Here is a 54574-nt window from a genome sequence, read left to right as displayed (position 1 = left end):
CTGGTAGCCGGCGAACCCCGGCTGGCCGATCAGCTCAAGGGCCCCAGGGTGTTCGTGGGCCACGGCAAACCCGGAATTGCGCGCCGAGGCGCCTTGGGCGGCGCGTTGCCGGTCGAGCACGACGATGCGCGCCTGGGGGTGCGCTTCGGCCAGCGCATGGGCGGCGCTGAGGCCGGTGATGCCGGCGCCGATGATCAGGAAGTCGGCCTGCTGGTTGCCGTGCAGGCGGGCCCGCGGGGCGGCAGTGCCTGCCAGCGCTATCCAGCCACAGTGATTGTTCATGGTTTGCCTCGATAAGGTGCGGGCGCCGGCCACGCATGCGAAATAGGCATGATGGCTATCGGTGGTGGGCCGTCGTGGCTACAATTTATGAGGTGGCGCGGGCTGCGGCCAACGTTAAATTCGCATTCGTCTATTCGGAAAACGCATGGATAACAATCGGCATGTGCCGTCGCTGCAAGGCCTGCAAGCGCTGGTGGAGGTGGCGGACAGCGGCAGCTTCACCCTGGCGGCCAACACCCTGTGCCTGACCCAGAGCGCGGTGAGCCGCAAGGTGCAGCAGCTGGAAAGCCATTTCGGCGTGCCGCTGCTGCTGCGCAACAGCCGTGGCCTGCAGGTGACGCCAGAGGGCGAGCAGGTGCTGGCCAGCGCGCGGCAGATCCTGGCGCAGTTGAAGGCGCTGCATGAACGCCTGGCGCCGCAGAAGCGGCCGTTTCGGATTCGCATGCACGTGTCGCTGGCGGTGCGCTGGCTGCTGCCCAAGCTCAGCGATTTCTACCTGCGCCACCCCGAGGTGGCGCTGGCCATCGAAACCGTGGCCACCGAGGTGGTGGAGCCGTCCAGCGACAGCGATGCGTTCATTCTGTACCTGCCACAGGCGCCCGCCGACCCGGCCTGCCTGATCCTGTTCGAGGAAGCGCTGATACCGGTGTGCGCGCCGGGGCTGGGGCCGCTGTCAGGGCTGGACGACCTGCTGCGCTTCCCCCTGCTGCACCGCTCGGCCGACCGCCAGGCCTGGCGCGAATGGTTGGCCGCCCACGGCAAGCGGCCGCTGGCCGACTACCGGCACATTCCTTTCAACCTCGATGAACTGGCGCTGGACGCCGCCGCCCGCGGTCTGGGCGTGGCCGTCACCGACCAGACCCTGGCCCAGGAATCCCTGGACCGCGGGGTGTTGGTGGTGCCGTTCGGCCCGGCGCTGCGCACCGGTGGCGTCTACGCCCTGTGCCCGCAGCCCGCGGCCGCCAGCCACCCGGCCTGCGCGCAGGTGATGCAGTGGTTCCAGGCCCAGGCCAGCCAGTAGCAGCTGCCGCAGGCGGCGTCCGGCCCCGACGCGGCCGGTGTGGTTATTCAGGGTGCAGGTGCTCTGGCAGGTCGATCTGGAAGCGCACGTTGTGCGCCTCGAACTCCGGCACCTTGCTCAACAACGCCCCCAGGAAGGCGCGGATCGCCTCCTTGCCGCGCACGCGGCTGACCAGGCCCACCGACTCCACATACTCGATTTCCAGCACGCCGCGGTCAGTGGTGAGCGCTGCGCAGCCCGGCACCGGCCTGATGTGCAGGCGGTAGCCCTTGCCGGGCAGGGTCTGCAGGGTGGTGCGGTCAAGCTTCAGGTGGCGGCGCAGGGCATTGACCTGCACGGCGAGGTTGTTTTCCTCGACACACAGGTCGGGCCAGGCGGCGTCCAGCAGCGCCTGTTTGCTGACCAGCTGGTTGGGGCTGGCGATCAGCGTTTCCAGCACATCGAAGGCGCGGCTGCCCAGGGCCACCGGCATGCCCGCCACAAAGGCCTCACGCCGCTCGATGCAGACAGTTGCTTCACCTACGCGAATCATGGTCGTTCCCCGGAATTCGTTGCCCGCCGCCAGTGTGCCCAAGGGCGGGCGCCGGCATGCGCCCGATCGGGCCATGGGCGCGCCCGTTTGGGCCTCAGGCGGGGCGGCGCAGCTCGCTGGGTGCCATGCCCAGGAAACGCTGGAACAGCCGGGCCAGGTAGGAGGGCGACTGCAGCCCCACCGCTAGGCTGACGTCGAGGATCGACAGCGAGGTGCCCGATAGCAGCCGGGCGGCGCTTTCCACCCGCGCACGATTGATGAACTCCACCAGGGTCTGCTCGCTGACGGCCTTGAAGACGCGCGTCAGCTGGCGCCGGGACAGGTGGAACTCATGGCCGATGGCGTCCACCGACAGATCCCGGTCGAGGTTTTCCCGCACGTAGCGCTGGATGTCCTGCACCAGCAGGGCCTGTTGCTGGTGGTCGCGGGGCCGGGGGTGCGCCGGCTGGCTGGCGATGAGCCGGGCGCACTCGGTGAACAGCAGCTGGTTGAGGTGCGGCAACTGCTGCCCGAACGCCTGGGGCGACGTGCCGTGCTGCAGCTGGTCGTGCAGGCGCAGGATGCTTTCCAGCGCCGGGCTGGCCGGCCACACCCCGGAACGGTCAAGCTGCCGGGTGAAGCCGCGGTAGCCGCAGGCCTGGCCCTGGTGCCGCACGTAGCCGGGGTCAACGTACAGCGTCATGTGTTTCTCCCGGCCCGGCGCCGCCTGGGTGGCGTGGGCGAAGCCGGCGGGCACGAAGGAGAACGACTGGCTCGACAGGTAGGCCTGCGGGTTGCTTTCGGTGGCCAGCAGCAGGCCGCCCAGGCGCGGCAACAGCAGCATGTCACCGTCGTGGGCGTGCCAGTCGACGGTGTAGCCGCTGGTGTCGCTGGTCTCCAGGCAGAACACCCCGGTGGACGCGCCGCCAAGCTTGGGTGACAGGTAGGCCATGAAGCTGACTCCTTGTATGCGCAGGCCGCCGCAGTGTAAACCACAACACCCCACCCGCGTAGCAGCTGCCGCAGGCGGCGTCCGAGGCCGCCGCGCTGTACCTGACAAAACCCGGCGTCCATGACGCGGCCTGCGGCCGCTGCTACGCAAAATCCGGCGTCCGTGACGCGGCCTGTGGCCGCTGCTACGCAAAACCCGGCGTCCGTGACGCGGCCTGTGGCCGCTGCTACGCAAAACCCGGTGTTCATGACGCGGCCTGTGGCCGCTGTTACGCAAAATTTGGCGTCCGTGACGCGGCCTGTGGCCGCTGCTACGCAAAATTTGGCGTCCGTGACGCGGCCTGTGGCCGCTGCTACGCAAAATTTGGCGTTCATGACGCGGCCTGTGGCCGCTGCTACGCAAAATCCGGCGTCCGTGACGCGGCCTGCGGCCGCTGCTACGCAAAATTTGGCGTCCGTGACGCGGCCTGTGGCCGCTGCTACGCAAAGCCCGGCGTCCGTGACGCAAAACCCCACCCGCGTAGCAGCTGCCGCAGGCTGCGTCCGAGGGCACGGCGGTCAAAAGTCCCAGCGGGTGGTCACCATCACGTTGCGCGGTTCACCGTACACCGCCGAGTTATAGAAGCCGATGTTGGTGTAGTAGTACTTGTCGAACAGATTGTTGAGGTTCACCGTGGCCGACAGCTGCGGGGTGATCTGGTATTTGGTCATCAGGTCCGCCACCCAATAGGCCTTCTGTTCGAAGGTTTCATACTCGTCATGGGGCGAGTTCCAGATTGCCTGCCAGGCCCGGCTCTGCCAGCGGCCGCCACCGCCCACGGTCCATTGGCTGAGCGCCCCTGGCAGGTTGTAGGTGGTGTACAGGGTGAGCTGGTTCTCGGGCTCGAAGGTGGAGATTTTCTCGTTGCCGTCGTCGCGCACCACCTTGTGGGTGAACCCGGCCTGCAGCTGCCAACCCTTGGCCAGTTGCCCGGACACCTCCGCCTCGAAGCCCTTGGTCTGCGCGTCGGTGCCCTTGAAGGCGTAGTTGGGCGGCGTGGGGGACTGGTTGTTGTAGGCGTCGTCGGAGACCGGGCGGTTGCTTTCCTGCACCTGGAAATACGCCAGGCTGGCGTTCAGGCGGCCGTCGAAGAATTCGCCCTTGATGCCGGTCTCGTAGTTCTCGCCTTCGTCGGGGGCGAGCAGCTTGCCGTTGCGGTCGAGGTTGTAATAGTCCTGCGGGATGAAGATGTCGGTGTAGCTGGCGTACACCGAGAACTGTTTCGTCAGGTCGTAGACGGCGCCCGCATACGGGATGATCCGGCCACTCTCGCGGTAGGTGTCGGTGGTGCCGGTGAGGGTGTAGTTCACCAGCCGCCCGCCGAGGATGAAATGCAGGTCGTCGGTGACCGCCAGGCGCGTGGCCAGGTACACCCCGGTCTGGCGAATCACGTCGTCATTCACCTGCTGCGCGGTGCCCCAGTAGGGTTTGTCGACGTTGCCGTGCCAATGGTAGAAGTCCAGCTGGTTGCCGCTGGGGAAGGTCACTTCCCAGTAGCCTTTGCCATCCCAGTCGGCCTTGCTGATGGAGCCGCCCAGCACCACCTCGTGCTCGCGGCCGAACAGGTTGAACGGGCCGCTGACATAGGCATCGGCGGCGTCGCTGGTGGTGTCGCCGCGGTAGCGTTGGGCGGTGATGCGGGCGGTACCGTCAGCGGCCGGGGTGTCGCCCTGGATAGTGCCCATCTGCGCGTCGTAGCCGTTGAGCTTGTGGTCCAGCTGCAGCTTGCTCACCCAGCCATCGCCCAGCTGATGCTCGACGGTGGCGAACAGCGTGCGCGTGTACTGGCGCCAGCTGCTCCAGTCGGCGGCGTTGCTGAACGAGCGCTTGACGCTGTTGCGCTCGCCCTGGGCGTTGATCAGCGGGAAGCTGCCCGACCAGGTGGAACCGCGCGGGGTGTTGTCCTGGTAGTCGCCGCCCACGGTCAGCAGGGTGTCGGGCGACAGGTCGAATTCGAGGATGCCGTAGTACACCTCGGCCTTGCTGCTGTAGCGGTCCATGAACGACTGCTTGTCCTGGAAGGCGGCGACCGCCCGGCCACGGACGTTGCCGGTGGGGGTGAGCGGGCCGCTGACGTCGACCTCGCTGCGGTAATTGTCCCACGAGCCGGCGCCCAGGCTCACGTGGCCCTGGAAGTCGGCGGTGGGTTTCTTGCGGATCAGGTTGATGGTCCCGCCCAGCGAGCCGGCGCCCACCAGCAGGCCGGGCGAGCCCTTGAGCACTTCGATGCGGTCGTAGATGGCCATGTCGCTGAGGGTGTTGCCTGCCGAATAGCCGACGTTGCGCACTGCCGAGGGAATGCCGTCGTACTGGAAATTGTTGATGGAGAAACCGCGGACGTAGTAGTTCGAGCGGTCGCTGTCGTACGCCGACACGGTGATGCCGGGCGTGTGGCGCATCACGTCGTCGACGTTGTCCAGGGCGAAGTCGTCCATGTGCTGGCGCGTCACCACCGTCACCGACTGCGGGGTCTGCCGGGGGCTGAGCACCAGGCGGGTGGCAGTGCCGAGCAGGCCCGGGGTGTAGGAGCCGGTGCCTTCGGTGATGTTGCCCAGCTGGTTGCTGGAGATTTCGGTGGGCGTCAGGTCCAGCGCGGTGCTGGCCGGTGCCGCCGGCACCAGCACGAAGCCGTCGGGCTGCTTCACCACGTCCAGGCTGCTGGCGGCCAGCAACTGCTGCAACGCCTGGTCGGCGGTGAAACGCCCGTGCAGGCCGGCGCTGCGCTTGCCGGCCAGCAGCTGTGGGTCAACGACGATGTTGACGCCGAGGCTGCGGCTCAGCTGGGTCAGGGCACTGTCCAGGCTGCCGGCCTGTATGTCGATCTGCAGCGGGTCGGCGGCCTGGGCCAGGGGCGCGCAGAGGCTGCCGCACAGTAGGGCGCGGCGCAGCGCCTGGTTGAGCAGGCGGGGGCGAAGCGAAAGGGTGGCGCGCTGGGTCACGTCGGGAATCTCGAAGGGAAGGAATGGGGCGTTCATGTAGCTATGCCGTCCCAGTCACCAAACCCCATCAACCTGCGCCAGGTTTTTTTCAAGCGGCGCTCACCCGCAGCCAGTACCGGGTGACCTGGCGCACCCGCCAGCCATACGCGCGGGCGATCAGCGCCACCGACTGCTCCGGGTTCACGGTGCTGAAGTTGCCGCTCACCGGCGCGCTGGCAAGCGTGGCGTCCCAGCCCAGGTAGCCGACGCGATAGCGGCCCAGCTCGGCCAGCACCTGGGACAGCGGCAGGCTGCGGGCGATCAGCATGCCGTCGCGCCAGGCGCCGTGTTCCGCGCCAGGGGCAGGCAACGGCCGGGCGCCGGCCTTGCTCACCAGCCATTGTTCGCCGGCGGCCAGGGTGAAGGGCGTCCCGGTGGCCCTGGCCGTCACCCTGACCTGGCCCTGGGTGACCGTGACGCAGGTGCCGTCGGCCATCAGCCGCGCTTCGAAGCGGGCGTCGGTGGCTGCCACCTCGCAATCCGGGGTGCCCAGGCGCCACGGCTGCAAGCTGCCACGGGCGGTGGCCAGGGCCAGTTCGCCGCGCAGCAGGGTCAGCCGGTGCGGGTCGTCCATGGCCAGGCTGGCGGCGCTGTCGGTGTTCAGGTCCAGCACGCTGCCGTCGGGCAGGGTCCAGCGCCGGTGCTCGCCGGTGCGCGTGCTGTAGTCGGCGACCAGCCGCTGCCAGGGCGCCTGGCGCTCGGCGGTCCAGCCCGTGGCGCCCACGCCTGCGGCCAGCACCACGAACTTGAGCAGCTGGCGCCGCTGCAGGCGGGTGTCGGGCAGTTTGTTCAGGGTGGCGCGCGCGGCCTGCGCCGGCAGCGCGGCGAATTGGCCATGCAGGCCTTGAATGCGCTGCCAGGCGCTGCGGTGCAATTCATCCGCCGCCAGCCAGTGCTCGAACGCCTGGCGCGCCGCGGCGTCCGGGGTGTTGAAGGTGACCTTCAACGACCAGTCGATGGCGGCGTCGAGCACTGCCGGCGGAATGTGCCCGGGCGTGCGGTTCATGGCAGGTCATCGCCGAAGGTGGCGGCGTAGCACTGGCGCAGCGCCTGCGCGATGTAGCGCTCCACGCTGGGCACCGAGATGCCCAGCTCGCGGGCGATGGCAGGGCATTTCAAGCCGTCCAGCTGGGCCAGCAGGAACGCCTGGCGGACGATGGGGCGCAGGCTGTCGAGCAGGCGGTCGATGGCCATCAGCGCCTCGATCACCAGCAGGCCGGTCTGCGGCGACGGCGCCTCCTGGGGCGGCAACTCGGCCAGGGTTTCCAGCCACGCCCGTTCGATGTCCCGGCGCCGCCACAGGTCGATCACCAGCCCCCGCGCCACCGTGTGCAGGTAGGCGCGGGGCTGCGCCAGCGGTTGCAGCTGGCGCCGTTGCAGCACGCGCACAAAGGTGTCCTGCGCCAGGTCCGCGGCATCGGCGGTGTTGCTCAGGCGCTGGTACAGCCAGCCGCGCAGCCAGGCACTGTGGTCGCGGTAGAGTTGTTCGACGAGGGCTGGGTGGTCGGAGCGCTGCATGGCGGATCCTGCGAGGGGTCTATTTGATAAATAGTCGCATTATCATCTGTCATGTGGCGATTGGGAAGTAGCGCGGTGTTGCCGGACGCGGCCTGTGGCCGCTGCTACGCGGGGCGTGCGTCCGGCGGCGCAACGGTCTACCAGCTGTACTTGACGCTGGTCAGCAAGGTGCGGCGCAGCCCCGGGTAGCACTCGTAGGTGTCGTCGCAGGTGGCCACGTACTCGGTGTTCAGCAGGTTCTGCGCGTTCACCGACAGGGTCAGGTGCGGGTTGATCGGGTAGCTGGCGCCGGCGTCGAACAGGGTGTAGTTATCGACGTGGAAGGTGTTGGCGTTGTCACCGTACAGCGCCCCGGTGTAACGCACGCCGCCGCCCAGGCTGAGGCCGTCCAGCAGGGTGTCGTGGAAGCTGTAGTTCAGCCACGCCGAGGCCATGTGCCTGGGGACGTTGGCCGGGCGGTTGCCCTGGTCGCCGTTGTTGCTTTTGGTGATTTCGGCGTGGGTGTAGGTGTAGGACGCCAGCAGGTCCCAGTTGCGGTCCAGGCGTGCCTTGACCTCGGCCTCGATGCCGCGCGACTGCTGTTCGCCTGAAGCCACCGAGTAGCCGGTGGTCACGCCGCCCACCAGCTGGTTGGTCAGCACGTTGGTCTTGGTCAGGTCGTAGGCGGCCACGGTCATCAGCAGGGCGTCGCTGGGCTGGTATTTCACGCCCACTTCCCACTGGTGCGCCATGCTCGGGTCGAAGGCGCTGCCGGTGCTGCTGGTGCCGGTGTTGGGGTTGAACGACTCGGCGTAGCTGACGTATGGCGCCAGGCCGAAGTCGGTGAGGTAGGTCAGGCCCACGCGGCCGGTGAAGGCGTTGTCCTTCTGGTTGGTGGAGGCGCCGACATGGTTGTCGAGGTCGTTGCGCACGTAGTCGTAACGGCCGCCGGCGGTGAGTATCCAGTGGTCGTCGAACCTGATCTGGTCCTGCAGGTAGCCGCCCACCTGTTGGATGGTCTGGTCGTAGTCGATGGAGCTGATGCTGTTGGCGGCGCTGGGGCGGGCGATGCTCTGGCCGTATTGCGGGTTGTAGATGTTCAGCGTCGGCGCCAGGGTGCGCCAGCGGCTGATGTCGGCGTCCTGCCAGGCGTAGTCGACGCCCATCAGCAGCTTGTGCACCAGGGGGCCGGTGTCGAAGTCGGCCTGCAGCTGGTTGTCGAGGTTGAAGGTGTCCATGTGCTGGTCGAAGCGGTCGGCGATGCGCGAGGTGGTGCCGCTGGCCAGGTCGACGGCGGTGGGCAGCAGGTTCTGGAAAATCAGGTCCACCTGGCCGTAGCGGGCGTTCTGGCGGAACTCCCAGGTGTCGTTGAAGCGGTGGCGGAACGCGTAGCCCAGGGTGTACTGGTCCTGGTCCAGGTGGTTGAAGCTGTGGTCGCCCATCAGCGTGCTGGTGGTGTGGCCGCTGGGGGTGCTGTAGGCGAACAGCGAGCCGCCGTTGTGGTCGCGTAGGAAGTCGGTGAGCACGGTCAGGCTGGTGTCGGCGTCCGGCGCCCAGGTGAAGGAGGGCGCGATGTACAGGCGGTCGTCTTCCACCTGGTGGCCGTCGGCGTATTTCACCTGGGTGTCGGCGTCACGGGCCAGGCCCACCACGCGGTACAGCAGGCTCTGGTCGGCGTTCAAGGCGCCGCCGACGTCGAACTGGCCTTGCAGGCGGTTGTTGTTGCCGCCGGTCAACTGCACCTCGTTGACGTGGTCGGCTTCGGGCAGCTTGCTGACGCGGTTGACGATGCCCCCGGCGTCACCCTGGCCGAACAGGCTGGACGCCGGGCCGCGCGCCACTTCCACACGGTCGTAGGCGTAGGGCTCGCTGCGGAAGAACGCATAGCTGTTGTTCTGCTGGCGCAGGCCGTTGAGGTAGTCACTGGTGGCCTGGCCGTTGAAGCCACGGATGTACAGCCAGTCGAAGCCCTTGGGGTCCAGGCCGTAGGCTTCCACCTTCACCCCCGGCACGTAGCGCAGGGCATCGGTGACGGTCTGCGCGCCCTGGGCTTGCATCTGCTGGCGGGTGATGACCGAGATCGACTGGGGAATCTCGATGATCGGCGAGTCGGTCTTGGTGCCGGCGCTGCTGCGCGTGGCCACGTAGCCCTGGCCCGGGTCGGCGCTGCCGTCCATGGCCTTGCCGGAGATGCTGGTGGGCGTCAGTTGCACGGTGGCGTCCACCGCCGGGATCAGCGAGTAGCTGCCGTTGGCCAGCAGTACTGGCTGCAGCGTGCTGCCCGCCAGCAGCTGGCGCAGGCCGGCGTCCACCGCGTAGGTGCCGTGCAGGCCGGGCGAGCGTTGCCCCTGGGCGGTGCGCGGGTCGTAGGAAATGTTGACGCCGGTGGCGCTGGAGAACTGCTCCAGGGCGGCGCTCACCGCCCCGGCGGGAATATCGAAGCGCAGCTGCGCGGTGGCCTGGGCCCAGGCGCTGGGTGCCACCAGCAGCGCCGTCATCGGCGTGGCCAGGGTGATGCTCATGAGGCCCTGGCGCACCGCGCGCTTGAGCAGGTGCGGTCGATTGAAAGTTGGCTTGCGTGCAGACATGTGTGTTCCCTTCGCCCCTGTGGCAGTGGTGATGGCGCTTATTGCGTCTCTGCTACCAAGTCGAACGAGAATTGAAATCGACAACACCCCCGGCGAATTTTTTTTCATCCGGCGTCGACGGCCGGCTCCACGCGGGCCCAGTACGGGGTGAAATGGCGGATGCGTACGGGCAGGGTAGCAGCGAGGTTGTCCAGCACGGCGTTGATGTCGGCCAGGTGGAAGGCCCCGGAAATACGCAGCTGGGCGACCTGCTGCGCGCACCCCAGGTAGCCGCTGCGGTAGCGCTGCAGTTCGCTGATAAGGTCCTGCAGGCGCCAGTCGTTGGCCACCAGCATGCCGCGGGTCCAGGCGTCGGCCTGGCGGTCGCCCGGCTGCACCGGGCCCAGCTGGTCGGCGCCGAACTGCAGTTGCTGGCCGGCCTCCACGCGCACCGCCGGCAGCAGCGTCGCGGTGCGCACCTGCACGGCGTGCTCCAGCACGCAGACGCGGGTGCGCGCGCCTTCGCTGCGTACCACGAAGCGCGTGCCCAGGGCGCGGACGCTGCCTTGCGGCGTGTGCACCACGAACGGCCGGGCCTGGGCGTCGCGGGCGGTCTGCACCAGGATTGCCCCGCGCAGCAGCTGCACCTCGCGCAGCTGGGGGCTGTAGCGGATATTCACCGCGGTGGCGGTGTCGAGTTGTACCTGGCTGCCGTCGTCCAGCTGCAGGGTACGCTGCTCGCCAGTGGCGGTGCGCTGGTCGGCCATCAGCGTCGGCAGCGGCGTCAGGCGCCAGGACAGCGCGGCGCTGCCGCTGCCCGCCAGCAGCAGTGCCAGCACCTTGAGGGTTTCGCGGCGCTTGAGCCGCGCGCTGGCCAGGGTAGGGCGCGCCACCCCCGGGCCTACGCGTTCAAGCCGTTCCTGCAGGCGCGCCAGCCGTTCCCACGCCTGGCGGTGGCCGGGGTGGGCCGCAAGCCAGCGGTGGTGCGCCTCGCGGGTGGCGTCGTTGGCGTCGTCGCAGCGCAGCTCCACGTACCAGCGTGCCGCCGCTTCAAGCACCGCATGATCCAAAGCCACGGCTCAGTCCTCGGCCGCCAGCAGGCAGTGGGTCAGGGCCCGCGCCGCATGCTTCTTGACGGTGTTCACCGAGACCTTCAGCTCGCGACCGATCTGCACGTAGCTCAGGCCGTCGAGCTGGGCCATGAGGAAAATCTCGCGGGTGCGCGGGCCCAGGCCGTCGAGCAACCGGTCGATTTCGACCAGGGTCTCGATGATCAGCAACCGGGTTTCCGGGGAGATGTCATCGGCTTGCGGCCGTGCGGCCAGGGTTTCCAGGTAGGCCTGCTCCAGCGCCCGGCGGCGGAACATATCGATCATCAGGCTGCGGGCGATGCTGCTCAGGTACGCCCGCGGCTCGCGCAGCTCAGGCGCCTTGCGTTGCAGCAGCACGCGAATGAAGGTGTCCTGCGCGAGGTCCGCCGCGTGGTCGAAACAGCCCAGGCGCTTGCGCAGCCAGCCACAGAGCCAGCCGTGATGCTCGCTGTAGAGGGTGTGAATGGCCGGATGCTGCGTACGGTCGAGGGAGGACATGGCTCATACCTGAGACGAGTTCATATGAAAATGAATCTCATTTTCTTCAGTGCGCGGGCATTTGGCAATATGTATCGGGCCGCCCTCCGTAGCAGCTGCCGCAGGCCGCGTCCTGCAACCAAGGTATGTCAGGCATGCCGCGGCGTCTGTGACGCGGCCGTGGGCCGCTGCTACGGGGTGGCGGTCAGCAGCAGGGACTGGGGCATCGGGCTTTGCGGGTGCTGCGGCTCTTGTATCGAGGCCACGCGCAAACCGGCCATGTCCAGGGCGTTCACCCAGCTGGCCAGGGTGCGGAAGTACCAGGGCATGGGCTGCCACTGGCCCTGGAATCCGGCGAAGGTTTCTTCGCGCCAGCCATCCTGGTAGTCACCCGCCGCCGCGGCCCAGGGGTGCAGGGTCTGGATCACCAGGGCGCCGCCAGGCACGAGCAGGGCGCCCATGGCCGCCAGCAGCGGGATGATGTCCTGGTGCAGCAGGGCGAAGTTGGCGCACACCAGGTCGTAGCCACTGCCCACGTCCACCGCCGCCTCGGCCAGCTGCGCATAGCTGGCCAGGTGCACAGGCGCCGAACCTGCCGCCTGCGCCGCTGCCACCAGGGTGGCGTCGCCGTCCACGCCCACCGCCTCGATGCCGCGCTGCGCCAGGGTGCGCAGCAGCCAGCCCTCGCCGCAGCCCAGGTCCAGCACCCGCGCCGGCTGGCGGCCCAGCACCGCCAGCAGGATGGCCTGGTCGGTGACCTGGCGGCGGCTTTCGATGCTGCCGTCGCGCACGGCCTGGGTCCAGGCCTGAGCGTTGTGGTGCCAGCTGTGCAGCAGGGCGGCTTCGGGGGTGGGCATGGCAAGGTCCAGTGGTGGTGACTGGGTGCAAGCATAGGCCAGCGACGAGCGCACCGCGCGTAGTGGCCGCACCCGGGCTAGACTTAATGGCCCCGGCACACTGCTGTCGGGGGCCCATCCACCCGACCGCCGCCCAGCCATTGCCAGTTTTTCCCCCGTGCCGACGGTGGCCTTCTTGCAGGAGGACGCGACATGGACGAGGCGAAGCTGAACGACTTCATGGGCAAGCTGGTGTCCGACATGGGCGCCGCGGCATTGCTCGCCAATGTCATCCTGGGTGACGAACTGGGGCTGTACAAGGCCATGGCCGACAGCCAGCCGGTGACCCCCCAGGCGCTGGCCGACAAGACCGGCTGCCACCCGCGCCTGGTGCGCGAGTGGCTCAGCGCCCACGTGGCGTCGGGCTACATGGAGCACCACGACGGCCAGTTCGTGCTGCCCGAAGAGCAGGCCATGGCCCTGGCCATCGAGGACTCGCCGGTGTACGCGGCCGGCGGCATGATGGTGGTGGCCTCGATGTTCCACGACAAGGACAAACTGGTGGCCGCCATGCGCGGCAGTGGCGGGCTGCCCTGGGGCGACCACCACCCCTGCATGTTCAGTGGTACCGAGCGCTTTTTCCGCCCCGGCTACAAAAGCTACCTGGTGTCCCAGTGGCTACCCGCCCTGGACGGCGTGGTGGGCAAGCTCCAGGCTGGCGCCAGGGTGGCCGACATCGGCTGCGGCCACGGTGCCTCCACCGTGGTCATGGCGCAAGCCTTCCCGGGCTCGCGCTTCAGCGGCTTCGACTACCACGCACCGTCCATCACCACCGCGCGGCAGCGCGCCAAGGAAGGCGGGGTAGAGGACCGCGTGCGGTTTGCCCAAGGCACCGCCAAGAACTTTCCCGGCCACGACTACGACCTGATCTGCTACTTCGATTGCCTGCATGACATGGGCGACCCGGTAGGGGCCGCCCGGCACGCTTACCAGGCGCTGAAGGCCGATGGCAGTGTGCTGTTGGTGGAGCCGTACGCCAAGGACAGCCTGGACGAGAACATCAACCCGGTGGGGCGGCTGTTCTACGCGGCATCCACCTTCATCTGCACGCCCAACTCGCTGTCCCAGGAAGTGGGCCTGGGCCTGGGTGCCCAGGCCGGCGAGGCGCGCTTGCGCGAGGTGTTCGACCAGGCCGGGTTCACCCATTTCCACCGCGCCACCCAGACGCCTTTCAACCTGATTCTGGAGGCCCGCAAGTAAGGGGCTGTGTCAGAGGCCCATCTCGATGGTCAGCGGGTCTGGCCCCAGGCGTCCGGTCTGCTTGAGCTGGGCGATGGCCTGCAGGTCCTGCGGGCTGAGCTCGAAGTCGAACACGTCGAGGTTGGCGGCAATGCGCTGGGCGTTGGACGAGCGCGGGATCACCACGTGGCCCTGCTGCAGGTGCCAGCGCAGGATCACGTGGGCGGGCGTCTTGCCGTGGCGCTGGGCAATTTCGGCGAACAGCGGCAGTTGCAGCAGCTCGCCGCCCTGGCCCAGCGGGCTCCAGGACTCGGTGACAATGCCCTTGGCGCGGCACCACTGGCTCAGCTCGGCCTGGTTGAAGTCGGGGTGGATCTCGATCTGGTTCACCGCCGGCACCACGCCGGTGTCATCGATGATGTGGGTGAGGTGCTCGGCATTGAAGTTGGACACGCCGATGGAGCGCACCCGGCCTCCCTCCTGCAGGCGCACGAAGGCTTTCCAGGTGTCGCGGTAGGCGCCTTTCTTCGGGATGGCCCAGTGGATCAGGTACATGTCCAGGGTCTCCAGGCCCAGGCGCTCCAGGCTGGCGTCGAACGCGCGCAGGGTGCGGTCGAAGCCCTGGTCGGCGTTCCACAGCTTGGTGGTGACGAAGATCTGCTCGCGGGGCACCTCGCTTTCGGCCACGGCCCGGCCCACGCCGGCTTCGTTGCCGTAGATCATCGCCGTGTCGATATGCCGATAGCCGGCGGCCAGCGCGGCCTTCGACGACGCGTAGGCCTGGTCGTCATCCAGCTGCCAGACGCCGAGGCCGAGTTGGGGGATTTGTGCGCCGTCGTTGAGGGTGATCAGTGGAGCGGTTGGCATGTCAGTCTCCTGCTCGGGCTTTAACGAAAGGTCTTTGGGTTCGAGGGACGGCCGCTGGAAAAGTTGCAGGCCTCCTTGGCCATGACGCGCCCTGGCGGGCGCTGCTACAGGGGTTATGCTGTTGAACGGGGCGGTGCATTCGCGCCGCCACTGCCTGGGAGCTGCGTCATGAACGTGCAACCCTACCTGTTTTTTCCTGGCACCTGCCAGCAAGCGATTGATTTCTACTGCGCCGTGCTGGGCGCCACCGTGCAATTCAAGATGACCTTCGCCGAAGCGCCGCAAGCGTCGAGCGGCGCCGACTGCCCCGCCGCACCGCCCGACGGCATCATGCACGCCAACCTGCTGATCGGCACCACCCAACTGATGATGAGCGACGACCCCACCCCCGGCGAGAAAACCCACGGCGGCTTTGCGCTGTCGGTAGCCACCGATGACCTGGCCAAGGGCAAGGCCTGGTTCGACGGGCTGGGGCAGGGCGGCACGGTGCGCATGCCCTGGGGCGAGACGTTCTGGGCGCAGGGCTTCGGCATGTTGACCGACCGCTTTGGCGTGCCGTGGATGGTGAACGTAGAGAAAAAGCCAGGGGCTGCGTAAACGTAGCAGCTGCCGAAGGCTGCGTCCTGGCCCACCAAACGTTCACAGTCATGGCGCATCATGTCCCGGACCACGTCGACATCGATGCGCCAGGAGCAGGGAGCACCACTGATGGACCTACCGACACTGCGCACGCCCCGGCTGCTGCTCAAACCCTTGAACGCACCACAGGCCGCCCGCCTGGCCGAGTTGGCCGATGACCCGTGGGTGCGTGCTTTTACCGCGAACATGCCATCGCCCTACACGGTGGAGGCGGCCCACGCCTTTATCGAGCGTTCGAGGCAGGCTGCCGAACGCGACGAGGATTACGTGGCAGGTATCCACACCCACGCAGGTGAGCTGATGGGCGTCATCAACCTGCGCCCCTCCAGGCGCCACCGTAGCGGCCACCTGGGCTACTGGATCGGCGCGGCGTTTCGCAACCAGGGCTTCACCACCGAAGCGGTCCGGCACCTGATGTTGTTTGCCTTTCAAACGCTGGAATTGCACCGCGTGCACACCGCCTGCCTGGCCGCCAACAGCGCCTCGGCGCGGGTGCTTGAAAAGGCCGGGCTGGCGCCGGAAGGGCGCAGCAGGCAGGCGTTTCTCAAGGACGGCGTGTTCCACGACTTGCTGCTGTTCGGCGCCGTCGCCGCCACCTGGCCGCGTCCGGCCCCGTAGCAGCTGCCGCCAGGCGGCGTCCTGGCCCTGAAGCAGTCCAGCTGAGAAACACCCGCGGCGGTGACGCGGCCTGGCGGCCGCTGCTACGGGGGCCGCTATGGCTTGGGCTTCTACAAGGACTGTGCGTAGCCGCATTTGCCGCCTAGTCATAAAGCCAAGGCTTCAACGCTTCCAGGTTCTGCACCACAATCTGCTGCGCCGCCGCCTTGGGGTTATGGCTCTTCGGATCGATCTGGTACCGCTGCAACACATACTTCACCAGTGCCCGACGGCTAGGTACTACCAGTTGCCCGTCGACCATGCCGAAGTCTGTTTCGATAATCGCCATTTGCTCAGGCTTCAACCGTTGGTCGGCGGTGAATATTACCGGAATGTCGGTGTTCCAGTCCTCATCCTGATCGGCGCCATTCGCCGATGCGTCCAGCAGCTCCGGCTCGCCACGCAAGCGGCTCAAGACGAAATCCCGGTACTGCCGATTCTTCTCGCAATACGCGCGCACATGCCAGCGCATGCCGGTGTACACCAAGGTGTGCGGGGCTATCAGCCGTGTCTCGGCCTGGGGTGTGTTCAGCGACACATACTCGGTCTCAAGCCGCAGCCCCTCGCGGCAGGCCTTCAGCAACGGCCGCAGCACCTCCGGCCGGATGGGGCGGTCCGGCACCTCCAGTACCCGCGTATGGGCATAGGCCAGGGCCAGCCCCTCAATGTGATCCTTGCGCTCATTGTTCTGGTACAGCAGGTGCAGGTAGGCGCTGGCACTGTTCTCGATAAACCGCGGGGCAAAGGCCCTGCTGGGCACGTAGCCCTTTATTTTTTTGTCATATGTAAGGTTTTCAGGCGCATGTTCGTTGATGTACGTATTGATGTCTTTCGAGGCCTGTTGCCGGCTTATGCCGAAGCTCTGCATCAGGTGCCCCGTGGTCAGCCGGCCTTCCCACCAGGCAACGGTTTCAATCAGACGATAGCGAAGTGCCAGGTCCCAGCGGACTTGTTCGATTTCCTGCAGGCGTTTCATCGCGGCTCCATGTGCGCGGAATGTTTACCTGTATAAGTCTACATTCTAGACCTGTCGCTTAACACTACATATCGTTTGTCTGGCAAAGGCAATTCAAGCCGTCATCCAAAGGATATGAACATGAGTACGTCGGACCTGGTTTCGACAGGCGCCATCACCCTGATGGGCGTCATCCTGCTGATCCTCCTGATGCAATACCTGCGTCTGCGCGACCTGTGGCAACTGGCCCGCAACTGCCAGAACGGCGTGCGCTGGGCGCGCATCCGCGAAATGGAAAACCGCGAGCTGCGCTCCGCCCTGCGCGCCGAAAAAGCCTGCATCGCCGACTTGAAGCAAAAGCTGGCCCGCCTGCAACACACCGAAGCCGCCCTGTAAGGACACCTCATGAACCGACTCGAACGCATCAAGGGTTGCCTGCTGGGCGGCGCCGTCGGCGACGCCCTTGGCGCCCCGGTAGAATTTCTTGAGTGGCCCGTGATCGAGGCCAGATACGGCCCGCGCGGTATCACCGACTTCACCCCGGCCTACGGCCAGATCGGCGCCATCACCGACGACACGCAAATGATGCTCTTCACCGCCGAAGGCCTGCTGCGCGCCTATGTCCGTGGCAGTTCCCGCGGGATCTGCCATGTGCCCAGCGTCATCCACCATGCGCTGCTGCGGTGGCTGCTGACCCAAGGTGAAGTGCCGGCCATTCACGTCAGTGCGGACGGCTGGCTGATCAGCGAAAAAGCCCTGTGGGCGCGCCGTTCCCCCGGCACCACCTGCATCAGCGCCCTCAAGGCCAGCCAGCACCTGGGCAGCCTGGCGCAGAACCACAGCAAAGGTTGCGGCGCGCTGATGCGCAGCGCCCCCTGCGCCTTCTTCGCCAAGGCCTTCGACTACGCCGCCGAAGCCGGCCGCCTCACCCACGGCCACCCCAGCGGTTACCTGGCGGCCGCGCTGTTCGCCGACATTCTGCAGCGCATGGTCGACCACGCGGCCAGCCTGGAAAAAGCCTTGGTCGTCAGCCTGGCCACCCATGGCCACAAGCCGGGCATGCAAGAGGTACGCGAACTGCTGGAGCGCGTGCTGTTCTTCGTGCGCGAAGGCTACCGGCCCACCCCGGAGCGCATTGGCGAACTGGGCGGTGGCTGGGTGGCAGAGGAAGCCCTGGCCATTGGCGTGTGGTGCGCGTTGACGGCCGACAACCTGGAGGAGGGCATCATCCGCGCGGTGAACCATAGCGGTGACAGCGACAGCACCGGGCTGGTGGCCGGGCACCTGCTGGGGGTTGAATACGGCGCGGCGTCGATACCGGCGCGATGGTTTCAGCGCCTGGAGTTGCGCGGGGTGATTGAGCGGGTGGCGGAAGATATCGTGCGGGTGCCACGCGATTACTGCGGGTATGGCGGGGAGGAGGATGGGTGGATTGAGTTGGCGTACCCGGGGGGCTGATGTGGTATGGACGGCACTAACGATGAAATGATGGCATTTTGCTAATTTTTCATTAAATGTTTTTTGGCCGCTGCCGACCCTCTGCAGGTAGTTTGCGTGCGGCACGGAATATTTCGGCCACCGGGCCGCTGCTCCCAAGCCAAGGCCATGAAGGAACATCAAGGATGTTTAGAAGGATTTACTCTCAGGTTGACCAGGGGTTCTACAGCGTCCTGCGCGAGCAGGATATTTCCCGGATGACGTGCGTCATCCGCAGTGAAACCCACATTTTTTCATCGATAGGCAACGCCTTGTCCAAGGCATACGATGCGGCCCGCGAAACCGTGGTCGAGGCAGGGGACATGATGGCGGAAAAAATCTCAGATGCCTACGACGCCACAGTGGACACCGTCTCCAGCGCGGCAGACATTGTTTCCGATGCCTACGCATCAACACGCGAAGTGATCTCCGATGTAGCCGATAGCGTGGCAGACGTGACGGCTGATGCCTATACCGCAACTTCCGAAGCCCTGTCCAACGTGACTGACACCGTGGTCGAAGCCGCTTCCGATGCCTACGACGCGTCACAGGATTACGTCAGCGATCTGGCAACCAAATTCGAGAACGAAGACGGCTCGCTCAATTACTGGGCGGTGGCAGGTGGTGCCGTTGTAGGTGTTGCCGCAGTCGCTGCGGTACCGTTTACGGGAGGCGGTTCGTTGCTGGGTGCTGCGACATTGGCCGGCTCCCTGGCCAGCGGTGGAGCAGTAGCCGCCGCAGTTGGCGCGGGTGTGGCCGGCGCCGTGATTGGCGCCCACCTTGGCGATGATAGTGGTGCACGTGAGCAGGGCTATCAACAGGGTCTGGAAAAAGGCAAAGCTGAAAACGTGGCGGCAGTGCAGGAGCTGCGGGCCAAGTTCGAGCAGGTGTTTACTCACTTGAGGGAGGCCGGGCGCTTCTTCGATGGCATCGTCGCCATGCAAGCCGTAGCCATATCGGCCGCGAATTGTGATGGGGTGATCTGCGACGAGGAACGTCAGAATATCGAGTTGTTCATCTCGGGTTTGTCCGCCAGCGCATTGCCGGAGTCAGTCATTGCAGACATCAGTTCTCTTTACGCGAACCCTCCTACTTTGCCGGAAGCCTTTGCAAAGGCCAGGGAATCCGGGGTGGACATGGCCATCTTTGACGAAATCATCAACCTGGTCGTGCATGCCGATGGCGTCGTTCACGCAGACGAAGATGCGTTCATGCAAGCATGGAATGTGCTGAAAGCCGCCTAAGGACAGGATCGATGAGCAAGCTTGAATTATTCAAAAAGCAACAGGCCTTGAGAGCGGCCGTGGGCGGCAGGCCACTCCTTCATAGCGCAGCATCGACCGAAGCCGTGGCCCAACTACTTAACGCCGAGGCCAGTAATACCCGGCTGACGTCCATGAGTTTTCTCTCAGCCATTTCCCTTGATAGCAGCGATCACTCAGCCGAGGCCGACCAGTTGGTCAGGGAGCTCCAGGCAGGGTTCGATTCAGCACGCCTGGACGACATGCTTCGCCGCTGCCAGCGGGATGTCATTGGCGCCATCGCCGGACCATTAGGGCTAGGCAAGGTCATTGCGGTCCATGACAAGATGGGCGGCAACGTGACCACGATCCACAACGCTGGGCAGAAAATCTATGCGCGGGCAGAGGATGAGTACAACCGTAGCGATTACACCGCGTCTGCAAACAGCGAGGGGAAAAAGTTTGAAGGCCAGAGCACGACATCGGTAGGCAGTACGTTTACAAAGAGCCAGCTGGATCAGGACGGCTATTTGACCGATGGCTACACGGGCGAGCGTATCAAGGCGTCCAACTCCAGCCCCGACCATGTAATCGCCAATTCCGACTTTCATAAAAGCGGGGGCTTCATGCTCTCGAAAACCGAAAAAGCGGACTTCGCCACCGACACCGACAACCTGGTTTCCACTGAGCGTTCCATCAACCAGTCCATGCGTGATCACGACAAGCCCGAGTGGGCGGATCGCAAGTCGGCAGGGCGGGAAGTCACCAACGAGATCGCGTTCAATATCAACCGTGAGCGATTTGATGCAGTGGTCGAAAAAGGCAGGGAGACCGCAAGGAAACATGCCCCCACGGCAGGCGAGAAAGCCCAGTTCTACACGAAAAATGCCGCCGTCACGGGTGTCAACGAAGGTGTGAAGATGGGCACTCAGCAGGCATTCGGCTTGCTGATGGTAGAGATCTTTGCCAGCGCCTTCGATGAGATCAAAGACGTTTACCATAATGGTAAGCAGCATCACTCAGTGCTGGACGAACTGGCCGTTCGTTTGAAAAAAGTGGGCGCCAGGGTGGCCGCAAAATGGGAAAACCTGGTCGAAGGCTTTACCGGTGGTTTCATTTCCGGTTTTGTCTCCAACGCGGTGACCATGCTGATCAACATGTTCGTTACCACAGGGAAGCGAGCAGTGCGGATGATCCGGGAGGGTGTCTTCTCATTGCTCAAGGCACTGAGGGTCATGATGTTCCCGCCTGCTGGCCTGACGTTCGCTCAAGCGGCGCATGAGGCATTGAAGCTGGTGGCCGTAGGCGGAGTGGTGATTGGTGGCGTTGCCCTTGAAGAAGTGGCCGAGAAGCTGATTCTGAGCGTGCCGCTGTTCGCCCCCATCGCCTCTGTTCTCACTGCTGTGGTGGTGGGCGCGCTGACCGCTTTCTGCATGACCTTCGTCTGCTACCTGATCGACAAAATGGATTTGTTGGGGGTTATCAGGGCTGAGCGCTCCAGCGCTGTAATTGCTGGCCTGGATGCGGCAATGAACGAAAACGTCGAGAAGTCACTTGCCATTGTCCAGGATATTGAAAGTTACCTGATCAAGGCGTAGCCAACGCCAGGCACATGGAAAGCGATTGATAGTCCATGTGCCTGGATGCCATCAACAGAGTAGCCGTGCTCCGCTACTGACCTTTCACCCAATACAACACGCGTTTCACTGAGCTCAACAGGTTGTATGCGAGTATCGCGCCCGCCACTGCGCCTGCAAGGCCAGTGCGGAATGCCAACTGCTGCCAACTCGACACTCGATCCAGCGTCAGGTGCGCGACCCAGCTGATGCCCGCCAGGTGGGTGCCGTAGTTGATTAACCAGGCTCCGAAACACAGGGCCAGGGAACAGCAGATCAGCACAAAGCCGAATCTGTTCAGCGGCGTTTTCAAATTGCTCAGCATGATGCAGAGAAACTCCTTATCTCAAAAAACGTATTGGACAACTGCTGGTGTGTGAAGGCAAGTGGCAATTTGATATTGGCACGCTGTTGCTGGCGAACACGCAGGGCGAGCCATACTTCATGTTGGCGCAGGTCCCTACTAGGCGAGACTGCCGTGGCAAAGTCCGCTCCAATGGGGTCTCCAACTTTACACTGAAGCATTTCAGCTTGGACAAGGGCCAGCGCGGCCACTGGCAGCGGCTACAGAAGCTGCCGCCGCGAACTCCGCGAAGACAGTTGCTGCTACAGTTGCTCGCAGACTTCAGCGCACCCTCAGGTAACCGTAATGGATTACACCACCCACTTCGATAGATTCGCAGCCACCATCCTGGCCACCGACTTCCAGGCCATCAAGGATGCCTCGCAGATACCGCCCGTATTTCGTCTTGCCCAGGACGGCGGCCTCACTAGCCACTACACGCCCTTCGAGCACATCAATGCCACGGCCAAAGTGGTGTTGGTGGGTATAACCCCAGGGTTTACGCAGTGGAGGAACGCTATGTGCGCGGCCCAGGCGGAGCTCTCCATGGGCTCGAAGGCTGACAAGGTGTTGCAGGCCGCCAAACGCACTGGCGCGTTCAGCGGCGCCATGCGCCCGAACCTGGTGGGGTTGCTGGACCGTATCGGCGTGCACACCTGGCTGGGGCTGGGGTCATGTGACAGCCTGTTCAGCCACCATGCACATTGGGTGCAGTCGACGTCGATCCTGCGTCATGCCATTCACGTCGCTGGCGAAAATTACAGCGGCACGCCAAACATGATCCGCCAGCCGCTGCTGCAGCGGCAGCTGCTGGAGCACTTCGCCCCGGAAGCGCGTGCCTTACCAGATGCGGTCTATATTCCGCTTGGGCCGAAGGTCAGCGAAGGATTGGATTGGCTGGCACGCCAGGGCGTGATCGACAGCGACCGAATCCTTCACGGCTTGCCGCACCCCTCTGGCGCGAACGCGGAACGGATTGCCTACTTCCTCGGGCGCAAGCCTGCCGGGCAGCTTTCGGTTAAAACCAATGCCGGCAAGCTTGATGCGCTGCGCGAGAGTTTGACTGCGCAGGTATTGGCCCTCCGGTAGCAACCGGCTACCGCGCGCCCCGTAGCAGCTGCCGCCAGGCGGCGTCCTCGGGTTGCGCGGTGGTTGGGGACGCGGCCTGCGGCCGCTGCTACGGGGGTTATTTGAAGACCGGGATGTGGTTCGCGGTAGGTGTCTGCTTCAGGTACGCGCGCAGCCGGCGGCCGATGGCGGCGATGTTCGCCTCGCCGGCGCGCAAGGCCTGTGGGTTGGTGTGCACGGAGTAGTCGCCCAGGGCCAGGTCATAGGGATGGGGTGCGGCCGAGCCGATGACGAACACCGCGTCCTTGCCCAGAGCCCTTAGCGTCACCGCATCGCTACCCGGCTCGAAGATCACCAGTTCGCCACCCAGCACCCGGTCAGGCGCGGCCAGGGCGCCGCGGCTGACACTCAGCCACAGCGACTCATGGCCCGCCGGCGGCGTGTAGGTCCAGGACTGCCCGGCGCCCAGCGTCACCAGCAGGTAGTTCACCCCGGTGGGCGCGCGCACCGGGCTTTGCACCCCCTGGTACTCGCCAAGGATCACCCGTGCCGGGCCCGCCTCGGGCATGGCGCGGGACTCCAGGTACTGGCTGTCGACGCTGGCGTTCTCCAGCGCCGGCGGCAGGGCCAGCCACAATTGAAAGCCCTGGATGCGTGGCGAGGTACCCACCGACATTTCCTTGCCGTGCCACACCCCGCCGCCGGCGCGCATCCATTCCACACCGCCGTAGTCGATGAAGCCCTGGCCCGAGTCGGCGTCGTCGAAGCGCAGGTTGCCTTCGGTAATCAGCGTGACCGTGGCAATGCCCGAGTGCGGGTGCATGGGCATGCCGTTGATGAACGCACTCTCGCCTTCAAACAGGTCCAGGAACACGAAGGGCTTGAGCCACTGGCCCAGGTCGCCCGGGCTCATCAGCCGGACGATGGCGCCGTGGCCGCTGCCGGTGGTGCGGTAGGCGATCGCGCGGGGCGCGACCGGCTTCATTTACGTGCATCCAGGCTGAAGCGGCCGGCGCCGAACGCCACGACTTGCAGCAACCCGCCGGCCATGGCGATGTTCTTGAAGAAGTGGATGAACTGGTTCTGATCGCCCAGGGTGTTATGGAAGGCCAACGCCGTGGCCACGCTGAACACCGCCAGCACGGCCGCAACGGCGCGGGCGCGGTAGCCGGCGATCAGGGCAATGCCGCCGCCAATTTCGACCAGGATGGCTACCACCAGCGCCACCTGGGGCAGGGGTAAACCTACCGAGCTGATGTAGCCCACCATCATCGCCGGGGCGGCCAGCTTGGAAAAGCCGGACAGGATGAAAATGGTGCTGAGCAGCACGCGGCCGATCAACGACACCGAGGCCTGGGCCACGTCGGAGCTGCCTGGGGTGGCAGCGGCTTGAGTCATGTGTGCAGTCATGGGGTATTGCCTTCAGGGAGGGCGGATTCGCCATGAACCGCCGCAGTGAAGAAATGGTGCGCCGCCCCCGACCATCTGAATAGCCGGCTAATTTAGTGCGTTACGTTCGATAAATTAGGCAAGCTGAAGCGAGCAGGCGGATACTGTCGGTCTTCATCATCAAGGACACCGTCATGATCACCGAGCCCGGCACCCCCACACTCGACCAGCTGCGCGTGTTCATGACTGTGGTCGAGGTCGGCAGTTTCGCAGCGGCCGCCAGAAAACTGCACCGCGCCACCTCGGTGGTCAGCTACTCGATCGCCAACCTGGAATTGCAGCTGGGCGTGCTGCTGTTCGACCGCCACACCACCCGCAAGCCGCAGCTCACCGAGGCGGGCCGCACGGTGTTGGCCGAAGCGCGCAGCATCACCCACGGCATCCACGGCCTGCGGGCCAAGGTAAAGGGGCTGCTGCAGGGCCTGGAGGCGGAGGTTCGCCTGGTGCTGGACGTGATGCTGCCGGCGGAGCGGGTGGTGGATGCGCTGAAATCCTTTCGTGAAACCTTTCCCACGGTCGCCCTGCATCTGCACATGGAGGCGCTGGGCGCGGTAACCGACCGGGTGATCAACCGTGGCGCCACGCTCGGCGTCAGCGGGCCGATGAGCAACGCCATCGACGGTATCGAAAAAATGGCCATTGGCAGCGTCGAACTGATCCCGGTGGCCGCCCCCGACCACCCCCTGGCCATGAACGGCGCCAACCCGCCGGGCGCGGTGCGGGCGCACACCCAACTGGTGCTGTCAGACCGTTCGCACCTGACCGAAGGCAAGGACTTCGCCGTGCTCGGCAACCGCACCTGGCGCCTTGCCGACCTGGGGGCCAAGCACATGCTGCTGCGCGAGGGCATTGGTTGGGGGAACATGCCGGCGCCGATGGTGGCGCAGGACCTGGCGAGTGGCCGGCTGGTGCACCTGGACATAGCCGAGTACGCGAGTGGGCATTATGCCTTCGATGTCATCTACCGCACGGACCAGCCGCCGGGGCCGGCGGCGAGGTGGTTGATCGAGCGGTTTGTGCACCAGGCAGGCGGGCAGGCGTAGCAGCTGCCGCCAGGCGGCGTCCGGGCCTCTGCATCAGCGGCTTTTAACCCACAGCCCGAACTCGCGCATCACCTCCACGACCGGCGCCAGCCGCCTGCCGTCCTCCGTCAGTTCGTATTCAACGGTTACCGGCACGGTAGGAAACACCGTGCGCTTGAGTAACCCGGCTTCTTCCAGCGCCCGCAGATCAAGCGTCAGCATGCGCTGGGATATGGCCGGCATATCACGCCTCAGGGCGTTGAAACGCTTGGGGCCCTCCAACAGGTACGAGGCAATCAACAGGCGCCATCGCCCGCCCAGCAAGCGCATTGCTTCTTCCACCGAACAACCGGATATGTTGTGTTTCATCAGCTCAAGCCTCGGGCAAGCAGGTATACATTTTGTACCTATACTACAAATTACTGCCTTCTTCTTATTTTATACCCGCGCTCTAGAATGGCCCGAACGCGCCACTGTGCCATTTCCCCATGTTCTGGAGCTCGCCCATGAAGCTGTACTACATCCCCGCGTCCTGCTCGCTAGCCCCTCATATCGTATTGAATGAACTGGGCCTGCAAGCGACCTTGATCAAGGTCGACCACAAGAAGCACCTCACCGATTCGGGCGCCGATTATCTCGCGGTCAACCCACTGGGCTACGTGCCCGCCCTTGAACTGGAAGACGGCACCTTGCTGCGCGAAGGGCCGGCGATTGTGCAATACCTCGCCGACCTGAAACCGGAGTGCCAGTTGGTGCCCCCCGCAGGCAGCCTGGCGCGGTACCGGCTACAGGAGTGGTTGAACTTTCTGTCGTCCGAGGTGCACAAGGGCTTTATCCCGTTGCTGTACGCCACCCTGGCCGGTTCATACGTGGCCACCGCCAAACCCAAGCTTGAGCAACGCTTCCACTGGATCGATGCTCAGCTGGCCGAAAAGCCGTACCTTATGGGGGACGCCTTCAGCGTGGCAGACGCCTACCTGTTTGCATTGACAGGCTGGGGGCAGGCCGGCTGGTTGACTAGTTACTACAAGGCCGACATCCACTTTGACCACCTGCACAACCTTCGCGCCTGGCATGAACGGGTCAAGGCGCGGCCTGCGGTTTTAACAGCGTTGCGTGAAGAAGGGCTTGCATGACCACGACCTCATTGCTGGAATTCCACAAGATGCACGCCAACGGCGACGACTTCGTCATTGTCGACGCCCGGCGCGTGCCCGTCGCCATCACCGGGCAATTGGCCCGACGGTTGGGTAATAGGAACCGCGGCATCGGCTTCAACCAGCTTGCCGTGATGCTCCCCTGCGAGCACGCCGAGGCGCAATTGGTGTTCTGGAACGCCGACGGCTCGCCCCTGGCTACCTGTGGCAGCGCCACCCGCGGCGCCGCCGATTTTCTGATGCGTGAGGGCAATACCACCGCCGTGGTGGTGCGTACGGGGCGCGGACTCTTGACGTGCACGCGTACCGCCTCCGGCGATATTTCCGTGAGCATGGGCCAGCCTTCGCTTGGCTGGGCGGACATCCCCCTGGCAAGGGAAATGGACACCCGTGAGCTGCCCATCGCCGGCAGCCCTGCCGCGGTCAGCATGGGCAACCCGCACTGCACCTACTTCGTGGACGACCTGGCCACCGTGGACGTGGCCGCCCTGGGGCCCGCGCTGGAACACCATGCGCTGTTCCCGGCCAGAACCAACGTGCATTTCGTCCAGGTCATCAACCGCCAGCACATCCGCCTGCGCATCTGGGAGCGCGGCGGTGGCGTGGCGCTGGGGTCGGGCTCCTGCGCCTGCGGCGCGGCGGTGAACGGCATGCGCCGGGGGCTGCTGGACAGCGAGGTACGGGTTGAATGCGATGGCGGCAGCACGACCGTGCAGTGGGATGGGGCAGGGCCGGTGACGTTGACCGGGCCGGTGGCAAGGCTGTACTCGGGGGGCCTGGCAGACGCTTTTCTCCCCCCGTAGCAGCTGCCGCAGGCGGCGTCCCGAGGCCCACCACGTTCACCGCGGCGCCTGTGACGCGGCCTGGCGGCCGCTGCTACGGGGTCCGTGTTACCCAGGCGGTTGCGGCCAGCGCCATGCCGGCCACGTTCAAGGTCACCGGGTTGAAGGCATCCATCAGCATTGATGGTTGCACCAGCGCCACATCCACCAATAGCGCCAACAACGCCACGCCCGCCACCAGCAACGGCCAACTGCGCCCCGGCGCGAACACCAACAACGCCGCCAGCGCCAGCTCGGCCACCCCCGCCGCCTGGGAAAGCCACAGCGCATCCCCCAGGCCATGGGCCTGCAGCAACGTGCGCTCCCCAGGGGCGGTCAGGATCAGTTTGGGCACCAGCCCATGGTAGGCAAACATGAACGCCAGGCCGCCACGCCCCAGCCAGTGCGCCTGGCGCAGGCGGTTCATGCCGGCGCCTTGAGAAAGCGCCGCTGGTGGTCTGGCGTGGGCATCAGGCACACGTCATATTTGCCGAACAGCCGGTAGCGGTTGAGCGCGATGCGGTCGTAGGCCCAATCCCGCAGCCACAGCGGGCAAAGGCGCAGCGCCCGCAACGCGGGCCAGGGCGCGGGCAGTAGCGCCACCACCGCGAAAAACGCCTCCGAGCGCACCCAGTAATGGTGATCGCGGATGACCGCCATGGTGTCGAACGCATCCACCGGCAGGCCGGCCCACGCCAGCAACGCCTGCCCCTCGGGCGACTGCACCGTGGCCAGGCGCACCCGCTGGCTGCGGTCATGGCGAATCAGGAACTTCGCCCAGCCGTTGCACAGCTTGCACACCCCGTCGAACAGCACCACGGTTTCACCGGGAGCCAGCAGCGGGGCGGGGGTGGGGCGGTTCAGGGAGGTGGGCATGGGCGGGGCTCGTGGGTGGGGCTGTGGGAAGCAGTGTAACGCGCTGTGCGCTCATTGCACTGCGGCGCCTGGGACGCGGCCTGGTGGCCGCTGCTACAGAGGCTGGTATGTAGGCCAGACAGTCATAGGTGCTGGACTGAGCTCGCGGTGTGTTGGTTGGCTGGATTTCCACAAACCAGGCGACGTCTATCGTCCATGCTTGAGTTGCTCCGCATCGATGTCGAAGAACGCCGGCGCCACGCCACATTCCCTCGCAGCGTCTTCCCGGGATACGAAGTTCCACATGGGACGCAGGTCGCTATCGAACGCTACGAAAGCAAGTGAGCCTGAGGGGCTTAGTGCCGAGCCGGCCGGGTAGTGCTCAAGCCAGGCCGTGCGCTTCAATATCTGCCGTGCTACCTCCATGGGGTCGGCTCGAGGCTGCCACCAGCGTTTTTTGCTCAGCAGATGGTCCAGGCCAATGTCCCGTTGCAACTGCTGGATTGCCCGGGTCACGATTTGCTCAGTTGCGTTGGTCACTGACGTGCAGTGGTAATCCAGCAGTTGGCTGCACAGCACGACCAGCCCGCTGGGGCTTGAGCAAACTCGCAGGAAACAGGTGCCCTCCGAGGCGTAGCCGGGAAACCTGAAGCGTGGGTATTCCTTGTAGATAGGTGCGGTGTGAGTCATCGTCACTGGTGCGGCTCCTTGTCTGCCGTGGGCGGGGAAACGCAACCGCCCAACTTCATTGCAGGCGCCACTCTACAGCGGTGGAGAAAGGAACCTGAAACCGGAGTCGTAACAATAAATGCCCCCGCCCCGTAGCAGCTGCCGCGAGGCTGCGTCCGGCCTCGCCGCAGTACATCAGGGCACCGCGGTGCCTGGGACGCGGCCTGGTGGCCGCTGCTACGGGCCGCGCTTCAGCGCCCCCACCCAGCCAGCGCCAACCCCATCCCCAACCCAATCAGCGCCGCACCAATCACCCTGTCCAGCACCCGTTGCCTGGCCAGCAAACGCGCCCGCAACGCCTCCGTCGAAAAGAACAACGCCACGACGCTGAACCATCCCCAATGCGCCAGCGACATGAACAGCCCATAGCCCAAATCAGTCGCCAAACCGTTGCTGACCTGCACCACCTGGCTGTAAGTGGCCACCACGAACAGCATCGTCTTCGGGTTCAGCGCGTTGGTCAGGAACCCCATCCCGAACGCCTTGCCAGCAGACGGGCGCGGGCCGCGGGCCATGCCCACCTCCAAGGCCGACGTGCTGCTCAGCGACTTCCACCCCAGGTAGATCAGGTAACCCGCCCCCAGCAGTTTCATCGCCATGAACACCATTGGTGAGTGGGTGATGATCAGCGCAATGCCCAGCACCGTATACAGCACATGCACCTGCACCCCGCAGGCAATGCCCAACGCCGCCATCAGCCCACTGCGGCGCCCATAGGCGTAGCTGGTGCGGGTGACCATTGCAAAGTCCGGCCCCGGGCTGATCACCGCCAGCATCGTGATCGCCGCTACGGCCAACAACTCATTCATACCTGCTCCCCATTTTGCACGACGTTTTCGCACAGGTACCGTGCGCCATGCCGCGCAGATTGGCGCTTTGCGATGGGGATTAAAAACGATTTATAGTGCAGCGAATCTGTGAGAAATCATCGCCTATATGAAGCTGCCAGCCCTCACCGCGTTTCACTTCTTCACCGTCGCCGCGCAAACCCAGAGCTTCGTCCAGGCCGCGCGCCTGCTGCACGTCACCCACGGCGCCGTCAGCCGCCAGGTGCGGCTGCTGGAAGAGGGCATCGGCGTCGAATTGTTCGACCGGCGCAACCGCGCCATCTTCCTCAACGACGCCGGCCGGCTGCTGTACAACGTCACCGGTCCGTTTTTCGAACAGCTCGAAGGCGCCGTCGACACCCTGCGCCGCGACGCGCGCGAAGAGGTGCTGGTGGTGTCCTGCGAACCGACCATCGCCATGAAATGGCTGATCCCGCGCCTGCCGGACTTCCACGCCGCCCACCCGCACCTGCAAGTGCAACTGCTGACCGCCGGCGGCCCCATCGACTTCGCCCGCACCGGCGCCGACGTAGCGGTGCGGCGGGACGACTTCTACTGGGGCGAGGCGCTGTACAGCGAAACCATCTGCGAAGAATGGATAGGCCCGGTGTGCACGCCAGCGCTATGGCCCGAAGGCCAGCAGCTGGACGGCATGCGCCTGTTGCGCAGCAAGACCCGGCCGTTGGCCTGGGAGCATTGGCTGCGGTTGGCAGAAGTGGCCGCACCGGCGTCGACGCGGTTGGAGTACGAGCATTTCTACCTGTGCATCCAGGCGGCTGCGGCGGGGTTGGGGGTAGGATTGTCGTCGTTCCTGATGGTGCAGGATGAGCTGGCGTCGGGGCAGTTGGTGGCGCCGTTCGGGTTTCGGCAGGACGGCTCGAGGTATTGCCTGCTGGCGCCGCGGGGGTTCGAGGAGGGCAGGAAGGAATCGGTGTTCCTGCAGTGGATTCGCGCACAAATGGCCGCCATAAAACCCACGTAGCAGCTGCCGAAGGCTGCGTCTGTTGCATCTCGACTATTCTAGAGTTGGAAAAATAGCAAGTTATTCATAAAATTTCTGCAGCCATTTTTGATAAGGAGTTCCGATGAAAGTTGGGTTTAAGTGGATGGAAGGGGAAATGGCGGGGTCTACAGAGCTGTTTGAACAAGTTGACCTTAGTTGGCCCTGTAGTGGTAAAGTCCTGTCTCATTATGTGCGGCCTGGAAAACAAAAGTCTGCAACGCTTGCCAAATGCCTAGTTGAAGTTGTGGGTAATGTTGTGGAGCTCGACTATTCGGCGTTCTCAGGGGAAAATCTTGCCAATGGAATGCTTCTTGGTGTTACTCGGCTCACGACCGATTTTGTTCCGGAATTTAGAATATCCAAGGTTGAGTGGAAGCTTCAAGGTGAAAGTGTTTTTAAAGTTGAAAAGTTTAAATTTGTCGTCTCCAGGCAGCGTTCGCCAACCGTAGCCCACAAGAAAGTAAGGTGTGAGCTTGAGCTATTGGTTGGCCAAGCGTTAGAAAAAAACTTTTCTGAGTTAGAGGCGCTGTTGCCGCCAGCAGGTTATCTGCCGCCAAGGCGAAAAGTTGTACGTGAGGATTTCGTCCGAAATCCCATCGTGATAGCTGCGCGGCGTATTCTGGCTAACGGTAAATGTGATTTGTGCAACAAGCCAGCCCCTTTTGATGGGAGCGACGGGAGGCCATATCTAGAGGTGCATCACATTGTTCATCTGGCCAACGGCGGGACGGATACCCTCGATAATACTACAGCTCTTTGCCCGAATTGCCATCGAAAATTACATTTTGGTTATAAGGAGTAAAGGTGTGAAGTTTGCTGTTGCGAGGGGGCTCGCTGTTTGTAGCCTTTCTACACTTGCAGGGCGACGTGCAGTAAAAATAAAATGGTCGTTTATTCCGTATTTTTCTTGGGGAATTAAATCCGTTAATGCCCTGCGCTGGTCGCTAAGTGGTCTGAATCGGCATGCTGAAAGAAGAGTTATCGAGGTGCACTGCTGCACTGCTGCACTGCTGCAGTTCTAAAGGTGATTGAAATTGCTAAGGTTTTAGTACGGTGCTTTCTCTTTTTTTTGTGTGGGGGGTGTTTTGGTGCTGGATATTATAATGGGTCCTGATTTGGGGGTGGCAGGTACGAAGCCCTGCCTGGAGGTTGTGGGTAGCCGTATAGATGTCTTGGGGAGTATGAGTCGGTAGCAATTTTCAGGATTTATATAGGGTCGTGTGTTAAAGGCTGTTGTTGGTCAATCTATTGAGTTTGTTATATATCTCCGCTAGCTCTTCCACTGGCATGGAGGGGCGGCGCGTATGAACCATCGCATGGCAATTTGGGCATAATGGGATCAGGTCAACAATTGGGTCTATTATGTACTGCGAGCTTTGTGTGTATAAGTCAGTCCGGTGATGGATATGGATGTAGTTTTCACCAATTTGTCCGTATTTTTTTGAAAAGTTAAATTTGCATACATAGCATGTAGGGCCGTAGTGGTCTAGGCATTTTTGCCGCGCCCGCGGATTTCGCTCAATTGCCGTGCTTGTGATGTCGTATCTCAGGCCTTCTTCAAAAAGTTTAGGGTGAACTACAGTGGGCTTATAGCACTTAAATAGTGTCCAGCGAATATTTTGACCGGGACTTTGTCGAGACTCGCACTCTTTCCATAATTCGTCAGGGTTGATTTCTGTCAGGTTGGCTGGCCTTTGGTGGCCGTAACCGAAAATTTGCAAGTTTTTGTTTTCAAAAAAATAAGGCCCCGATATTTCAAAAACACAGGCTCGTTTTCCATTGGCGCTGATTATGGCTAAGTCGCCGGCCTGCATCTCGTTGTAAAGATTCCATAGGCTAGGTCCGCCGAGATTTGCATTGTTTAATGAAGGGTACGCTTGAGCTATTAATGAGGCTATTTCTGAAGCGTTGGTTGTATTGTGGTGTCTTAGATCTCCTGTCTGACTCCAACCTATAGCTATTCGGTTTCTATCTTTCATCTCTTCAAGTGCTTCGAGGGCGTATTCGTGGTGGGCTACTAGGCGCCATATGTTCATGGTTCTCTCTTGTGTTTGGTTTGCGGGAGGTATTCATTGTGAATGATCCGGTGTTCAGATTTCACGGGTCGCGTGAATAAATTTGCCTGTGTGCGCTTGGGGAAATGATATCACGAGAATCTCAACTTGCACCAAGTGTTAAAGATTTGGCGGTGCTTTTATGTGCCTGAGGTGTTTGATTATATTAAGTTAACTTATTGAGCTTGCTGGGTTTATTGTTTGCTCGCCATTGATATTTTTATGAGGGGCGGGCAGCCCTCGTCCTTGGCCCATGCCGTTACCCTCGAAGCCTTAGCCGCTCCCAAGGGGGCACAAATGCATGTTGCCCCTGTTAACGATTAAAAAGCAATGCTAGGCAAAAAGAGAGTTCTGGTAGTCATCGTAGGGAAAAACGGGGGGAGTTGGAAAACTCCGAACGGGAGTCGGTGGTGCTGGGTATTATCCGTCACCAAGCTAGATTCCTTACAGGCGATGTAGTTGTCCTCGCCGAGTTGCCCCGATGCCCGCCAACTATCGATAAGACCTCGGTTCATCACCTAGACACATCGTGAGCTGATTACCCGCTTTATCAAAACTGCAATAAGGCATCGGCTCTTACAGCCAGGCATGCAGGGGCACCCCAAGGTAGACAATCAGCAGCCCCAGCGCCACTACCGACCTAAGTCCCCTCGCGCCGCTATCGACGATGGGCCGTGGAGCCCGGCCTCGCCACACCGCCAAGGCTGTTATCGCCAGCCCAACAACGATCGCATAGGTAATATCCCGGTTTTCCGGGATGTAGATCAGCTCATAGCTCTCGGGGTAGCGCAGCCGCCACCACAGGCCGATGCCCATTTGCATCACACCCGCCACGCCCCAAGCCAGCCAGCGCCCAGGCAGACGCATACGGCTGCATACCCCTAGGCTGCCGATGGCCGCCCACCAGGCCATCATGTACATCAACTGCCCATAGCCTCCACCCATCAGCGTGCCGGTCACATCCGTGGGCCGAAGTCCCCAATATAAGATAAACGCCAGGTCGGCGAGTATCGAGCTAAAGGTCAAGGCGCAGAGGGCTTGGTAGGCACGTAATGAGTAAGCGGGGCGCAACAATTGCACGGCTAGCTTCCTGGCTGGCGAGAATGCCGTCGGATGATACCGCAGCTTCCCTGCCCTGTGATCAGCGCCAGATCACCCCATGTGCACTACTTGCACTTCACCAAAACAACCCGACAAGTCCCCGGCGTCCCCCCGCTTCTCCCCGCATACGTCGCACAATCACGCACCGCTTTCGCCTCGGCAGCCTTCGCATTAGGCCCCCACGCCAACCCACCTTCACCTTGAGTAGGCAGCGCTTTGGCATAACACCGCGAACGATCGCTCGCACACCCCGTCATCAGCAGGGCCAGCAAAGCGGGCAGCGCCCAGGTCAAAACGGTACGGCCGGTCATTCTGTTCATTCCACATTCCATACGGCAAAAAACGGCGTCATTCGGTGGGAAACCGAACGTAAGGTAATCATTATGAGGCAAGCGGAGCTGAGACAAACATGAATTCTAGGAATATGTGCTATCTAATGGCTGGTGCGGGCTTTGGCGGCGGATAAAGGCGAGGGGGGCTTGATAAGTTGATCATTGATGTTGTGGGTAATAGAAGTGCAGTGGCGTGCTGGGGGGGGGTATGGTGGTAACTTCTAATGATTTTTAACTTTAATATTTGTTTTCTGTTTTAATTTGGTACGGTTGATAAAGGGCGTTACCTAAAGTGCCTTCTGGTGTCTGGTGTCAGCTTTTAAGTGCGTAAAAATATGCGTTGAGTTAGGGAGTGTCATAGGGTTGGTTACGCTGCGGCCCGGGGTATTCGGGCCGGCAGCAGGTGGTTAGTGGCTAGGAAATTTTAAGATTTTCGAATGTTCACTGTGTGAGTTAGAGGTTGGGCTGGTTGTTCGTCGGAGGCGAATGTCAATAATTTTTTCAGCTGCGCTGCTGGTAAAGTAACTGCTGGGTATATTACACAGTCGTTCAAGTCTGTCGACAGGAACTCCTAGTTCGTCACGGAGGCTGTCGCGAGAAAGTATTTTGTTTTCAATGAGCATTTGAATGCTGCGAGAAATTAGCTTCGGCTCCTCAAATGGAATAATGTCGTCAAGTGGCTCTTTTTTAATCCAGCCTCTAGCAGATCGCGCTTTCCACAGTCTAGATGCGAGTTCGGGTGAAATTAGCTCTAGATCTTGGCAGCGTTTTATCATAGATGCTATTGACACCTTCCATCGTGGTTTAAGTGATTGGAAAGTGTCTAGGGTTGTATAGCTAATTTCATGACTGAAGCTTTCTGCGGGCATTAAAAAAGCACTTGCGAAACGGTGGGCTTGCCTTTCAATTAAATCGTAATGACTTTGGTACTGTTCGGTCGAAATTTTACTGTGTAATACAATGTGGCCTAACTCGTGCGCAGCGTCAAATCGATTGCGAATTGGTGCAGCTTTGTCAGCGGCCAGCAAAATATAGGGGCGATCGTCTAATGAGGACCATTTTGAGACACCATCCATTTTTACATAGCCTATTTCGTCTCTGGCTACGATGGCTCCAAAACTTTCTAGAGTGTGAATTACATCTTTAATGGGGCCAGTTCCCAAGCGCCAGTGAGTTCGGCATTGTGAGGCTATTGCCTCAATATCTGTGTCGTCGATGAGTCGCGCATCGGCGTCGTCTAATAAGGGTATATTGACGGTTGGAAATTCTAAGCTCTCTTGAAGCTTGAATGATATCTCCTCGAGCCAGTTAAGCCGTATACCGGCTATATCCCAAGACGATTTGTGGGTGCTTACTTGGCTTCTAAAAAAGCTTGGCTTATCTTTTAGGGGTTGAAGCGCTGCCTGCAGCATCCAGCTTTCGGGAACCCCAAAGATTTCGCAAATCCTACGAAAACTCTGGGCTGAAGGGCTGCTATCACCCTTTTCCCATTTGGAAATATTGCCAGCAGCACACCCCACCTGTTCAGCTAAAGTGGTCTGTGTCATGTCCGCAGACAGACGAAGCTGTTTAAGGCGTTCAGGTTTGAAACCTTGAATACCTAAGCGCATGGCTATGAAACCTCTATGTGTGATCTATTCATCCATGTTTTCTACTAGTTTTGCCTGGTCTTCTTCGCTTCGCATCCGTACACGGAGTTTAGGCCAGACAGGGTCATTTTCATCTGCGGTTTCAAGTTCATAGCTTCTGAGTAGTTCGCTCATGTCGCACCAAAGGTGAAACCTATTAAGATCATTGGCATAAGGTACGGCGAGCATGAGTGCTACCGGCTTTGATTGATCGAAGCTATTCGAAGTCGCGGGAGATAATGGAGCAATTATAAGATTAAGCTTGTCTAGGCCAGAAACATTTGCAAGGTCAGAGGTGTCGAAAAAATCTGGATTATTCTGGACCGATTCTAGGTAGAGGTTAAGCGCGGAATTGTTGAGACGAGTCTTCGACGGACGAATGGTCTTGCGCCAAGGGATGACGGACGCTGTGACCAATGTGTGATTGGAGCGCAGCAGCGCAAACTCGTCCCCATTGTTGGGGGCGGTAATGCATCGCCCATCCCAAGAGGTTTGCTCGCTAAGAACGTCCTGCAGGAAAAAGTTACGATCTTGCGCTAACTTCCTTCGAGGCGGTAAGGAGCGGAGGGCCTTGCTCTGTTCACTAGCCTTCAGGAATGCAAGGGAGACCGCATCGACAAGCTCCTCATAGTGGCCTTTTGGGGCTTCTTTTCTTAGAAAGCGTAAAATTTGGTTTTTCATCGTCATGCGGTCATTCCTTGTCTTTAGTCTTCTTAAACGGCATTTTACCATGATATTTCTTCCTTTTGGAAGGCTCCTTCCTTGGGGGATGGCCACAAACGCATGCCGCTTCTGGTTTGCTGCGAGCAGCGACTTCTGCCGCTGCGGCAGTTTTCGTTACCTCACGGCAATCAACGCATCCACCAACCCCTTGGCGCCTTCGATGTGGTGCAGGGTGGACCAGGCCAGGCCTTTTTCGATGCCGTCGCCGTCGGTGAGTTCGTAGGCAGAGTCGTAGGCGCAGCGCAGCAGGTGTGCCAGGTGGCACAGGGTGTCTTCCAGGCTGATGCCTGGGTTGACGCTGAAGAACGGCTGTTGTTGCGAGTCGCGCATGCCGAAGGGCAGGGCGGTGGTTTCCTGGAAGTCGCTCATGATCAATGTCCCTATGTGTAAACCAGCGTGGCGGCCCAGGGCAGCCACGTGCAGCGCGTTGCGATTACCAGGCTTTACGCCAGCGCCAGAATTGCCACCATCGAGGCGGTTTGGTGGTGTGCAGGGCTTCGTTGCGGCGTGCGACCTCTAGCAGGGTGCTTTGATGCACGAAGTGTTCGACCACGCGCTTGGGGTCGAACTCGGTTTGGGGCAAGGGGGAGGCGTAGAGCGGGTGATCGGGGGGGGGGTTGCTGGAGGGTGGATCGGGGGTTGGCTTGACCATGGATTGCTCCTCGCGTGTTAAAGAGGCTGCCAATTAGTCGTGACCAAACGAATAGGTGGCAGCTGTGCGCAGGTTGGTCAACCGGGACGCGGGCACCCGGCGCATCCGAAGATGCCCCGTGCACAGCTGCCATAAAGCATCACACCGCCCAAAAAAGGCACGAGTGTGAATATGACGACGCTGAAGCGTCCCGCGTACTCAGGTGACCAAACCCGCCCGCTGTTGTGCAGCGGTGGCGGGAGGTTAGTAACGAGAGGCGATGGGCGCAAGCGTGAAAATGTAAGCTAATTATTCGATTATCGCGGAAGTTGTAGGAAATTTCCTAGGACTTTTCTGATGGTATTTGTATCTGGAGATGTGCGGGGGGGGACCGGGACGCAGCCTGGCGGCAGCTGCTACGGGGGAAGTGGGTGGCAGCTGTGTGCGGGTTGGTCAACCGGTCGCGGGCACCCGGCGCATCCGAAGACGCCCCACACACAGCTGCCATTGCGCTGTGGAAGCCGTAGGGTAATACCCTCGGGAAATGCTGCAAGGTTGAAAGTGTAAGAGCGTGCGGCACGGGCCTTGTAGCAGCGGCCGCAGGCCGCGTCATGAGCAACGCGGACCGTAATTCAGCCAGGTACACCGAGGCGTTCTTTTCGCGGGCAGAGCCCGCTCCCACAAGGGTGCCCGCCACAGCACCAGCCAGTGCCGACGGGTTGCGTTCGGGGCTCAGGTCACCGCGTAATATTTGCGCACATAGCTCGTGCTCAACCACCCACAAGGCGTGCCTTTCGCCACAAACACCGTATCCCCCGCATGCACCACCAGTTCCTCCCCGCCAGCCAACCGCAGGGTCACTTTCCCTTCAGTCAGGTGCATGAACTCATGGCACAAATGCCCACGGCTGTGCCGCTCATAAGCCGTCGAATCCCACACGCCAACTCGTAGCGGGCCCTCTTCAAACACCCCCTGCGCCCGGCACTGCGGCGCGCGGCTGATGAGGATCTTGTCATCGGGCGGCGCCGATGGGCTCAGGTGCAGGTCGCGGTTCACCACGGTCAACCCAGGCACCTCGGCAGCCTCGGCGCGCGTGGCGGCAAACCAGGCCCACAACCCATCGGCACTGGCATCCAAGGCAAACGCCGTGCCCCGCGCGATCACCAGGCAGTCCCCGGCCTTCAGCACAATCGTTTGTTCGCCACGGGTGAAGCCCAGCTCACCCTCATGCACCACCAGCGTTTCAGTGAACGGGTAGGCCGCCACGTCGTACCGGCCCGAGACGGCCGCCAGCCCCGCAGCGAACCCCTGTTCATCGCTGAACACGGTGCTGCGGTGCCCGCCAAACGGGTCGCCTTCTGCCAGCGGGCCTGCTTCACCGGAGTGAAACGCCGCACGCCCATCCGCAAACGCCAATACCCTTGCTACTGAAGCCGACATGTCACTTCCTCGATTAATCAACCAATGGCCTGGGTCACCAACGCAAACGCCTGCACGCCTTCGCAGGCCTGGGGTATTTCGCCGCGGCTCATGCAGGTGACGGTGTCGATGCCGGGCAGGCCGACGCTGTCCAGGTAGCCTTCCAGCCCGCAACCCACGGGGATGTCGATGCGCACGAAGGCGTCCGGCACGCTGGCCAGCAGCTGGGCGATCAAGGCTTGGGCCTGGGCGGCGTTTTGTGCCACCACCGGGCCGATGCAGCGGCCCCGGCCGAACGGGCGAATGATGGCAAAGGCCTGCAGCTGGCCGTCCACATCAAGGCCCACGGCCTGCTCGATGTCGGGGAACACGGCGTGCATCACCGCGCCGCGGTCCAGGCCGGTGGCGGCGCTGGCCAGGTAGCTCATGCGTGGGTGATCGTCTGCGTTCAGAATGCGCCCGGCAGAAGCTGCTGCAACCACGCCAACGGTGCCCTGGCGCTGCTGGATGTGCCCGAACTCGACGAAGCCCATTTTCCGGTACAGCGGTGCGCCGGCCACGGTGGCATTCAATAGCGCGGTGCGCGGGCCGACGCTGTCCAGCGCCAGGTCCATCAGCCGGCGGCCGATGCCGTGGCCCTGGTATTCGTCGCTGACGATGACCAGGCCGATGGTCGACCAGCCGCCCTGGTGGCAGGCGAAGGCCGAGCCGATGACGCGGCCCTGGTCCAGGGCCACGAAGCCGTCTGCGGCGCTTTGCAGCATGGCCCAGTCCTGGGCGCGGTGCGGCCATTTCAAGGCGACGGACAAGGCATGGGCGGCCGGCACGTCGGCGGCGGTCATGGGGCGGTACTGGTAGTCGGTCATGGGTGGCTCCGTTTGAGTCGCGATGGCGCCTTGTATCGCACCTGCACCAAGGGGGTGGCAATAGGGTGGGGCAAGTTCGGCAGATTGTGCAGCGCCATGAGCGCCGCGCCACATTAACTGCTTCAGCCCAGGCGGGCGCCAGCAGTAAATACCAGGGGCAGCCCAGGATAAGGCCTGCGCACGCACCTGGCGCCCGTCTTGCATTGGTCTACGCTGACGCAGAATCTGCTGTGGTTTATTGGGGCCGCCCGCGCCACCCCCGTATTTCGGGCCCAAAACAGCGCACTTTTTTGCGGTTTGCCCGCGTGTGGAGCAGGAAGCACGCTCTGCTGCCGGAACGCGTCAAAACGGTTTTTTGTGTTTTCAAGGCTGCGCTTTAAACGCCATCTGCTGAATTCACGGTGTTGTAATGAAGTCGCTGCGCAACGGAGGGGTTGCCCTCCACGGGACTGTATACCGGGCCTTTGCGCCACAGACTTCCACGAACTCAGGAACGGCACCATGAGCTTTCTTCGCCCGAAATTCATTACCTTCGATTGCTACGGCACCCTCACCAATTTCCACATGGGCACCATGACCCGCGAGCTGTTCGCCGACCGTGTGCCGGCTGACAAGATGGACGCCTTCGTCAAGAGTTTCTCGGCCTACCGCCTGGATGAAGTGATGGGCGACTGGCAGCCCTACGACGTGATTCTGAAGAACGCCCTGGAGCGCACCTGCAAACGCTGGAACGTGGCCTTCAAGGAAGCCGAGGCGCGCCTGTACTACGACGCCGTGCCCACCTGGGGCCCGCACCCGGACGTGACCGCCGGCCTTGCGAAAATCGCCGACAAAATCCCCCTGGTGATTTTCTCCAACGCCAGCGACTCGCAGATCATGTCCAACGTCGACAAGCTGGGCGTGCCGTTCCACAAGGTGTTCACCGCCGACCAGGCCAAGGTCTACAAGCCGCGCCTGGCCGCCTTCGAATTCATGCTGGACAACCTGGGCTGCGGCCCGGAAGACGTGCTGCACGTGTCCTCCAGCTTCCGCTACGACCTGTTCTCGGCCCATGACATGGGCATCAGGAACAAGGCCTTCGTTGCCCGTGGCCACGAGCCTGCGGCCAACGCCAGCTACGAGTACAACCAGATCGCCGACATCGGCGGCCTGCCGGGCCTGGTCGGTCTCTGACCGTTTGCCCCTGGCTGCCACCGCGGTGGCAGCTGCACTCAACCGTGGCCCGCAGGAGCAAGACATGAGCAGTGAATCCTACTGGTTGGACACCGCACCGGCCTTTGGCCTTGGCCAGGTGGGCCCTGTGGAGGGGCAGGTGGACGTGGCCATTGTCGGCGGCGGTTTTACCGGCCTGTCGGCGGCCCGCGCGCTGGCGATGAAGGGCGCACGGGTGGCGGTGTTCGAGGCGGGCCGGGTGATTGGCGAGGCGTCTGGCCGCAACGGTGGCCAGTGCAACACGGGGGTGGCCCAGGACTACGCGGCGCTGTCGGCCAAGCTGGGCGCCACCCAGGCGCGCGAGTTTTACCAGGCCTACGAAAGCGCGGTGGCCAGCGTCGATGACATCGTGCGCAGCGAGGGCATCGACTGCAATTACCAGCGCAACGGCAAGTTGAAGCTGGCGGCCAAGCCCGAGCATTTCGCCGGCATGGCCAGGACCTATGAGTTGATTCGCCGCGAGGTGGACGCCGACGTCGAGCTGCTGTCGGCTGAAGACGTGCGCAGCGAGGTGGACTCGAGGCAATTTCACGGCGGCCTGCTGCAGCGCAACGGCGTGCAGATGCACGTCGGGCGTTTCGGTGTGGGCCTGGCCGAGGCGGCGGCGCGCAAGGGCGCGCTGATCTACGAGCACGCCGCGGTCAGCCAATGGCAGGCCAAGGCCGGCGGCTACCAGGTGCACACCGCGCGCGGTGCGGTACAGGCAGGGCAGTTGCTGCTGGCCTCCGGGGCGTCGCAGGTGGGGGACTTGAACTGGTACCGCCGGCGCATGGCGCCCGTGGGCAGTTTCATCATCGTCACCGAGGTGTTGCCCCAGGCGGTGCTGGCGCGCCTGCTGCCGGCCCAGCGCTCGTACGTGACCAGCCGCATCATCGGCAACTATTTCCGCGTTACCCCCGACAACCGCCTGCTGTTCGGCGGCCGGGCGCGCTTTGCCATGTCCAGCCCGCGTTCGGACGCCAAGAGCGGCGAGATTCTGCGCGCCGCCCTGGCGCAGATGTTCCCTGAGCTGGCCCAGGTGCGCATCGACTATTGCTGGGGCGGCCTGGTGGACATGACCGCCGACCGCTTGCCGCGCGCAGGCTCCCACGACGGCATTTTCCATTCCATGGGCTACAGCGGCCATGGCGTGCAGATGTCGGTGCACATGGGCCGGGTGATGGCCGATGTGCTGGACGGCAACGCCGCCGCCAACCCCTGGCGCAGCCTGGACTGGCCGGCCATTCCGGGGCATTTCGGCAAACCGTGGTTCCTGCCGCTGGTGGGCGCGTATTACCGCCTGCAGGACCACTTGCACTGATTGAACCTGCTTTCGCTTCAAGCACGTTCGCGGCCAACCGCGAGCCCTTCGTGTAACCCGATTATCGACAGGTAGCACCGCCATGACAGACAAAAAAGTCGAATCCGCGCTTATCACCGGCCCCGACAGCGTACGTATCTTCGAAGGCTTGAACCGTGGCATGTCGCGCCGTGAAGCGCTGCGCATACTCGGCGTGGCCGGCATCATGGCCAGCAGCGTGGGTGGTTTGCTGGGCGGCGCCGGCTCGGTGTTCGCCGCCGAGGCCGACGCCGGCCCCGCCACCGTGGGCAAGAAGGGCGGGCGCATTCGCGTGGCGGGCATGTCCTCGTCCACCGCCGACACCCTGGACCCGGCCAAGGGCGCGTTGTCCACCGACTACGCCCGTCAGTACATGTTCTACAACGGCCTGACCCGTTTCGACTCGCACCTGGTGCCGCAGCTGGAACTGGCCGAGAAAATCGACCACACCGACGCCAGCCTGTGGATCATCACCCTGCGCAGCGGCGTCACCTTCCACAACGGCAAGTCGCTGACCGCCGACGACGTGGTGTTCTCGCTGACCCGCCACAAAGACCCGGCCACCGGTTCCAAGGTGATGCCGCTGATGGAGCAGTTCGCCGAGATCAAGGCCACCGGCCCGCTGGAAGTGCAGATCAAGCTGACCGCGCCGAACGCCGAGCTGCCGTCGATCCTGGCGGTGTCGCACCTGTTGATCGTGCCGGCCGGCACCACCGACTTCAACCTGGGGATTGGCACCGGGCCGTTCACCGTCAAGGAGTTCCGCCCCGGCGTGCGCTCGGTGGCGGCGCGCAACCCCAACTACTGGAAGCCGGGCCTGCCGTACCTGGACGAGATCGAGTTCATCGCCATCTCCGACGAGCCGTCGCGGGTGAACGCGCTGCTGTCGGGCGACGTGCACATGATCAACGAAGTGAACCCGCGCTCCACCCAGCGCATTGCCGCCAGCGCCGGGCATAAAGTGGTGGACGCGCCGTCGGGCAACTACACCGACATGATTTTGCGCCAGGACCAGATGCCCACCCAGAACGCCGATTTCAGCCAGGCCATGAAGTACCTGCTGGACCGCGAACAGGTGAAGTCGGCGGTGTTCCGTGGCTACGCGGTGGTGGGCAACGACCACCCCATTGCGCCGGGCTCGCGCTACTACAACGCCGACCTGCCGCAAACCCCGTACGACCCGGACAAGGCGCGCTTCCTGCTGAAGAAGGCCGGCATGAGCAGCGTGAAGATGCCGCTGGTGGCCTCGCCGGCGGCTACCGGCTCCGTAGACATGGCGGTGCTGCTGCAGCAGTCGGCCAAGCAGGCCGGCCTGGACCTGACCGTGAACCGCCTGCCGCCGGACGGCTACTGGTCCAACCACTGGATGAAGCACCCCATCAGCTTCGGCAACATCAACCCGCGGCCGAACGCCGACATCATCTTCTCGCAGTTCTTCCAGTCCACCGCGCCGTGGAACGAGTCGGGCTGGAAGAACGAACAGTTCGACCAGTTGCTGATGACCGCGCGCGGCGAGACCGACGATGCCAAGCGCAGCCAGATGTACAAGGACATGCAGACCCTGGTGCACGACCACTGCGGCATCGGCATCCCGGTGTTCATCAGCAACATCGACGGCGTGGATGCGCGCATCAAGGGCTACGGCAGCAACCCGCTGGGCGGCTTCATGGGCTACATGTTCGCCGAACAGGTGTGGCTGGACGCATAAGCCCGTAGCCGCTGCCGCCAGGCTGCGCTGGCCCTGAGCCTCGCTGGATATCTTCGGGGTTCACCCCGGCCAGCGCAGCCTGCGGCAGCGGCTACAACGGCGGGGCACAAACCTTAGGTGCAGGAGACGTACCATGCACAACACTCTGTACTGGCTGATCGCGCGGCGCCTGGGGCTGGTGGCCCTGACGCTGCTGATCGTGTCGATGGTGGTGTTTGCCATCACCGCGGTGCTGCCCGGCGACGCCGCGCAGCAGGCCCTGGGCCAGTTCGCCACGCCCGAACAGGTGGCGGCGCTGCGCACCCAGCTGGGCCTGGACCAGCCCGGCATCGTCCGTTACCTGCACTGGCTGGGTGGCCTGGTCACCGGCCACCTGGGCGAGTCGGTGTCCAACGCCATGCCGGTCAGCGAGCTGATGGCCGGGCGCCTGCCCAACACCCTGATGCTGGCGGCCGTGACCGCGCTGGTGTCGGTGCCGGTGGCGCTGACCCTGGGCATCGTCTCGGCCATGCGCCGTGGCGGGCGCCTGGACAGTGTGCTGAGCTTCTGCACCCTGACCCTGGTGGCCGTGCCGGAATTTCTGGTGGCGACCCTGGCGGTGCTGATTTTCGCCGTCAAGCTGCGCTGGCTGTCGGCCTTGTCGTTCGCCGCCGAGGTGCACACGCCGCTGGAATTCCTGCGCGCCTATGCCTTGCCGGTGGTCACCCTGTGCTGCGTGATCGTGGCGCAGATGGCGCGCATGACCCGCGCCGCGGTCATCGACCAGCTCGACAGCCCCTACGTGGAAATGGCCCGCCTCAAGGGCGCCAGCCCCGTGCGCATCGTGCTGCGCCATGCGCTGCCCAACGCCATCGGCCCCATCGTCAACGCCGTGGCCCTGAGCCTGTCGTACCTGCTGGGCGGCGTGGTGATCGTCGAGACCATCTTCAACTACCCCGGCATCGCCAGCCTGATGGTGGACGCGGTCACCAACCGCGACATGGCCCTGGTGCAGGCCTGCACCATGCTGTTCTGCGCCGCTTACCTGGCGCTGGTGCTGGTGGCCGACGTGGTGGCAATCATTTCCAACCCGAGGCTGAGACAGCGATGAACAACGTCATTGGCAAGTCCGCTGGTTTCAAACCCCTGGCCCGCCCGCGCACCCCGGTGCTGGGCGTGGTGGGCGCCGTGGTGTGCCTGTTCTGGCTGCTGGTGGCCATCTTTGGCGGCCTGCTGGCGCCCCACGGCGTGGGTGACGTGGTGTCCAACAACGTCTTCGACGACCTGGGCCGCGCCTTCCCGCTGGGCACCGATTACCTGGGCCGCGACATGCTCAGCCGCGTGCTGATTGGCGCGCGCTTCACCGTCGGCCTGGCGCTGGTGGCGGCGGTGCTGGCCAGCACCCTGGGCACCGCGCTGGCGCTGCTGTCGGTGGTGTCGTCGCGCTGGCTGGACGGCTGCGTCAGCCGCCTGATGGACGCGCTCATCTCCATCCCCAGCAAGATGCTGGCGCTGGTGGTGGTGTCGGCCTTCGGCGCCTCGGTGGAGCTGCTGATCGCCACCGCGGTGCTCAGTTACGCGCCGGGCTGCTACCGCATCGCCCGCAGCCTGGCCACCAACATTGAAGCGCTGGAATACGTGCAGGTGGCACGCACCCGTGGCGAGCCGCGTTGGTACATCGCCTGCGTGGAAATTCTGCCGAACATGCTCAACCCGGTGCTCACCGACCTGGGGCTGCGCTTCGGCTTCATCGTGCTGCTGCTCAGCGGCATGAGCTTCCTGGGCCTGGGCGTGCAGCCACCGGACGCCGACCTCGGTTCGCTGGTGCGCGAGAACATCGGCGGCCTCAGCCAGGGTGCGCCGGCGCTGGTGATTCCGGCGCTGGCCATCGGCTCCATGACCGTGGGCATCAACCTGCTGATCGACAGCATTTCCAGCCGTCGCCAGCGCAGCAAGGGAGGGCACTGAATGAGCCATCTCATCCAAGTCAAAGACCTGCGGGTGAATGCCTGTGGCGACCACGGCGAGACCGAGATCGTCAAGGGCGTGAGTTTCAACCTGGAGCGCGGCGAGGTGCTGGCGCTGATCGGTGAGTCCGGTTCGGGCAAGACCACCATCGCCCTGTCGCTGCTGGGCTATGCCCGCCGCGGCTGCCGCATTGCCGGTGGCCAGGTGCGGGTGGGCGACGACGACCTGCTGGCCCTGAGCGAAAGCGAGCTGCAGGCTCTGCGTGGCAACCGCGTGTGCTACGTGGCGCAAAGCGCGGCGGCGGCCTTCAACCCGGCGCAGAAGCTGATCGACCAGGTGCTGGAGGGCGCGTTGATCCACGGCGTGGGCGGCAGCCGCGACGAGCTGCGGGTCAAGGCCATCGAGCTGTTCCGCGACCTGGCCCTGCCAGACCCGGAACACATCGGCGAGCGCTACCCGCACCAGGTCTCGGGCGGGCAGTTGCAGCGCGTCATGGCGGCCATGGCGCTGATCAGCGACCCGCTGCTGGTGGTGCTCGACGAACCCACCACGGCGCTCGACGTGACCACCCAGATCGACGTGCTGCGCGCCTTCAAGCGCGTGGTGCGCGAGCGCGGCGCCACGGCGGTGTACGTCAGCCACGACCTGGCGGTGGTGGCGCAGATGGCCGACCAGATCATCGTGCTCAACGGCGGGCAGATCCTGGAGGACAACGGCACCGCCGCGTTGCTCAAGTCGCCCAACCACGAATACACCCGCAGCCTGCTGGCCGCGGCGCGCCCGGCGGCGAAGATCCGCGTGGACGATGTGGCGCGCGGCAACACGCCGCTGCTGACTATCCAGGGCATGACCGCCGGCTACGGCCCGCGCGACCTGCATGGGCTGCCGCGCATCCGCGTGCTGGAAGACATCGACCTGACCCTGCACCGTGGCCAGGCTATGGGCATCATCGGCGAGTCGGGCTCGGGCAAGTCGACCCTGGCGCGGGTGGTGGCCGGCCTGCTGCAACCGGCGCGCGGCGCGGTGCTGTTCGACGGCCAGCCGCTGTCCGGCGACCTCAAGGGCCGCAGTGCCGACCAGTTCCGCCGCATCCAGATGGTGTTCCAGAACGCCGACACGGCGCTGAACCCCATGCACAGCATCGCCAACATTCTCGGCCGGCCGCTGCGCGCTTACCACGGCCTGAAGGGCGCGGCGCAGCGCAAACGCATCGATGAGCTGCTGGACCTGGTGAAACTGCCGCGCAGCCTCGCCGAGCGCCGCCCGGGCGCCTTGTCGGGCGGGCAGAAACAGCGCGTCAACCTGGCCCGCGCGCTGGCGGCCAAGCCGGACCTGATCCTCTGCGACGAGGTGACCTCGGCGCTGGACACCGTGGTCGGCGCGGCCATTCTCGAGCTGCTGGCCGAACTGCGCCGCGAGCTGCAGGTGTCGTACCTGTTCATCAGCCACGACATCTCCACCGTGCGCGCCCTGTGCGACGACGTGGCGGTGATGTACAGCGGCCATATCGTCGAGAGCGGCAGCCGCCAGGCCTTGGCGCAGGCGCCGTTCCACCCTTACACCAACCTGCTGATCAACTCGGTGCCGGCCCTGCGCCAGGGCTGGCTGGAAAGCACCGCAGTGGCCTGCAAGCTGCCGCCCATCAGCGCGCCCACGGCCAACCAGCGCGAGCTGTGCACCTTCCTCAACCGCTGCCCGCTGCGCGTGGAAGGCCTGTGCAACCACACCGCGCCCAACCGCCGCGCCATCGTCGGCGGCAGCGAGATACTCTGCCACCTGGACAGCCCGCAGCTTACCGCTGGCCAACCGACCCTTATTTTGCCCACCCAGGGAGCCTACGCATGAGTGCCCGTTTTGTCCGCCTGGCCGAGCAGCAACGCCCGGCCGTTCACCTCAAGGTCGATGGCCAGCCGGTGCAGGCGCTGGAAGGCGACACGCTGATGGTGGCGCTGCTGACCTGCGGCGACAGCCTGCGCGGCTCGGAATTCGACAACGGCCGCCGCGCCGGCTTCTGCCTGATGGGCGCCTGCCAGGACTGCTGGGTGTGGACCCGCAGCGGCGAGCGCCTGCGCGCCTGCAGCCAGGAGGTGCGCGATGGCCTGGACATTCTCACCGCACAACCGGAGGCACTATGGCCACTGCGCGGGTAACCATTGTCGGCGCCGGGCCTGCGGGCATCCGCTGCGCCGAGACCCTGCTGGCCGCGGGCATCCGCCCGACGCTGGTGGACGAGGGCCGCCGCGCCGGCGGGCAGATCTACCGGCGCCAGCCCGAAGGGTTCACGCGTGACTACGCGCAGCTGTACGGCAGCGAGGCCGGCAAGGCCCGCGCCCTGCACGAACGCTTCGACCAGTTGCGCGCGCAGCTGGACTACCGCCCCGACACCCTGGTGTGGAACCTGGCCGGCCAGCAACTGTGCTGCGCCAGCCAGGGCCGCCATTCGGCGCTGGACTACGACGCGCTGGTGCTGTGCACCGGCGCCACCGACCGGCTGCTGCCGGTACACGGCTGGCAGCTGGCGGGCACCTACAGCCTGGGCGGCGCGCAGATCGCGCTGAAAGCCCAGGCCGTGTCCATCGGCGCCAGCGTGGTGTTCATGGGCACCGGGCCGCTGCTGTACCTGGTGGCCAGCCAGTACGTGAAGGCCGGCGCCCAGGTGGCGGCGGTGCTCGACACCTCGCCGCTGTATTCGCGGCTGAAAGCCACGCCCAAGCTCATGGCGCGCCCCGGCGTGCTGGCCACCGGCGTCAGCCTGCTGGCGGGCCTGTACCAGGCCGGCATTCCGGTGCACCTGGGCGTCACGCCGCTGCAGATCCACGGTGACGAGCGAACCGGCGTCGAGGGCGTGACCGTGCGCACCGGCAAGGGCGTGCGGCTGCACGTGCCGTGTGACGCCGTCGCCTTGGGCTACCACCTGCGCCCGGAGACCCAGCTGGCGGACCTGGCCGGCTGCGCCTTTGCCTTCGACGAGGCGTCGGGGCAGTGGCTGCTGCAAACCGACGAAGACGGCCGCACCTCGCTGGCCAACGTCTACGCCGCCGGTGACGGCGCGCGCATTCGTGGCGCCGACGCGGCGGAAGCGGCGGGGCGCCTGGCGGCCCTGGCGCTGCTCAAGGATCTGGGCCTGCCGGTGGCCGACGACGCGGTGGCCACCCAGCGCCGCATTTTGGCGCAAATGGACCGCTTCCGCCTCGGCCTGACCCAGGCGTTCCCGTGGCCGGCGGCCCAGGTCGAGCACCTGCCGGATGAAGCCATCGTCTGCCGCTGCGAGATGATCAGCGCTGGTGAACTGCGCGGTGTGGTGCGCGAGAAGGGCGCCTGCGAGGTCAACCGCGCCAAGGCCTTCAGCCGCGTGGGCATGGGCCGTTGCCAGGGCCGCTACTGCTCCCAGGCCGGCGCCGAAATCATTGCCGCCGAGGCCGGGGTGCCGGTGCGCGAAGTCGGCCGCCAGCGCGGCCAGGCGCCGGTCAAACCCTTGACCCTGAGTTTGCAGGAGGTAGCGCCATGACCGTGCAAAAGGCAGACGTAGTCATCGTCGGTGGCGGTTTCATGGGCGCCGCCGCGGCGTTCTTCCTGCGTCAGCATGGCCGTTCGGTGATCTTGCTGGAGCGCGACCAGATCGGCCAGTACGCCAGCGGCGTCAACTTCGGCAACGTCCGCCGCCAGGGCCGCTACCTGTGCCAGCTGGAACTGTCGAACCGCTCGTTCCACCTGTGGAAACGCCTGCCGGAGCTGATCGGCGAAGACCTGGAGTTCCTGCCCAGTGGCCACATGCGCGTGTGCTACGACGCCGCGCACATCGCTGACCTGGAGGCCTATGCCCAGGCGCCGGAAGCCCGCGAGCTGGACCTGCAGATTTTCAGCGGCAAGGCCTTGCACGAACGTTTCCCGTTCCTGGGCCCGGAGGTGCAGGGCGGCTCCTACGCCCCCCACGACGGCCACGCTAACCCGCGCCTGGCCGCCCCGGCGTTCGCCCGCGCGGCCATTCGCGCCGGCGCCACGGTGCATGAACGCACCGAGGTGCGCGAGGTGCAGAAGGTGGGCGGCGATTTTTACATCGACACCACCGACGGCCGTCGCTTCAGCGCGCCGAACCTGCTGGTGACCGCCGGCGCCTGGGGCGACAAGCTCTCGGCGCAGTTCGGCGAGCCGGTGCCGCTGGACACCAACGGCCCGCAGATGGCCGTCACCGAGCCGGTGCCCTATGCGCTGAAGACGGTGATTGGCGTGTACACCAAGATCCCCGAAGAGGTGATCTACTTCCGCCAGATCGCCCGCGGCAACATCGTCATTGGTGGTGGCTACCGCAGCAAGCCGGACATGCTCAAGCGTCGCGCCCACGTGGAGCCGCGCAGCATCCTCAACCAGATCAGCCAGATGCGCCGGCTGGTGCCGGGCATCGCGCCGTTGAACATCATCCGCGTGTGGAGCGGCATCGAGAGCTACACCCCCGATTCGTTGCCGATCATGGGCCCCAGCGGCCAGGTGGACGGCCTGTACTACGCCTTCGGCTTCTGCGGCGCCGGCTTCCAGCTGGGCCCGGGCGTGGGCGCGGTGATGGCCGAACTGATCGCCACCGGCAGCACCAGCACGCGCATCCACGACTTCCACATCAACCGCTTTGCCCCCGTAGCAGCTGCCGAAGGCTGCGTCCGGCGCTCGTGACGCGGCCTCTGGCCGCTGCTACGTTTGAATTGTGAGAACCTGATGAACACCCGCACCCTGGATATCCTCAAGCAACTGATCAGCTTCGACACCACCTCCAGCCAGTCCAACCTGGCGCTGATCCACTACGTGCAACAGCTCCTCAACGCCCAGGGCATCGACACCACCCTGGTGCACGACGAAGCCGGCAGCAAGGCCAACCTGTTCGCCAGCGTTGGCCCCAGGGACGTGCCCGGCGTGCTGCTGTCGGGGCACACCGATGTGGTGCCGGTGGCCGGCCAGGCCTGGACCCGGCCACCGTTCCAGGCCACGCTCAGCGACGGCAAGCTCTACGGCCGTGGCAGCTGCGACATGAAGGGCTTTATCGCCGTGGCCCTCGACGCGCTGCTGAGCGCCGCGGGGCAGCCGCTGCAACGGCCGTTGCAACTGGCGCTCAGCTACGACGAAGAGATTGGCTGCGTGGGCGTGCGGCGCCTGCTGGACGTGCTGCACCTGGCGCCGCAGCGGCCGTTCCTGTGCATTGTCGGCGAACCCACCAACATGCACTTTGCCCTGGGCCACAAGGGCAAGGCCTCGTACCGCGTGCACTGCCACGGCCAGGAGGCGCATTCGTCGCTGGCGCCGCTGGCGGCCAACGCCATCCACCTGGCCAGCGACTTCATCGGCAGCCTGCGCAACGCCCAGCAGCGGCTGCAACAGCAGGGCGCCCACGACGACGCCTATGACATTGCCTACAGCACCGTGCACGTCGGCCGCATCGACGGCGGCAAGGCGCTGAACATCGTGCCGAACCTGTGCACCCTGGAATTCGAGATCCGCCACCTGCCGGCCGATGACCCCGAGGTGATGCTGGCGCAACTGGCCGAGCAGGCCGAGGCCATTGCCCGCGAGGCGAAGAAGGTCAGTGGCGTGGCGGATATCCGCATCGAAAGCCTGAACGCCTACCCGGGGCTGGACACCTCGCCCACGGTTGACGCCGTGCGTTGGCTGAAGGCCTTCGCCGCACCGGAGACGGCGCAAGTGAAGGTGGCGTTCGGCACCGAAGGCGGGCTGTTCGCCCAGCGCCTGAATGTGCCGGTGGTGGTGTGCGGGCCGGGCTCGATCGAGCAGGCCCACAAACCCGATGAGTACGTGGAGCTGGCGCAGCTGCAAGCCTGCGAACGCCTGCTGCAAACCCTGCTCAAATCCCTGTAGCAGCGGCCAAAGGCCGCGTCCCAGACACCGCATAGCCCCGGGACGCGGCGAGGTTGCATCACACCTTGAACTGCAACACCACCTGATTCAACTGCACCGCCAACCGCGACAGCTCGCCACTGGCCGACGAGGTCTGGTCGGCGCCCGCCGAGGTCTGGATCGACAGGTCGCGGATGCTGGTCAGGTTGCGGTCCACCTCGCGGGCCACCTGCGCCTGTTCCTCGGTGGCGGTGGCGATGCTGACGTTGCGCTCGTTGATCTGCACGATGGCCGCGGTAATCTCGGCCAGCGCCTGGCCAGCGCCCTGGGCCACTTCCAGGCTGGCGCGGGCGCGTTCGCTGCTCTGGCCCATGGAGGTCACCGCCTTGCTGGCGCCGCCCTGGATGGAGACGATCATGGTCTCGATTTCCGCCGTGGACTGTTGGGTGCGATGGGCCAGGGCCCGTACTTCATCCGCCACCACCGCGAAGCCACGGCCGGCGTCACCGGCCCGCGCCGCTTCAATGGCGGCGTTCAGGGCCAGCAGGTTGGTCTGCTCGGCCACCCCGCGAATGACGTCCAGCACGCCGCTGATGTCCTTGAGTTGCAAGGCCAGGCCGTCGATTTCCACCGCGGTGGCGCCCACGGATTCGTGCAGGGCGTTGATCACGCTCAGGGTTTCATCCACGCGCTGGCGGCCGTTTTCCGCCGACTGGCTGGAGTCGCGGGCGGCAGTGGAGGCCAGGGCGGCGTTGCGCGCCACCTCTTCGACGGCGGCGCTCATCTGGTTGATGGCGGTGGCGGCCTGGTTGATTTCGTCGTTCTGGCGCTGGATGCCGTGCAGGGCGTCCTGGGTCAGGGCGGCCATCTCTTCAGAAGTGGACGCCAGGTGGTTGGACGAACCGCCCAGCTCGGCCAGGGTGCGTTGCAGGTTGGCCTGCATGCGCGCCAGCGCCGCCAGCAGGCGGCCGGGCTCGTCGCGGCCATCGACGACAATGGGCTTGCTCAGGTCGTTGGCGGCGATCTGCTCGGCCACTGCCAGGGCGCGGGCCACCGGGGTCACCAGGCTGCGGGTGAACAGCGTGGCCAGGCCCAGGGTGGCGGCCAGGGCCACCAGGATGGCGCCGATGGTCACGTTGCGCGCCTGGCCGTAGGCATCGTTGGCCACCACGTCAGACTCGGCCATGGTCTGGTTGACCTGCTGGGCCACGGCGTCGATGTCGCTGCTGAACTGGTTGCCGGCCACGGTCTGCTCGCCGGTGGGCTGGCTGAGGGCGGTGGCAACGTCGTCACGCTTCTGTTCGATGGCCTGCAGGAAGCGCGTGTGCACTTCCAGGTAGCGGCCCATGGCGGTTTCCAGCTGTGTGTAGGCCTGCAGCCCGGCGTCGCTGCGCAACATGGCCTTGAGCTTGCGCACGTCGGCCTGCAGATCGTCGCGGCCGCGGTTGATGCTGGTGCGCGCCAGGTCTGCGCCCTGGCTGCTCAGGGCCACGCGCAGGTTGGTGTTGCCCAGGCGGATGGTCAGCAGGTCGCTCTTGATTCGGCCGATGGTCTGCACGGCGGGCAGCACCTGCTCCTGGAGGGTGGCGCGCGAGCCTTTCAGCTGGCTGAACTGCAGCAGCGAAAACAGCCCGAGGGCGGTGATCAGCAGGGCGAAAAAGCCGAAGCACAAGAGTGATCGGGGGGCGATGTTCAGGTGGCGAAGGTTCATCAAGAAGGTCTCGATAGTGGCAAAGTAATACCCTTCTTTCGGCATGAAACGTTTAAGCTTGAGGCCCGGAATAGACACTTCGGCAACTTTGTATAGACCGGTACGTCAAAATTAAGCAGCACCTGCTGCCGGCGGCTTTTTTTCAGCATTCGCCACCGTTGCCACGGCGTATTCGGCATCCGCGCGCGGCGCATGTTTTTAGACTGGACCTACCGTGACTCACAGGACCCGTCCCATGCTGCGCAACCGACTGAAAGACCCCACCCTGTTGGCCGAACGCGCCTACATCAACGGCCAGTGGCTGGCCGCCGACACCGGCGCCACCCTGGACGTACTCGACCCGGCCACCGGCGCGTGCATTGCCCGGGTGCCGGCACTGCTGGGCGCCGAGACGCGCCATGCCGTCGCGGCTGCCGAGGCTGCGCTGCCGGCCTGGCGCGCCCGCCCGGCGGCCCAGCGCGCGCTGTTGCTGGAGGCCTGGCACCAGGCGATCCTCGACAACCTCGACGACCTGGCGCTGATCATGACCCTGGAGCAGGGCAAGCCGCTGGCCGAGGCCCAGGGCGAGATTCGCTACGGCGCCAGCTTCGTCAAATGGTTCGCCGAGGAAGCCCGGCGCATCTACGGCGACACCATTCCGGCGCCCGCCGGCGACCGCCGCCTGCTCACGCTCAAGCAGCCGGTGGGCGTGTGCGCCGCCATCACGCCGTGGAACTTCCCCACCGCGATGATCACCCGCAAGTGCGCGCCGGCGCTGGCGGCGGGCTGCACCATCGTGGTCAAGCCGTCGGATTTGACGCCGCTGTCGGCCCTGGCCCTGGCGGTGCTGGCCGAGCGCGTGGGCATCCCGGCCGGGGTGTTCAACGTGGTCACCGGCTTGCCCCAGGCCATCGGCGCCGAGCTGACCGGCAACCCCACCGTGCGCAAGATCTCGTTCACCGGTTCCACCGCCGTGGGCCGCCTGCTGATGCGCCAGAGCGCCGAGCACATCAAGCGCCTGAGCCTGGAACTGGGCGGCAACGCGCCGTTCATTGTCTTCGACGACGCCGACATCGAGCAGGCCGTGGCCGGGCTGATGCTGAGCAAGTTCCGCAACGCCGGGCAGACCTGCGTATGCGCCAACCGCATCCTGGTGCAGAGCGGTATCTACGAGCGTTTCGCCGAGCGCCTGCTGCAGGAAGTCGCCACGCTGAAGCTGGGCAATGGCCTGGAACACGGCGTGACCCTGGGCCCGCTGATCAACCACGCGGCGGTGGAGAAGGTCGCCCGCCACGTCGACGATGCGCTGGGGCAGGGCGCACGCCTGCTGTGCGGCGGCGTGCCGGATGCCACCAGCCCCTTCGTGGCGCCGACGGTGCTGGCCGATGTGACCACCGGCATGCTCTGCACCCAGGAAGAAACCTTCGGGCCGCTGGTGCCGTTGATTCGCTTCGACAGCGAAGCCCAGGCCATCGCCATCGCCAACGACACGCCCTATGGCCTGGCGGCGTATTACTTCACGCAGAACCTGCAGCGTTCGTGGCGCGTGGGCGAGGCCCTGGACTTTGGCATGGTGGGGCTGAACACCGGGGTCATTTCCATGGAAGTGGCGCCGTTTGGTGGCGTGAAACAGTCGGGCCTGGGGCGCGAGGGTTCGCGCTATGGCTTGGACGAGTACCTGGAAATCAAGGCCTTCCATATCGGCGGTGTCTGAACCAGACGCAGCCTTCGGCAGCTTGTGTCTAGAAGAAGGAATAGAATCCGGGGTGAGAGCGGTGAATGGCAGGTTGTTCAGCAGCAGTGTTGATAAGCACGTGTAGCAGCAGAACCGCCATTCACCTCTCCGCTCTGGCTATAAGCCCGAACAGTTGAACGAGCCTACCTCGAACATC

Annotated in this window: 55 protein-coding genes (1 of these 55 cut by a window edge); 25 read left to right on the top strand and 30 right to left on the bottom strand. The window is 64.1% G+C overall.

Annotated features, from left to right (window positions below):
* Window positions 1-282: the 5' end (the start) of an NAD(P)/FAD-dependent oxidoreductase gene (locus AC0Z2B_RS27210; protein ID WP_476300762.1), read on the bottom strand. It extends 1011 nt beyond the left edge of the window; the window shows 282 of its 1293 coding nt (coding positions 1-282); the start codon lies at window positions 280-282; its stop codon lies off the left edge, out of view.
* Between the two features lie 145 nt (window positions 283-427).
* Here AC0Z2B_RS27210 and AC0Z2B_RS27205 point away from each other — a divergent pair, with 145 nt between their 5' ends.
* Entirely contained in the window at window positions 428-1303 is an 876-nt protein-coding gene (locus tag AC0Z2B_RS27205; protein ID WP_476300760.1) for a LysR substrate-binding domain-containing protein, read from the top strand.
* A gap of 43 nt (window positions 1304-1346) precedes the next feature.
* On the opposite strand, the gene AC0Z2B_RS27200 is transcribed toward AC0Z2B_RS27205, so the two are convergent.
* The 9 genes from AC0Z2B_RS27200 to AC0Z2B_RS27160 all read right to left on the bottom strand — a co-directional run bounded on the left by AC0Z2B_RS27200 (window position 1347) and on the right by AC0Z2B_RS27160 (window position 12272).
* Window positions 1347-1835, bottom strand: a complete 489-nt coding sequence (locus AC0Z2B_RS27200; protein WP_416423783.1) for a winged helix-turn-helix domain-containing protein — start codon at window positions 1833-1835, stop codon at window positions 1347-1349.
* A 94-nt stretch (window positions 1836-1929) separates the two neighbouring features.
* Complete coding sequence (locus AC0Z2B_RS27195; RefSeq protein ID WP_476300758.1) at window positions 1930-2766, bottom strand: helix-turn-helix domain-containing protein; 837 nt, start codon at window positions 2764-2766, stop codon at window positions 1930-1932.
* A 557-nt stretch (window positions 2767-3323) separates the two neighbouring features.
* On the bottom strand, window positions 3324-5780 hold the full coding sequence (locus tag AC0Z2B_RS27190) for a TonB-dependent siderophore receptor (protein WP_476300756.1): 2457 nt from the start codon (window positions 5778-5780) through the stop codon (window positions 3324-3326).
* Window positions 5781-5832: 52 nt separating this feature from the next.
* Window positions 5833-6789, bottom strand: coding sequence for a FecR domain-containing protein (locus AC0Z2B_RS27185; RefSeq protein WP_476300754.1), 957 nt, complete (start codon window positions 6787-6789; stop codon window positions 5833-5835).
* Window positions 6786-7301, bottom strand: coding sequence for a sigma-70 family RNA polymerase sigma factor (locus AC0Z2B_RS27180; protein WP_476300752.1), 516 nt, complete (start codon window positions 7299-7301; stop codon window positions 6786-6788). Before AC0Z2B_RS27180 ends, AC0Z2B_RS27185 begins: the two co-directional genes overlap by 4 nt.
* Before the next feature lie 137 nt (window positions 7302-7438).
* Window positions 7439-9868 carry a TonB-dependent siderophore receptor gene (locus AC0Z2B_RS27175; RefSeq protein WP_476300750.1) on the bottom strand — a complete coding sequence of 810 codons (2430 nt, stop codon included), beginning with the start codon at window positions 9866-9868 and terminating at the stop codon, window positions 7439-7441.
* A gap of 104 nt (window positions 9869-9972) precedes the next feature.
* Window positions 9973-10923 (bottom strand): FecR domain-containing protein, encoded by a 951-nt coding sequence (locus tag AC0Z2B_RS27170; RefSeq protein ID WP_476300748.1) that lies wholly within the window; start codon window positions 10921-10923, stop codon window positions 9973-9975.
* A 3-nt stretch (window positions 10924-10926) separates the two neighbouring features.
* Complete coding sequence (locus AC0Z2B_RS27165) at window positions 10927-11436, bottom strand: sigma-70 family RNA polymerase sigma factor (protein ID WP_476300746.1); 510 nt, start codon at window positions 11434-11436, stop codon at window positions 10927-10929.
* A 170-nt stretch (window positions 11437-11606) separates the two neighbouring features.
* Window positions 11607-12272, bottom strand: a complete 666-nt coding sequence (locus tag AC0Z2B_RS27160) for a class I SAM-dependent methyltransferase (RefSeq protein WP_476300744.1) — start codon at window positions 12270-12272, stop codon at window positions 11607-11609.
* Between the two features lie 192 nt (window positions 12273-12464).
* Here AC0Z2B_RS27160 and AC0Z2B_RS27155 point away from each other — a divergent pair, with 192 nt between their 5' ends.
* Window positions 12465-13511 carry a class I SAM-dependent methyltransferase gene (locus tag AC0Z2B_RS27155; RefSeq protein WP_476300742.1) on the top strand — a complete coding sequence of 349 codons (1047 nt, stop codon included), beginning with the start codon at window positions 12465-12467 and terminating at the stop codon, window positions 13509-13511.
* Between the two features lie 9 nt (window positions 13512-13520).
* Here AC0Z2B_RS27155 and AC0Z2B_RS27150 read toward each other — a convergent pair whose 3' ends face one another.
* The gene (locus AC0Z2B_RS27150; RefSeq protein WP_476300740.1) at window positions 13521-14357 is read right to left on the bottom strand and encodes an aldo/keto reductase; all 837 of its coding nucleotides are present in this window, start codon (window positions 14355-14357) and stop codon (window positions 13521-13523) included.
* Between the two features lie 168 nt (window positions 14358-14525).
* Between AC0Z2B_RS27150 and yjdN the strand changes: the two genes are divergently transcribed.
* The gene (gene yjdN, locus AC0Z2B_RS27145; protein ID WP_416423793.1) at window positions 14526-14954 is read left to right on the top strand and encodes a VOC family metalloprotein YjdN; all 429 of its coding nucleotides are present in this window, start codon (window positions 14526-14528) and stop codon (window positions 14952-14954) included.
* A gap of 111 nt (window positions 14955-15065) precedes the next feature.
* On the top strand, window positions 15066-15614 hold the full coding sequence (locus AC0Z2B_RS27140) for a GNAT family N-acetyltransferase (protein ID WP_476300738.1): 549 nt from the start codon (window positions 15066-15068) through the stop codon (window positions 15612-15614).
* A 142-nt stretch (window positions 15615-15756) separates the two neighbouring features.
* On the opposite strand, the gene AC0Z2B_RS27135 is transcribed toward AC0Z2B_RS27140, so the two are convergent.
* Window positions 15757-16629 carry a helix-turn-helix transcriptional regulator gene (locus AC0Z2B_RS27135; RefSeq protein ID WP_476300736.1) on the bottom strand — a complete coding sequence of 291 codons (873 nt, stop codon included), beginning with the start codon at window positions 16627-16629 and terminating at the stop codon, window positions 15757-15759.
* A gap of 120 nt (window positions 16630-16749) precedes the next feature.
* On the opposite strand from AC0Z2B_RS27135, the gene AC0Z2B_RS27130 reads away from it, so the two are divergent.
* From AC0Z2B_RS27130 to AC0Z2B_RS27115, 4 genes are all read left to right on the top strand, one after another.
* Window positions 16750-17004 (top strand): hypothetical protein, encoded by a 255-nt coding sequence (locus AC0Z2B_RS27130; protein ID WP_416422360.1) that lies wholly within the window; start codon window positions 16750-16752, stop codon window positions 17002-17004.
* A 9-nt stretch (window positions 17005-17013) separates the two neighbouring features.
* Window positions 17014-18066 (top strand): ADP-ribosylglycohydrolase family protein, encoded by a 1053-nt coding sequence (locus AC0Z2B_RS27125; RefSeq protein ID WP_476300733.1) that lies wholly within the window; start codon window positions 17014-17016, stop codon window positions 18064-18066.
* Between the two features lie 164 nt (window positions 18067-18230).
* Window positions 18231-19328, top strand: coding sequence for a tellurite resistance TerB family protein (locus AC0Z2B_RS27120; RefSeq protein WP_476300731.1), 1098 nt, complete (start codon window positions 18231-18233; stop codon window positions 19326-19328).
* Between the two features lie 11 nt (window positions 19329-19339).
* Entirely contained in the window at window positions 19340-20923 is a 1584-nt protein-coding gene (locus tag AC0Z2B_RS27115) for a hypothetical protein (RefSeq protein ID WP_476300730.1), read from the top strand.
* Window positions 20924-20996: 73 nt separating this feature from the next.
* On the opposite strand, the gene AC0Z2B_RS27110 is transcribed toward AC0Z2B_RS27115, so the two are convergent.
* Entirely contained in the window at window positions 20997-21266 is a 270-nt protein-coding gene (locus AC0Z2B_RS27110) for a hypothetical protein (protein WP_476300728.1), read from the bottom strand.
* 324 nt (window positions 21267-21590) lie between these two features.
* Between AC0Z2B_RS27110 and AC0Z2B_RS27105 the strand changes: the two genes are divergently transcribed.
* Window positions 21591-22373 (top strand): hypothetical protein, encoded by a 783-nt coding sequence (locus AC0Z2B_RS27105; RefSeq protein WP_476300726.1) that lies wholly within the window; start codon window positions 21591-21593, stop codon window positions 22371-22373.
* Between the two features lie 97 nt (window positions 22374-22470).
* Here AC0Z2B_RS27105 and AC0Z2B_RS27100 read toward each other — a convergent pair whose 3' ends face one another.
* Both AC0Z2B_RS27100 and AC0Z2B_RS27095 read right to left on the bottom strand, forming a co-directional pair.
* Window positions 22471-23337, bottom strand: a complete 867-nt coding sequence (locus tag AC0Z2B_RS27100) for a pirin family protein (protein WP_476300725.1) — start codon at window positions 23335-23337, stop codon at window positions 22471-22473.
* Window positions 23334-23750 carry a DoxX family protein gene (locus AC0Z2B_RS27095; protein WP_476300765.1) on the bottom strand — a complete coding sequence of 139 codons (417 nt, stop codon included), beginning with the start codon at window positions 23748-23750 and terminating at the stop codon, window positions 23334-23336. The genes AC0Z2B_RS27100 and AC0Z2B_RS27095 overlap by 4 nt, the downstream gene beginning before the upstream one ends.
* A 185-nt stretch (window positions 23751-23935) precedes the next feature.
* On the opposite strand from AC0Z2B_RS27095, the gene AC0Z2B_RS27090 reads away from it, so the two are divergent.
* Window positions 23936-24844: a LysR family transcriptional regulator gene (locus tag AC0Z2B_RS27090; protein ID WP_476300723.1), complete on the top strand. Its 909-nt coding sequence runs from the start codon at window positions 23936-23938 to the stop codon at window positions 24842-24844.
* A 33-nt stretch (window positions 24845-24877) separates the two neighbouring features.
* On the opposite strand, the gene AC0Z2B_RS27085 is transcribed toward AC0Z2B_RS27090, so the two are convergent.
* Window positions 24878-25192, bottom strand: a complete 315-nt coding sequence (locus tag AC0Z2B_RS27085) for a winged helix-turn-helix transcriptional regulator (RefSeq protein WP_416423798.1) — start codon at window positions 25190-25192, stop codon at window positions 24878-24880.
* Between the two features lie 137 nt (window positions 25193-25329).
* Here AC0Z2B_RS27085 and gstA point away from each other — a divergent pair, with 137 nt between their 5' ends.
* Window positions 25330-25959 (top strand): glutathione transferase GstA, encoded by a 630-nt coding sequence (gene gstA, locus AC0Z2B_RS27080; protein WP_476300720.1) that lies wholly within the window; start codon window positions 25330-25332, stop codon window positions 25957-25959.
* The gene (dapF, locus tag AC0Z2B_RS27075) at window positions 25956-26783 is read left to right on the top strand and encodes a diaminopimelate epimerase (protein ID WP_476300719.1); all 828 of its coding nucleotides are present in this window, start codon (window positions 25956-25958) and stop codon (window positions 26781-26783) included. The genes gstA and dapF overlap by 4 nt, the downstream gene beginning before the upstream one ends.
* 73 nt (window positions 26784-26856) lie before the next feature.
* Here the strand turns inward: dapF and AC0Z2B_RS27070 are convergent, their stop codons facing one another.
* The 4 genes from AC0Z2B_RS27070 to AC0Z2B_RS27055 form a co-directional block, all read right to left on the bottom strand.
* Window positions 26857-27228, bottom strand: coding sequence for a DoxX-like family protein (locus AC0Z2B_RS27070; RefSeq protein ID WP_476300717.1), 372 nt, complete (start codon window positions 27226-27228; stop codon window positions 26857-26859).
* Window positions 27225-27677 (bottom strand): thiol-disulfide oxidoreductase DCC family protein, encoded by a 453-nt coding sequence (locus tag AC0Z2B_RS27065; protein ID WP_476300715.1) that lies wholly within the window; start codon window positions 27675-27677, stop codon window positions 27225-27227. The genes AC0Z2B_RS27070 and AC0Z2B_RS27065 overlap by 4 nt, the downstream gene beginning before the upstream one ends.
* A 186-nt stretch (window positions 27678-27863) precedes the next feature.
* Complete coding sequence (locus tag AC0Z2B_RS27060) at window positions 27864-28352, bottom strand: hypothetical protein (protein WP_476300714.1); 489 nt, start codon at window positions 28350-28352, stop codon at window positions 27864-27866.
* Between the two features lie 224 nt (window positions 28353-28576).
* Window positions 28577-29194: a LysE family translocator gene (locus tag AC0Z2B_RS27055; protein WP_476300712.1), complete on the bottom strand. Its 618-nt coding sequence runs from the start codon at window positions 29192-29194 to the stop codon at window positions 28577-28579.
* Between the two features lie 127 nt (window positions 29195-29321).
* Between AC0Z2B_RS27055 and AC0Z2B_RS27050 the strand changes: the two genes are divergently transcribed.
* Together AC0Z2B_RS27050 and AC0Z2B_RS27045 are read left to right on the top strand one after the other, a co-directional pair.
* Window positions 29322-30194 carry a LysR substrate-binding domain-containing protein gene (locus tag AC0Z2B_RS27050; protein ID WP_476300710.1) on the top strand — a complete coding sequence of 291 codons (873 nt, stop codon included), beginning with the start codon at window positions 29322-29324 and terminating at the stop codon, window positions 30192-30194.
* Between the two features lie 103 nt (window positions 30195-30297).
* Window positions 30298-31017, top strand: a complete 720-nt coding sequence (locus AC0Z2B_RS27045; protein WP_476300708.1) for an HNH endonuclease — start codon at window positions 30298-30300, stop codon at window positions 31015-31017.
* A 421-nt stretch (window positions 31018-31438) separates the two neighbouring features.
* On the opposite strand, the gene AC0Z2B_RS27040 is transcribed toward AC0Z2B_RS27045, so the two are convergent.
* From AC0Z2B_RS27040 to AC0Z2B_RS27000, 9 genes are all read right to left on the bottom strand, one after another.
* On the bottom strand, window positions 31439-32251 hold the full coding sequence (locus AC0Z2B_RS27040; RefSeq protein ID WP_476300706.1) for a hypothetical protein: 813 nt from the start codon (window positions 32249-32251) through the stop codon (window positions 31439-31441).
* 594 nt (window positions 32252-32845) lie between these two features.
* Window positions 32846-33349 (bottom strand): hypothetical protein, encoded by a 504-nt coding sequence (locus tag AC0Z2B_RS27035; RefSeq protein WP_476300705.1) that lies wholly within the window; start codon window positions 33347-33349, stop codon window positions 32846-32848.
* 86 nt (window positions 33350-33435) lie between these two features.
* Window positions 33436-33690, bottom strand: a complete 255-nt coding sequence (locus AC0Z2B_RS27030) for a hypothetical protein (protein ID WP_476300704.1) — start codon at window positions 33688-33690, stop codon at window positions 33436-33438.
* 419 nt (window positions 33691-34109) lie between these two features.
* Window positions 34110-35312 carry a helix-turn-helix domain-containing protein gene (locus tag AC0Z2B_RS27025; RefSeq protein WP_476300702.1) on the bottom strand — a complete coding sequence of 401 codons (1203 nt, stop codon included), beginning with the start codon at window positions 35310-35312 and terminating at the stop codon, window positions 34110-34112.
* A 24-nt stretch (window positions 35313-35336) separates the two neighbouring features.
* Entirely contained in the window at window positions 35337-36017 is a 681-nt protein-coding gene (locus AC0Z2B_RS27020; RefSeq protein WP_476300700.1) for a hypothetical protein, read from the bottom strand.
* A gap of 150 nt (window positions 36018-36167) precedes the next feature.
* Window positions 36168-36422, bottom strand: a complete 255-nt coding sequence (locus AC0Z2B_RS27015; RefSeq protein WP_416423814.1) for a DUF3077 domain-containing protein — start codon at window positions 36420-36422, stop codon at window positions 36168-36170.
* Between the two features lie 64 nt (window positions 36423-36486).
* The gene (locus AC0Z2B_RS27010; protein WP_476300698.1) at window positions 36487-36705 is read right to left on the bottom strand and encodes a hypothetical protein; all 219 of its coding nucleotides are present in this window, start codon (window positions 36703-36705) and stop codon (window positions 36487-36489) included.
* 711 nt (window positions 36706-37416) lie between these two features.
* The gene (locus tag AC0Z2B_RS27005; RefSeq protein ID WP_476300696.1) at window positions 37417-38124 is read right to left on the bottom strand and encodes a cupin domain-containing protein; all 708 of its coding nucleotides are present in this window, start codon (window positions 38122-38124) and stop codon (window positions 37417-37419) included.
* 17 nt (window positions 38125-38141) lie between these two features.
* Window positions 38142-38969: a GNAT family N-acetyltransferase gene (locus tag AC0Z2B_RS27000; protein WP_476300694.1), complete on the bottom strand. Its 828-nt coding sequence runs from the start codon at window positions 38967-38969 to the stop codon at window positions 38142-38144.
* A gap of 501 nt (window positions 38970-39470) precedes the next feature.
* On the opposite strand from AC0Z2B_RS27000, the gene AC0Z2B_RS26995 reads away from it, so the two are divergent.
* The 10 genes from AC0Z2B_RS26995 to argE all read left to right on the top strand — a co-directional run bounded on the left by AC0Z2B_RS26995 (window position 39471) and on the right by argE (window position 51013).
* A complete protein-coding gene (locus AC0Z2B_RS26995) occupies window positions 39471-40142 on the top strand; it encodes a haloacid dehalogenase type II (protein ID WP_476300692.1) in 672 nt (223 codons plus the stop codon).
* Between the two features lie 64 nt (window positions 40143-40206).
* A complete protein-coding gene (locus AC0Z2B_RS26990; RefSeq protein WP_476300691.1) occupies window positions 40207-41481 on the top strand; it encodes an NAD(P)/FAD-dependent oxidoreductase in 1275 nt (424 codons plus the stop codon).
* A gap of 82 nt (window positions 41482-41563) precedes the next feature.
* Entirely contained in the window at window positions 41564-43207 is a 1644-nt protein-coding gene (locus tag AC0Z2B_RS26985; RefSeq protein ID WP_476300689.1) for an ABC transporter substrate-binding protein, read from the top strand.
* A gap of 133 nt (window positions 43208-43340) precedes the next feature.
* On the top strand, window positions 43341-44297 hold the full coding sequence (locus AC0Z2B_RS26980) for an ABC transporter permease (RefSeq protein ID WP_416423823.1): 957 nt from the start codon (window positions 43341-43343) through the stop codon (window positions 44295-44297).
* Window positions 44294-45154 (top strand): ABC transporter permease, encoded by an 861-nt coding sequence (locus AC0Z2B_RS26975; protein ID WP_476300688.1) that lies wholly within the window; start codon window positions 44294-44296, stop codon window positions 45152-45154. The genes AC0Z2B_RS26980 and AC0Z2B_RS26975 overlap by 4 nt, the downstream gene beginning before the upstream one ends.
* Entirely contained in the window at window positions 45155-46999 is a 1845-nt protein-coding gene (locus AC0Z2B_RS26970) for an ABC transporter ATP-binding protein (protein WP_476300686.1), read from the top strand. It abuts the gene before it with no gap.
* Window positions 46996-47304 (top strand): (2Fe-2S)-binding protein, encoded by a 309-nt coding sequence (locus tag AC0Z2B_RS26965; protein WP_416423826.1) that lies wholly within the window; start codon window positions 46996-46998, stop codon window positions 47302-47304. Before AC0Z2B_RS26970 ends, AC0Z2B_RS26965 begins: the two co-directional genes overlap by 4 nt.
* Window positions 47286-48662: an FAD/NAD(P)-dependent oxidoreductase gene (locus AC0Z2B_RS26960; RefSeq protein WP_476300684.1), complete on the top strand. Its 1377-nt coding sequence runs from the start codon at window positions 47286-47288 to the stop codon at window positions 48660-48662. The genes AC0Z2B_RS26965 and AC0Z2B_RS26960 overlap by 19 nt, the downstream gene beginning before the upstream one ends.
* Complete coding sequence (locus AC0Z2B_RS26955) at window positions 48659-49819, top strand: NAD(P)/FAD-dependent oxidoreductase (RefSeq protein WP_476300682.1); 1161 nt, start codon at window positions 48659-48661, stop codon at window positions 49817-49819. Before AC0Z2B_RS26960 ends, AC0Z2B_RS26955 begins: the two co-directional genes overlap by 4 nt.
* Before the next feature lie 42 nt (window positions 49820-49861).
* Window positions 49862-51013, top strand: a complete 1152-nt coding sequence (gene argE, locus AC0Z2B_RS26950) for an acetylornithine deacetylase (protein ID WP_476300680.1) — start codon at window positions 49862-49864, stop codon at window positions 51011-51013.
* A 58-nt stretch (window positions 51014-51071) separates the two neighbouring features.
* Here the strand turns inward: argE and AC0Z2B_RS26945 are convergent, their stop codons facing one another.
* The gene (locus tag AC0Z2B_RS26945; RefSeq protein ID WP_476300678.1) at window positions 51072-52703 is read right to left on the bottom strand and encodes a methyl-accepting chemotaxis protein; all 1632 of its coding nucleotides are present in this window, start codon (window positions 52701-52703) and stop codon (window positions 51072-51074) included.
* Between the two features lie 235 nt (window positions 52704-52938).
* Here AC0Z2B_RS26945 and AC0Z2B_RS26940 point away from each other — a divergent pair, with 235 nt between their 5' ends.
* Window positions 52939-54396, top strand: a complete 1458-nt coding sequence (locus AC0Z2B_RS26940) for an NAD-dependent succinate-semialdehyde dehydrogenase (RefSeq protein ID WP_476300676.1) — start codon at window positions 52939-52941, stop codon at window positions 54394-54396.
* Window positions 54397-54574: the final 178 nt, after the last annotated feature.

It is taken from the genome of Pseudomonas sp. GYB4201 (assembly GCF_056312595.1).
Note: the sequence above shows the minus strand (reverse complement) of the source record. Positions and strands in the feature narration are given on the sequence as shown.

Bases quoted from the DNA above. Each gene is read 5' to 3' on its own strand.
- AC0Z2B_RS27205 (WP_476300760.1), top strand. From the start codon at position 428: ATGGATAACAATCGGCATGTGCCGTCGCTGCAAGGCCTGCAAGCGCTG.
- AC0Z2B_RS27200 (WP_416423783.1), bottom strand. From the start codon at position 1,835: ATGATTCGCGTAGGTGAAGCAACTGTCTGCATCGAGCGGCGTGAGGCC.
- AC0Z2B_RS27195 (WP_476300758.1), bottom strand. From the start codon at position 2,766: ATGGCCTACCTGTCACCCAAGCTTGGCGGCGCGTCCACCGGGGTGTTC.
- AC0Z2B_RS27190 (WP_476300756.1), bottom strand. From the start codon at position 5,780: ATGAACGCCCCATTCCTTCCCTTCGAGATTCCCGACGTGACCCAGCGC.
- AC0Z2B_RS27185 (WP_476300754.1), bottom strand. From the start codon at position 6,789: ATGAACCGCACGCCCGGGCACATTCCGCCGGCAGTGCTCGACGCCGCC.
- AC0Z2B_RS27180 (WP_476300752.1), bottom strand. From the start codon at position 7,301: ATGCAGCGCTCCGACCACCCAGCCCTCGTCGAACAACTCTACCGCGAC.
- AC0Z2B_RS27175 (WP_476300750.1), bottom strand. From the start codon at position 9,868: ATGTCTGCACGCAAGCCAACTTTCAATCGACCGCACCTGCTCAAGCGC.
- AC0Z2B_RS27165 (WP_476300746.1), bottom strand. From the start codon at position 11,436: ATGTCCTCCCTCGACCGTACGCAGCATCCGGCCATTCACACCCTCTAC.
- AC0Z2B_RS27160 (WP_476300744.1), bottom strand. From the start codon at position 12,272: ATGCCCACCCCCGAAGCCGCCCTGCTGCACAGCTGGCACCACAACGCT.
- AC0Z2B_RS27155 (WP_476300742.1), top strand. From the start codon at position 12,465: ATGGACGAGGCGAAGCTGAACGACTTCATGGGCAAGCTGGTGTCCGAC.
- AC0Z2B_RS27150 (WP_476300740.1), bottom strand. From the start codon at position 14,357: ATGCCAACCGCTCCACTGATCACCCTCAACGACGGCGCACAAATCCCC.
- yjdN (WP_416423793.1), top strand. From the start codon at position 14,526: ATGAACGTGCAACCCTACCTGTTTTTTCCTGGCACCTGCCAGCAAGCG.
- AC0Z2B_RS27140 (WP_476300738.1), top strand. From the start codon at position 15,066: ATGGACCTACCGACACTGCGCACGCCCCGGCTGCTGCTCAAACCCTTG.
- AC0Z2B_RS27135 (WP_476300736.1), bottom strand. From the start codon at position 16,629: ATGAAACGCCTGCAGGAAATCGAACAAGTCCGCTGGGACCTGGCACTT.
- AC0Z2B_RS27130 (WP_416422360.1), top strand. From the start codon at position 16,750: ATGAGTACGTCGGACCTGGTTTCGACAGGCGCCATCACCCTGATGGGC.
- AC0Z2B_RS27125 (WP_476300733.1), top strand. From the start codon at position 17,014: ATGAACCGACTCGAACGCATCAAGGGTTGCCTGCTGGGCGGCGCCGTC.
- AC0Z2B_RS27120 (WP_476300731.1), top strand. From the start codon at position 18,231: ATGTTTAGAAGGATTTACTCTCAGGTTGACCAGGGGTTCTACAGCGTC.
- AC0Z2B_RS27115 (WP_476300730.1), top strand. From the start codon at position 19,340: ATGAGCAAGCTTGAATTATTCAAAAAGCAACAGGCCTTGAGAGCGGCC.
- AC0Z2B_RS27110 (WP_476300728.1), bottom strand. From the start codon at position 21,266: ATGCTGAGCAATTTGAAAACGCCGCTGAACAGATTCGGCTTTGTGCTG.
- AC0Z2B_RS27105 (WP_476300726.1), top strand. From the start codon at position 21,591: ATGGATTACACCACCCACTTCGATAGATTCGCAGCCACCATCCTGGCC.
- AC0Z2B_RS27100 (WP_476300725.1), bottom strand. From the start codon at position 23,337: ATGAAGCCGGTCGCGCCCCGCGCGATCGCCTACCGCACCACCGGCAGC.
- AC0Z2B_RS27095 (WP_476300765.1), bottom strand. From the start codon at position 23,750: ATGACTCAAGCCGCTGCCACCCCAGGCAGCTCCGACGTGGCCCAGGCC.
- AC0Z2B_RS27090 (WP_476300723.1), top strand. From the start codon at position 23,936: ATGATCACCGAGCCCGGCACCCCCACACTCGACCAGCTGCGCGTGTTC.
- AC0Z2B_RS27085 (WP_416423798.1), bottom strand. From the start codon at position 25,192: ATGAAACACAACATATCCGGTTGTTCGGTGGAAGAAGCAATGCGCTTG.
- gstA (WP_476300720.1), top strand. From the start codon at position 25,330: ATGAAGCTGTACTACATCCCCGCGTCCTGCTCGCTAGCCCCTCATATC.
- dapF (WP_476300719.1), top strand. From the start codon at position 25,956: ATGACCACGACCTCATTGCTGGAATTCCACAAGATGCACGCCAACGGC.
- AC0Z2B_RS27070 (WP_476300717.1), bottom strand. From the start codon at position 27,228: ATGAACCGCCTGCGCCAGGCGCACTGGCTGGGGCGTGGCGGCCTGGCG.
- AC0Z2B_RS27065 (WP_476300715.1), bottom strand. From the start codon at position 27,677: ATGCCCACCTCCCTGAACCGCCCCACCCCCGCCCCGCTGCTGGCTCCC.
- AC0Z2B_RS27055 (WP_476300712.1), bottom strand. From the start codon at position 29,194: ATGAATGAGTTGTTGGCCGTAGCGGCGATCACGATGCTGGCGGTGATC.
- AC0Z2B_RS27050 (WP_476300710.1), top strand. From the start codon at position 29,322: ATGAAGCTGCCAGCCCTCACCGCGTTTCACTTCTTCACCGTCGCCGCG.
- AC0Z2B_RS27045 (WP_476300708.1), top strand. From the start codon at position 30,298: ATGAAAGTTGGGTTTAAGTGGATGGAAGGGGAAATGGCGGGGTCTACA.
- AC0Z2B_RS27040 (WP_476300706.1), bottom strand. From the start codon at position 32,251: ATGAACATATGGCGCCTAGTAGCCCACCACGAATACGCCCTCGAAGCA.
- AC0Z2B_RS27030 (WP_476300704.1), bottom strand. From the start codon at position 33,690: ATGAACAGAATGACCGGCCGTACCGTTTTGACCTGGGCGCTGCCCGCT.
- AC0Z2B_RS27025 (WP_476300702.1), bottom strand. From the start codon at position 35,312: ATGCGCTTAGGTATTCAAGGTTTCAAACCTGAACGCCTTAAACAGCTT.
- AC0Z2B_RS27020 (WP_476300700.1), bottom strand. From the start codon at position 36,017: ATGACGATGAAAAACCAAATTTTACGCTTTCTAAGAAAAGAAGCCCCA.
- AC0Z2B_RS27015 (WP_416423814.1), bottom strand. From the start codon at position 36,422: ATGAGCGACTTCCAGGAAACCACCGCCCTGCCCTTCGGCATGCGCGAC.
- AC0Z2B_RS27010 (WP_476300698.1), bottom strand. From the start codon at position 36,705: ATGGTCAAGCCAACCCCCGATCCACCCTCCAGCAACCCCCCCCCCGAT.
- AC0Z2B_RS27005 (WP_476300696.1), bottom strand. From the start codon at position 38,124: ATGTCGGCTTCAGTAGCAAGGGTATTGGCGTTTGCGGATGGGCGTGCG.
- AC0Z2B_RS27000 (WP_476300694.1), bottom strand. From the start codon at position 38,969: ATGACCGACTACCAGTACCGCCCCATGACCGCCGCCGACGTGCCGGCC.
- AC0Z2B_RS26995 (WP_476300692.1), top strand. From the start codon at position 39,471: ATGAGCTTTCTTCGCCCGAAATTCATTACCTTCGATTGCTACGGCACC.
- AC0Z2B_RS26990 (WP_476300691.1), top strand. From the start codon at position 40,207: ATGAGCAGTGAATCCTACTGGTTGGACACCGCACCGGCCTTTGGCCTT.
- AC0Z2B_RS26985 (WP_476300689.1), top strand. From the start codon at position 41,564: ATGACAGACAAAAAAGTCGAATCCGCGCTTATCACCGGCCCCGACAGC.
- AC0Z2B_RS26980 (WP_416423823.1), top strand. From the start codon at position 43,341: ATGCACAACACTCTGTACTGGCTGATCGCGCGGCGCCTGGGGCTGGTG.
- AC0Z2B_RS26975 (WP_476300688.1), top strand. From the start codon at position 44,294: ATGAACAACGTCATTGGCAAGTCCGCTGGTTTCAAACCCCTGGCCCGC.
- AC0Z2B_RS26970 (WP_476300686.1), top strand. From the start codon at position 45,155: ATGAGCCATCTCATCCAAGTCAAAGACCTGCGGGTGAATGCCTGTGGC.
- AC0Z2B_RS26965 (WP_416423826.1), top strand. From the start codon at position 46,996: ATGAGTGCCCGTTTTGTCCGCCTGGCCGAGCAGCAACGCCCGGCCGTT.
- AC0Z2B_RS26960 (WP_476300684.1), top strand. From the start codon at position 47,286: ATGGCCACTGCGCGGGTAACCATTGTCGGCGCCGGGCCTGCGGGCATC.
- AC0Z2B_RS26955 (WP_476300682.1), top strand. From the start codon at position 48,659: ATGACCGTGCAAAAGGCAGACGTAGTCATCGTCGGTGGCGGTTTCATG.
- argE (WP_476300680.1), top strand. From the start codon at position 49,862: ATGAACACCCGCACCCTGGATATCCTCAAGCAACTGATCAGCTTCGAC.
- AC0Z2B_RS26945 (WP_476300678.1), bottom strand. From the start codon at position 52,703: ATGAACCTTCGCCACCTGAACATCGCCCCCCGATCACTCTTGTGCTTC.
- AC0Z2B_RS26940 (WP_476300676.1), top strand. From the start codon at position 52,939: ATGCTGCGCAACCGACTGAAAGACCCCACCCTGTTGGCCGAACGCGCC.